The following is a 56,238-nucleotide window of genomic DNA, read 5'->3' as shown; positions in this document are numbered from 1 at the left end:
GTCGCATCGGTGGGCTGCTGGTCGGGGTGCCCGGCCCGGACGGCCGGTTGATCTACCGGGGTCGGGTCGGTGGCGGGATCGGGGCGGCCATCGAACGGCAGCTCCTCGCCGAGCTGGAGCCGCTGCGCTCCGGCGTGTCACCGTTCGCGCCGGGCGTGCCGCGCGAGGATGCCCGGGGCGCCATCTGGGTAGAACCCCGGGTGGTGGTGGAGGTGAAGTACGGCCAACGCACTCCCGACGGCCGGCTGCGCTTCCCCCGGGTGCTGCGGTTGCGTCCGGACAAGCCGCCGGAGGAGGTCGACGATGCCGGCTGAGAAGCTGCGGGTGGACGTCGAGGGCCGCCCGCTGGAGCTGTCCAACCTGGACAAGGTCCTCTATCCGGCGGTCGGCTTCACCAAGGGCGAGGTGATCGACTACTACACCCGGATCTCCCCGGTGCTGCTGCCACACCTGTCCGACCGGCCGGTCACCCGCATCCGCTTTCCCAACGGGGTGGACGACAAGTCCTTCTTCGAGAAGAACAAGCCGGCCGCGACCCCGGACTGGGTACGGGTGGAGACGCTGCCCGCGCCCGGGTCGACGAAGGGTCGGGAGACCATCGACTACGTGGTCGCCGACGACCTGCCCACCCTGGTCTGGCTGGCCAACCTCGCCGCGTTGGAGCTGCACACACCGCAGTGGAAGGTGGGCGAGGCCCCGGACATGATGGTCGTCGATCTGGACCCGGGGCCGCCCGCCGGGCTCGCCGAGTGCTGCCCGGTGGCGGTGTTGATGCGCGACCGGCTCGCCGACGATGGCATCGACTCGTACCCGAAGACGTCCGGCAAGAAGGGCATGCAGCTGTGCTGCCCGATCGCCGGCACCCAGTCCGCCGACGACGTCTCCGCCTACGCGCGCCGGATCGCCCAGGAGTTGGAGAAGGCGCACCCGAAGCTGATCGTGTCGAAGATGGCGAAGAACCTGCGCCCCGGCAAGGTCTTCATCGACTGGAGTCAGAACAACGCGGCGAAGACCACCGTGGCGCCGTACTCGCTGCGCGCCCAGCGGACGCCCTCGGCCTCGACGCCGCTGACCTGGGACGAGGTCGAGGCCGGCGCGCGCGGCCGGAAGCCAGCCGTCCGCCAGTTCACCGCCGCCGAGGTCCTGGAGCGGGTCGAGGAGTACGGCGACCTGTTGGCCGCCCTGCTCGACGGCGGCCCGGAACTGCCGGCCAAGGGCTGACCCTGGCTGGTGCTGTGGGCGCAGTCGGAGGTCGAGGGTGACCGTCGGTCACCTTCGTCGGGGCGGATGCGCCAGTGAGCGGTATACCTCAGAGTCATATTCATACCTCTGAGGTATGCCGCACACCAGCACATCGACATGGCTGGCCCGCCGCAGCGCACGTTGAAGGTGGCGTTCCCGGCGACGTGAACAGCGGACGAACCGCCGAGCCGCCACCGGACACCGCGACGGCGTTCAGTCGCTAGAGTTCGTCGATGCAGATGAGTGAACTCGTCGACGCGCTGAGTGAGCTCCGCGCGCTGCGGGTTGAGCACGACGGCTCAGCCCTGCTGGTCACCGTGCCGGCGATCGATGTGAGCCTGCGGCTCTACCCCGAGGCGGTGGTGTGGCTCAACCACCGGACGATGCCGCATGGTGAGCCGATCCGGCCCCGTACTGGCCCGACCCGGACTTCGACCGGCTCCTGGTCGACGCGGGAGTGTCGTCGACGCCGTACGAGGAGGTCCGCGCCGGGGAGCGACCGGTCGAGATCGCGGCGTTGACCGTGGCCGACCTGCGGGCGGCGGAGCCGGCGCTGACGGTCGGCCGGGCGGACGAGGCCGCCTCGGCGGGTAGGAAGAACAGCGTCGTGGTGGAGTACCGGCTGAGGGCTGCCTGCTGTTGCCAGCGGGTGAGCAGCCCCGACTTGGTCGGAGATCAGGGCGTCGGCCAGGCTCAGGAGACTGGTGTGGCCGCGAGTGTAGTCGCCGGCCGCCGGCCCGCACCGGATCGCCACCACGCGCCGCCGACCAGGGCCACGGTGATGACGGTGACCGCGACGTCGCCGGCCAGGGCCGCCGCCGGGCTCGCCGGGGAGTACGGCGGCACCAGGTACGCGAACGCGGCGGCGCTGACCACGCTCGCCGAGCCGGCGGCGAGCACGTGCCGCTGTCCCCAGCGCGCGCCTCCCGACAGGTACGCGATCACGGCTCCGACGGTGGCGGCGAGCGCCAACGCGATGACCACTCCCGCCCAGCCGGGTGTCAGGTCGGTGCCGAAGTGGACGACGACGACCAGCAGACCGACCCAGAGCGGGTGCGGCACCCGGCGGACGCGGCGCGGGTGGGGGCGACGCCAGCGGGGCAGCAGGGCCGTCGCGACCAGGGTGAGGACCACCGCCGTGGCGAAGGCCAGTTGAAGCGGGCTGGCCAGGAAGTTCTTCCGGCCCTCTTCAGAGGCGAAGATCAGCAGGCTGCCGAGCAGGTAGACCACAGCGACCACCGCCAACCCCTGTCGTCCGAGCCACGGCCGAAGTCGCCGCTTCGCACCGAGGAAGGACTCGACGAACACGATCGGCGCGCAGATGGTCAGCAGGATGTGGTTGCCCACGTAGTCGAACGCCTGCCGGAGGCTGAAGCCGAGCCCCGGCACCAGCGACGCCTCGGCGGCGGCCCGGGTGTCGGCGTACTGCGTGTCATTCAGGTAGCCGGAATTGAACAGGGACTGGTCCACCAGGCCGGCCTGCAGCACACCGAAGGCGGCGGCGAGCAGCACGATCGTCGGCCATCCCGCGCCGAGGTGCCGGGCGGTCTCCCGGATCAGGATTGCCGCCCCGCCGTACATCGGGCCCAGGAAGATCACCACCGGGAGAAAGTCGTCGAGGGCGAAGCCACCCCACGAGCACTCGGCCGCCCAGGGCGCGAGCAGCAACAACGCGACCACCGGCACGAGCCGGCGGCGCAACGGGGGACGGTCGGCGGGGTCGGGCTCGGTCGGCATGGGCACTCCTCGATGGCGCTGCGGGGTCGCCCGTAGCGTCCGTGGGCCACCCGGCCAGCCGCTACGGCCATCGGCCGACGAGGGGTACGACCAAAGTCGTTGCGTAGGGTGGTGCCGACGTCGTCACCCGGGGAGCACGCAGATGCAGCCACACGCCACGGCCGACCTGTCGGACCCGTCCACCGCCACCGAGATTCCGCTGCTCAGCTACCGCGACGAGGCGACCGGCGAGCGCGTCGACCTGACCGCGCAGCAGGTCGGCGCCTGGGCGGCACGCAGCGCCAGCCTGCTGCGGGACGGCTGCGGGCTCGGCCCCGGCAGCCGCGTAGCGGTGCTGCTGCCGCCGCACTGGCGTACCGCCGCGGTGTTGTTGGGGGCTTGGGCGTGCGGCGTGGCGGTGTCGTTCCGACCGCGCGCCACGGCGGGCCTGCCGGTGCTGGAGCCCGGCGGTGACCGACCGTTCGACGCGGTCTTCGTGACCCCCGAGCGCCAGGACGACTGGTTGGAGGACGTGCCGGACGCCCCGCACCGCTACCTCGTCGGCACCGGGCCGGGTCGGTTGGCCGACGTGCCGCTGGGCTGGTTGGACTGGTCCGCCGAGGTGCTTCGCCACTCGGACGTCACGCCCGACCACACCGCCATCCACCCATCGGATCCGGCCAGCGCGGACGGCACGACCTACGGTCGGTGGGGAGCGCTCGCCCGGGAGGTCGCCGGGATGCTGGACCTGCGCGCCGGTGACCGGCTGCTGGTCGACGCCGCCGAGCACGAGCAGCCGTTGAAGTGGTTGCTCGCGCCGCTGTCGGCGGGCGCGTCGGTTGTCATCAGCGCCAACCTCGACCCGGCGCGACGGGATGCGATCGTCGCCGCCGAGCGGGTGACCCGGATCCTCTGAGCCAGGTGCCGTTCCCAAGGCCGAGCAGCGCACGCGCCGGCTGAGGTTGCCGCTTCCGGCGTGCCCCGGCCCGGGATATCGACTGATCCCGGGCCGGGTCCGTTGCCGATTCAGCCGAACGCGGCGGCCAACGTACCGGGCTCGTAGGAACCGCCCCGCTGGTGCACGATCACGGCGAGCCGGTTGGCCGCGTTGATCAGAGCGACCAGGGCGACCAGCGCGGCGACCTGGTCATCGTCGTAGTGCTTGCGCACCTGAGCCCAGGTCTCGTCGGACACGCCCTGGTAGGCGTCGGCGAGCCGGGTGCCCTCCTCGGCGAGCGCGAGCGCCGCCTGCTCGGCCTCCGTGAAGACCGTGGACTCGCGCCAGGCAGCGACCAGGCTGAGCCGAACCGCACTCTCGCCGGCCGCAGCGGCCTCTTTGACGTGCGTGTCGATGCACCATCCGCAGCCGTTGATCTGGCTCGCCCGCAGCGACACCAGCTCCTGCGTGGACTTCGGCAGCGGCGACTGCTGCAGCACCATGCCGGCGTTCGCGAACCGCTTGAAGAACTTCATGGCGAACTCGTTCTCGAACATATTGAACCTGGCGTCCATCGTTCCGTCCTTAGCTCTGGTGTTGGATCGGACGACCATGAGATGCCGGCGAGCGCAGCCCTGTGACGGCCGGGCAGGGTGACGACCGCCACAGGTCGGAAGGTGTCACAGAACGGCCGGCCCCGGCATCTGGTGGGTGACGCAGTCGACAGCGAACAGGAGTCACGCTGGTGGGCATGCCGCAGACCGCACCCGACGACCGGCCGGACCGGGCCACCGAGGCTTTCCTCGCCCACCGCAACCTGCTCTTCACCGTCGCGTACGAGATGCTCGGCTCGGCCGCCGACGCGGAGGACGTACTCCAGGACACCTGGCTGCGGTGGGCGGGCGTCGACCTGGGAGCGGTCCACGACCAGCGCGCCTACCTGGTGCGCATCACCACCCGCCAGGCGCTCACCCGGCTGCGCACGCTCGGTCGCCGCAAGGAGTCCTACGTCGGATCCTGGTTGCCCGAGCCGCTGCTCACCGCGCCCGACGTGGCCGAGGACGTCGCGCTGGCCGACAGCGTCTCGATGGCCATGCTGCTGGTGCTGGAGACGCTCGCGCCTACCGAACGGGCGGTGTTCGTGCTGCGCGAGGTGTTCGACCTCGAGTACGACGAGATCGCCGAAGCCGTCGACAAGAGCCCCGCTGCCGTCCGCCAGATCGCGCACCGGGCCCGGGCGCACGTCTCGGCCCGCAGGCCCCGCCAGGTCGTCTCCGCGGCGGAGGCCCGGTGCGCGCTCGACGCGTTCCAGCGAGCGGTCGACATGGGCGATCTGCAGGGCCTGCTCGACATCCTCGCGCCGGACGTGGTGTTTCTCGGCGACGGCGGCGGGATCAAGCAGGCCGTCCCGCGGCCGATCCTCGGTGCCGACAAGGTGGCCCGCGCCCTGGCATCTTTCTGGGGCAAGGTCCCGGCCAGCACGTCGTGGCGGCCGGCGCAGGTCAACGGCTACCCGGCGCTGATCGTCCACGTCGACGGCGAACTGGACACCGTCGTGGCCGTGCGCATCGACGGCGGCCTCATCACCGGGATCTACGCCGTCCGCAATCCCGAGAAGCTGTCCCACATGCGGCGGGAGAATGCCCTGAGCCGCTGACGCCAGGCGATAACAGCGCCCGTCGTGCCCCTGCCGTTACACCCCACATCAGGGCCGTACGCAGGTCTTTTGCTGCTGCCGTCGACGTGGTCTCATACCCGGAGACGACGTCGTCGAGCAGGTCATGACGACCCCGCGCCGTCTCCATCCCCCGAGGGGTGCACCGATGCACAGGAGACCAATTTTCCGACTGGCAGTCCTCACCGCCACCGCTGCGACGTTCCTGGCCTCCGGCGGCGCCTCGGGGGCGCTCGCCACGGCCGCCCCCGCGACCGCCTTCCCGGGTGTCGCGGCGTGCGACCCGGGCACCGCGGCGCGGGCCGCCGAGGGCGCCACCGCCCAGGAGCCGGCGCTGTACTCCAAGAACGAGGCCAACGCCTACGGCGTGATCAAGGACGCGCCGCGCCTGCCCAACGGCAGCGTCACCGTGCCGACGGTCTTCCACATGGTCTCCGACCACCCGCTCACCGCCGCCGAGACGACCAGGTGGAACACCCTGATCGCGGCACAGATGACGGTGCTCAACGACTCGTACGCGGGCCGTACGGCAGCCAACGCCTCCGACACGCCGTTCCGGTTCTCGCTCGTCGACACCACGTACACGGTGAACAGCGCCTGGTACACGGTCGAGCCGGGCAAGAACGAGCGCGACATGAAGAAGGCGCTCTACACCGGCGACTCGGAGACCCTGAACGTGTATGCGGCCAACATCGGCGGTGGCCTGCTCGGCTGGGCGTACTTCCCGAAGGGCTACAACAACGGCCGCGACTACATCGACGGCGTGGTGATGCTCGACGAGTCGATGCCGGGCGGCACGGCCGGCAAGTACGCCCTCGGTGACACGCTGACGCACGAGGTCGGGCACTGGCTGATGCTGGAGCACACCTTCGCGCACGGCTGCTCCGCGTCCGGCGACTTCGTCGCGGACACCCCGCGTGAGGCGGCACCGCAGTTCGACTGCCCGATCGGCGCGGACACCTGCACCGCACCAGGGCTGGACCCGATCCACAACTTCATGGACTACACGCAGGACTCCTGCATGGACATGTTCACCGCCGGCCAGGCGGACCGGATGAGCGACGCCTGGGTGGCGTTCCGCGCCGGCGGCGCCGGCTGACGCAGGCGTTGTCGGGGGCTGGCGGGCTCAGCCCGCCAGCCCCCTTCGCGTTCCTCCTCACCGCCGGTTGAGCCAGGGCGTGCGCCTTGAGCAGGGCGCAGTGTGGTCGGGCGGCAGAGCACACCGGCCGCCGCCGGGTAGTGGCCGATCGCAGAAAACCCAATGGCGTACGCCCTGCTGGTCCTCGGCCGACACGGTCACCCCACCCGGCTCGACGCGGGCGCTGAGCCGGGCCAGCACGCGGGCGGCGGTCCGGGCGAGGATTCGGGCCCGGAGCAGGTCGGGTGCGGTGACCGGCAGGTGGATCACCCAGCGCTCGGTCATCGGTAGCGGTGGTTCGCCGACCGGGCGCTCTGGGACTTGTTCTCGCCTGCTGCCGCCGTCGGTGGTCGATCCTCGCGCCGGCTTACCAGCCGGCGGATCAGGTCGCGCACGGGGACCGCCCTTCGTCGTGTCGCGTCGAAGTGGAGGGGGCGGCCTCCGCCGGTTGCGGGCGGCGGAGACCGCCCCACCCTGCGACCGCAGCCTCGATCGGCGGTACGGCAGCAGGGCCGCGCCGGGGGAGCGCGGAGGGTGGGGTCTCGGCGGCGATGCGAGACCGGTACGAGAGGCGCCAACCGACCGCAGCAGCACCGCATCACCGAGAGTGACGCTACCGATGCGGTATCACCTACGTCAAGTACCGCGCTGACCTCTTCTACTGAACCCTCCTCACCATCAGCTATATCACCACCATCACCTCTTTCAGTAGATGCATTGCCTACGTCGAGGGGGTGGATCAATACTGAGTGGGCCAACCGACTGCAAGGGGCCGCGTCGTGCCTATCCCGCCCACCATGGACGAACTGCTAGACGACCTGCGAAGCAAGATCAAGGACGGTACGTATCCGCCGGGCAGCCAGTTGCCCTCGGGTCGCGCGCTTGCTGACTCCTACGACGTCTCGCACTCGACGATCCAGCGCGCGATCGCGACACTGCGGGAGCAGGGTGTGTTGGTCGGCCGTCCGGGTCGCGGCGTCTTCGTCGCGGAGACCACCCGGCGCTGACTCTCGACGGCTTGGGTTGCGCAGGCCCAAACCAAAGCATCTTGGTAGCGGTCTCAGCTACGGTGCTCTTGTCGATGACTCAGTAGGTATCGCCGACGGCGGTACTTAGAGAGGGGTCCGAACTGTGGCTACTGTCCAGCGTAAGAAACCCTCTGTCGCCGTCATGCCTCGGCCGCGGGATAGGTCGTCGACTGAGCAGCCCGGCAACTCCTTTAAGTACCTGTACTGGCGCCTGAGTGAGAAGCAATTTCAGCAACTTTGCGCAGCGTTGCTGCGAATCAAGTATGACCCGGTGCAATGCCTGCCAGTTGGCATGGCCGACGAGGGCATCGATATAATTTCGGAAGCCTCCATCATCTATCAAGTCAAGTGGAGCAGCAAAACCCAACAAGACCCCTCCAGTTGGCTCAAAGCCGCGATTGATGGAGAGCGTGCAAAGATCGCCCGACTCGTGGCGGAGGGGCGGGCATCTCGCTACGTGCTAATGACGTCTGTGGCGGGTACTACTACGGCAACGCGCTCGGGAAGCGTGCAAAGACTTAATAAGGAATTGGCGGCCTACAGTCAAGAGTTTGGCATCCCGGTCGAGTGCTGGTGGCAGGCGGATATCGACGCAGAGGTTGACGCCTCCCCGGAGTCGATTAAATGGTCGTATCCAGAGATGCTTGCTGGTACAGAGGCAATGCGTTATCTCATCCATGGGTCGCAGGTCTCTGGTGATGCAGCCAAGATGCGGGACACTCTGTTGCAGGTAATGGCAACCCAGTGGCGTGATGACTCTCGGATCAAGTTCTCTCAGGTCGAAATGGACCGAGTGCACCTTGTCGACTTTTTCGTCGACGTACAGATATCGCAGCAGGCCGCGCCTCGCAACGTACTTGACCGCTTCCTTACCTCTCAGGATCGTCAAGTATACGAAACTGCCGCAGCGGTCGAATACATGCTAAAAACAACTGTCCCCCTTACCTACCTCCTAGGCGTCCCCGGCCAGGGCAAGTCGACACTGGGTCAATATCTTTGCCAGGTCCACCGAGCGGAAATCTTGCCCGGAGACATGCTTGGCGAGAAGAAGCCTCCACACGAGTCTGTGTCCGACCCAAAGCTGCCATTGCGGGTTGACCTCAAGGACTACGGCACCTGGCTTTCGGGGCACGACCCGTTCGGCGATGATGAGTTGCCCAAGAAGCCGAAGCTTCGCAGGAAAGACCATCGAAGCCTAGAACTCTTCCTCGCAGCCCTCTGCTCGGCCTATAGCGGTGGCCGGCTGGTGACGGTCGAGCAGATTCAGAGTCTCCTGGCGCGATATCCAACTTTCCTAGTACTCGACGGCTTGGACGAGGTGGCTGATCCCGCTCTCCGCAAGGTTATGGTCGAACAGATCAACATTACGGCAATGCGGATGGGATCTGAGGGGACCGTACGTCGTTTCCAGATCCTGGTCACTTCCCGGCCAAATGCTTCCGGGCTCTCGGAACCTGACAAAGACATCTTCCAGACGCTCCGCCTGGAGCCGTTGACCCAGAAGCTTCAGCGCGATTTTGTAAACAAGTGGGCCGATGCCCATCAGATTCACGGAGCCGAGCGTCGGAGGCTTCAACGAACATTCCAGAGCAGAACTGCCATCGACCACATCGCTCAGCTTGCAGACAATCCTATGCAGTTGACCATCCTACTCTTTCTTATTAGCAGAAAGGGCGAGGCGGTTCCGGTATCCCGCACACCCCTCTATTCGGACTATATGGAGACCCTCCTTGATAGAGAAGTTGACCGGAAGCAGATCGAAAGGGAGGAGCTCCCTCGCGTAGCCGAGGTAACCTCGTTCCTCGGCTGGCACATGCAGTCAGGCGTAGAGACAGATCCCCGCGTCGGCCGAATGACACGTGACAACATCGAGACAACCTTATTCATATATTTCCGTCGCACGGAAGGGCCCAGCAACCAGGTCAGTCACCTCTTCCGCGCAGTAACGGATCGTTTTTGGGCGCTGACAAGCAAGGTTGAGGGGACCTTCGAGTTCGCCGTTCAGCCAGTCCGCGAATATTTTGCGGCAAAATTTTTAGCTGAGTTTGCTGGACAAGACCTCCGCGATCCTCTGCCCAAGCAGGAAGTGCTGGGACGGCTCATCGAGCGGCCGTATTGGTTGAACACGGCCCGGTTCTATGCCGGCTTCGCTAATCCCAATGAACTTGCAAGTCTTCGGTATGGGCTGGAGGACATCTTAAATGAGAAACGCCACCCGCTTCAGGTGCGTGTGGCAGTCTGGGCCTTGGTCAACGATGGCATTTTCGCCAACAAGCCTCGGGTGCAGCGCGACGTTGTACGCCTACTCACCGATGATTTGAGCTTGCGGCTGATCGCCCACCCGGGAGAAGCCTCAACCAACTTCCCTCATTTCAGTCGAAAATCTGGTGGCGACGATATGGTCGCACTGCTCCTGGACGACATCCAGTCCGACCCATTGAATCCGATGGCATTAGTGAGGGCTTCTATCCTGCGGCGGCGCCTGCCGCTTGAGCCGAAAGAATTTTCAGATTGGTGGGTCCCCCAGATGCGGGCGGCGATTGGCACGCCAAGGGAGACGGCGTGGCTTAGGATCGGCGCCGCCTTCGGTGTGCCGCGAGTAATGCCGCCTGATGCCACCAAGCTCAGTCTGAAAGATCCCGAGTCGTGCCAGGCAGCCCTATCTGTGGGCGCGTCTCCTGATCTAGGAACAGCTCAAGACAGGGCTTTACTCCGAGCAGTGCTAGACGGCTGGTGTTCTGATACATCGACATCGAGCTCCAGTCTCGCGGGCAGCTTGTTACGTGCGACTCGGCCGCAGTGGTATCTCCAGCTCCTAGAACAAGCCGAAAAAGCTCCTCCACTGCGAACCGAGCACCTATGGATTGGGGCAGCGGACCGATCCTTGCGGTCGTCCGCTTGGAACCAACTCGTGGATATCGACGCGAGATATGCGCAGCTGAAGAGAGCGGCGAATGCGCGTGGTAAGGGTCAGAAAGGTACTACGGAACCGTGGCAGAATCCGGCTAGAGAGATTGCCCGCATTCATGGCCCCTGCTGGCTCGCGGCTGAAATCGCAGTAATCGGTGCGGCCGCTCCCAGTAGGGTCGCATCAGGTTCATTTGACCCTGGTGGCGAGCCTTTCGGTACGAACATCGATTACGGGACATTCGTGTTGGAGTTGCGTCGGTACAAATGCGACCAACGTTGGTGGGAGGAAGCCTACGGTAACTATAGTGACTCTCTGTCTCGTCGGACTTGGGTGCTTGCGTTATTTGCAACTGCCGGTGAAGATAATGTTGTCACCCTGATGGATTATGTGGACGAGGTTCTCGACAATGCAACAGAGAGTGAATTTGCGGCATTGGCCGCTTCCTCTAGCCGGCTAGGCGTGTCAGGAGTGTCGTGCCGGCTGGGATCGAGGACACTGAGGGCTGCCGCAGGGGGTTGTCCTCGGACGGCTCTTCTCGCTACTCATTTTGCTAGCAGCCTGAGTTCACTCGATCCCCTAAAACCACTTAGCGACCGTGATCTGGTACAACTTTCCGCTCCAGATGCTGCGGCATGGGCGGTTGCCCGGGCTATAACAGCCAGGTTGCTGGACCGTCCGAGCAATACCCTCCTCGCCGCCCTTGCAGTTCTTGGGCCACAATCTAAAGTCGAGGTGCCGAGCAGTATAGTGTCCCGGAGTTCTCAACTGATCACGCCGCTTCTCGATCAACCGGCGAACTATCCCGGCTCTTGGGTGTTTGCGGCTGAACAGTGGCGCTCGATTAGCAACGATGAAGTCATCATGGAAGATGTCGTGGTAGACCAGGGGTGGGCGCCAAAGGTTCCGCGTGTGTAGCGGAACATGTTGATGCGCCGGACGAGATGTCAGCAGTTTCGCGACTGTTTAAAGAGTTGGCTCGGTTCTCGGCGGCGAAGTTCCCCACTTTGGAGATCACCAGGGTGCAGTTCGGCGCGAGTTTCCTGTGCCTGCTCCAGTTCGACGTGGATCGTGCCGAGATGCACATCGACATGTACTCGCCGTTCCTGAACAACTTCGGGGCGACCGAGTACGACATCCGCCAGGACGGCAGTCAGCCCAAGCCGCGCTACAACGGCTCGGAGGACAACCTGACCCTGCCGGTGGACCTCAGCACCCGCAAGACGTCGTTCGGCACCGACTCGCTCGCCGCGTACGTGCCGTCCGGCACGGTCGGTACCGACGAGGTGGCCTCGAACGATGTCGCCACGGCGACCTGGGACAAGCTCCTGCCGGGCACCCCGTACGGCTGGATCGTCTCGGCGCGCAGCGCCGACGGCGGCGAGGCGGTGGCCCAGCCGGCCGTGTTCGCGACCGCCAAGCAGGTTCCGACGATGACCGTCACCGCCGCCACGACCGACTGGGGCACCGCGGCGACGGTGACCGTGCGGGTGGCGGCCGGCAGCACGCCGGTCACCGGCGCGGTGGAGCTGAGCGAGGGTTCTACCGTCCGGGGGTCGGCCGCGTTGACCAACGGCGCCGCGACGTTCACCCTTCCGGTGGGCCTCGCGGGTGGCCAGCACACGCTTACCGCGTCGTACGCGGGCGACGACCACCTCGCTCCGGTGCAGGCCGCCGCTGTCCTGACGGTGAACCTGCCGGCCCAGTGGAGCTCGTCGACCGTCTACAACGACGGGGACCGGGTCACCTACCAGGGCCGGGTCTTCCGGGCTTCCTGGTACACGAAGAACCAGAAGCCGGGCGCCGACGCCAACGGCGCGTGGCAGGAGATCGTCATGACCGAGGACGGTACGGCGATCTGGACCGCGTCGCGGATCTTCAACGCGGGTGACTTCGCGATGTACGACGGTAGGAAGTGGCGGGCCCAGTGGTACACCCGCAACCAGAAGCCGGGTGACCGCAACGGGTCCTGGAGGAGATCGCCCCGACCCACGGACAACAGCCCAGCGGCCTGGACGCTCACGAAGGTCTACAACGCGGGCGACCGGGTGACGTTCAAGGGGCACGTCTACGAGGCGAAGTGGTGGATGCGCGGCCAGGAGCCGGGCGACCCGAACGGTCCCTGGAAGCTGATCAAGTAGCCAGGTTCGCGTGAACGCCGGCCCGGGACCGATTCTGGTCCCGGGCCGGTGCGCGTCTCGTCACCCGACCGGTGGAGCCGCAAGGTTCCGCCAGCTCTCACATTTTTCCTGCTCATACGCTTCGCCGAAGGCGGGACCGCTGTCGAAGCTCCCGCCTTGTGCACACGGCGGAGGGCAGATGGCGTCGAGGCGTACCCATCGGATGGTGGTGTCGGCCGTTGCCGGCGGTCTGTTCGCCCTCGGCGTGGTCGCGCCGGGTCCGGCGGCGGCGCCGCTGCCCCGCGCGGCCCGGGCGGACGGTCCTACGGCCCCTGACACGCGGGAGCCGCGCCCTCCGCTGCTGCCCGCCGACTTCCAAGGCACCGGCCGGTACATCGTGCGCGACCTCGGCATCGACGTCCCGTTCACCTGGCAGGGCCGGAACGGCAACAGCCAGATGGTCGCCGGCGGCCCGGAGCACCCGATCTGGTTCACGAACCTGATCTACGAGAACACCCTCTACACGCTCACCTACAAGTGGCCCAACATCCCGCTGTTCCCGCCGCGTCCGTGCAGCAAGGTGCCGGGGTTCTTCAACCGGCAGATCTTCAACGACAAGCTGAAGACCGCCCGCTATGTCGGCCCGGAGATCCTGCAGGGAGAGAAGGACCGGCACGTGGACCACTGGCGGGTAGGCGTGGTCGGGGGTTCCACGGTGCCGGGGGAGTTCTTCCGGTTCCCGCTCGCACTCGGCGACATCTACGTCGACCAGCACGACTCGACCCGGTGGTGGCAGGTGTTGCAGTTCGGCCTGCAGAACCTCTTCGACCCGGAACTCGACGAGTGGTTCACGATGGACACCTTCGACCTCGGCCCCGGCGAGGTCCAACTCCCCGACCGCTGCCCACCTCCCACGTCCTGACCATCCCCGGCCAGGTGATCAAGAGGTTTGCGTCACCGATCGGTCCGTCGATGACGCAAACCTCTTGATCACCACGTGCGGTGGGGCGTTAGAGGGCGAACAGCAGGGCCGCGTTCAGGAGGATGACCACGGCCGTCGCGAAGTGGATGCCGAAGGCTACGGCCTTCGTTCCGCCGTTGCGCAGCACGATGAGGGTGTCGCCCAGCGGGACGAGCGCGACGATCAGCATGAACCACGCGACCGCGTCGGCCGTGGTGAAGGCGATCAGGGCGAGGCCGAGCAGCCCGAAGGTGAGGTCCTTCAGCCCCTTGACCGTCAGGTAGGCCGGATCGCCATCGGGCCGGGCCGGTACGCCGTACCCGGCGGCTGCGGCCTGCGGCACCAGCAGGAACCGTGCACCGATGAAGGCGACGAAGAGGCTGAGCACGACGGCGAGTCCGTAGGCGAGGGGTGACAACATGGTCTGCTCCAATTGCTAGCGCCGCTAGATGTAAGAGCGACGCTAGCAGAGCGACGACAGCAACGCTAGCAGTGCTAGGGTTTTGTCATGTCGACTCAGACGCGCCGGGAGCGCGAGCGGGCGGAACGGGAACGGGCCATCGTCGCCGCCGCCCGCGACCTGGCCCTGGCCGAGGGCTGGGACGCGGTGACCACCCGGAGGCTCGCCGCCGAGATCGAATACAGCCAGCCCGTGCTCTACAGCCACTTCAAGGGCAAGGACGCCATCATGGCGGCGGTCGCCGTCGAGGGCTTCGCCGAGCTGGCCACCGCCCTGGCCGCGGCCCGAACCTCGGCCGCCGACCCCCGGCAGGCGATCGCCGACGTCGCCGCGGCGTACACCACCTTCGCCGAACAGCGGCCCGCCCTCTACGACGCGATGTTCACCCTCGCCGTGGACCTGCCGTTCGCCAGCCAGGACGTTCCGACCGACCTGGCCCGGGGGTTCGCCGAGCTGGCCGACGCGGTGCGTCCGATCGCCGGTGACGACGACCTGGAGGCGGTCACCGAGACGTTCTGGAGCGGCCTGCACGGTCTGGTCACGCTGATGCGCAGCGGCCGGCTCCGCCGCGCCGACCACGACCGGCGACTCGCGGTGCTGGTGAACCGCTTCTCCCGCTGAGCGTCGCCGCCCACGGCTGGCAGGGCCGTCGACCGGGTGGGTTGGTTGGTGCCGGGGGCTCAGAGCTGGTTTGCTCGCTCCGGGCTCACCGGGCCCCGAAGAATGCTGCGATCGGCTCGATGATCCTGCTCGGCGCCCGGTTCAGGCCGTCGTGGCCGCTGCGCGGGATCGGCAGGACCCTCGCTCGTGGGAGGGCGCGAGCCAGCTTCCCGTTGAGGTCGGCGTAGTAGGGCGGCCCCGCGGCCCCGTAGGCCAGCAGCACGTCCGCGCTCACCCCCGACCACGCCTCGGCCGGGCCGCCGCGCAGTCGGATCTGGTTCGTCTCGTCGAGGGTCATCGGCAGCAGGTCGGCCATCGTCCGGCCGATCGGCGTACGCAGGAACGCCCGGACCAGCGCGACGCGGACCCGCAGCGGAAGTCTGGTGGCCGGGTTGTGGGTGTTGATGCCGGCGTCGGTGATGGCCATCGCGCGGGCGATGTCACCGTCGCGCGCCGCCTGTCGTGCCTCGTCGAGCCATGCCGTGGGGAAGCCGCCGTCGATGTCGATCGCGATGTCGTAGAGCGCGAGCCGGTCGATCGGCAGCCGCACCGCGGCCTGCAGGGCGATGAAACCGCCGGAACTCTGCCCGATGACGTTGCGGGTGTCGGTGTGCTTCAGCACCGCGGCGAGGTCGTCGATGTCCTGGTCGAAGGTGTACGGCTGAGCGCGGGGGGTGGCGTCCGCCCGGCCTCGCCGGTTGTAGAGGTGCACCGTGAAGCGGTCGGCCAGCCGTTGGGCGAGCCGCCGGTAGACGTCGATGGTGATCCCGCCGCCGTGCACCACCACGATGCCCGGTCCGGCTCCTGTCGAGTGCAGCACGATCGACGCGCCGTCGTGTGCCGTGATCCGTTCCATGCGTGCCCACCCCCGATGGATGAAACTGCGAACACTGTACGCAGTTTACAGTGGATCGGTGAGCGACGCACCTACGAATTCCGACCCGGGCGGCGCCGACCGGCAGTCGATCTGGGCCCGGCCCGTACGCGGCAGCCGCGGCCCCACCCCGACCCACAACCGGGGCGCCATCGTCACCGCCGCCATCGCCCTGGCTGACGCCGAGGGAATCGCGGCGGTGTCGATGCGCGCCGTCGCCACCGCGCTGGGTGCCAGCGCCGGCGCGCTCTACCGCCACCTGTCGTCCCGCGACGACCTGCTGGACCTGATGACCGACCGGGTCGTCGGCGAACTACGGCCGTACCCGGAGCCGAACGCCGACTGGCTCGACGGCATGCTCCTGCTGGCCGGCCGGCAACGGGCGCTCTTCCGGCACCACCCTTGGCTGCTCGACACGATCAACCGGATGTCCGCGCCCGGCCCGGAGAGCCTGGCCTGGTTCGACGCCTGCCTGGGGGTTCTGGAGCCGGTCGACAGCGCGGTGACCGCCAAGTTCGAGGCCATCGGCATGATGACCGGCGTGGTGAGCCTCTTCGCCCGCAGCGAGGCCGGCTCCCGCTCGGTCAGCTTCGCCGAGGTGGACGTCGCGGCCTACCCGCACCTCGCCGCGGCGTTCAGTCGACCCGCGCGGCCGCCCGCCGAGCGCGACCTCTTCGACACGACCCTGCGGATCCTGCTGACCGGACTGCTCGACGCCGACCCGCCGGCCCGACCCTGAAACCCGCCCCGGCTTACCGCCGCCGCCCGCGTTCAGTCGACAGTCGGCAGCTTCGGCCCGAGGACGTCGTCGGCGTCGACGATCGTGTACGCGTACCCCTGCTCAGCCAGGAAGCGCTGGCGGTGCGCCGCGTACTCGGTGTCGATCGTGTCCCGGGAGACCACCGTGTAGAAGTGCGCCTGCCGGCCGTCGGCCTTCGGGCGGAGCACCCGACCCAGCCGCTGCGCCTCCTCCTGGCGCGACCCGAACGTGCCGGACACCTGGATCGCGACCGCCGCCTCGGGCAGGTCGATGGAGAAGTTGCCGACCTTCGAGATCACCAGCGTGCGGATCTCCCCGGTGCGGAACGCGTCGAACAGCCGCTCCCGCTCCTTGTTCGTGGTCGAGCCCTGCACGATCGGCGCGTCGAGGTACTCGCCGATCTGGTGCAACTGGTCGATGTACGCGCCGATCACCAACACCTGGTCGTCCGGGTGCCGGCCGACGAGCGCCTTGACGACCGGCAGCTTGGTGCGGGCGGTCGCCGCCATCCGGTAGCGCTCCTCGGCCTCCGCCGTCGCGTACGACATCCGCTCCGCGTCGGTCAGGGTCACGCGGACCTCGATGCACTCGGCCGGGGCGATCCAGCCCTGCGACTCGATGTCCTTCCACGGCGCGTCGTACCGCTTCGGGCCGATCAGGCTGAACACGTCACCCTCGCGGCCGTCCTCGCGTACCAGAGTGGCGGTGAGGCCCAGCCGGCGGCGGGCCTGGAGGTCCGCGGTGAACCGGAAGATCGGCGCGGGCAGCAGGTGCACCTCGTCGTAGACGACCAGACCCCAGTCACGGGCCCCGAACAGGTCCAGGTGGGTGAACGCGCCGCCGCGCCGCGAGGTGAGCACCTGGTACGTGGCGATGGTGACCGGGCGGATCTCCTTGCGCTCGCCGGAGTACTCGCCGATCTCCTCCTCGGTCAGCGACGTGCGGGCGATCAGCTCCCGCTTCCACTGCCGGCCGGCCACCGTGTTGGTGACCAGGATCAGCGTGGTCGCCTTCGCCTCGGCCATCGCCGCCGCCCCGACCAGGGTCTTGCCGGCCCCACAGGGCAGCACCACCACACCCGACCCGCCGGCCCAGAACGCCTCGACGGCCTCCCGCTGGTACGACCGCAGCGTCCACGGCTTGCGCCCGTCCTTGCCGGCCTCGGCCAGCTCGATCGGGTGCGCCTCGCCATCGACGTAACCGGCCAGGTCCTCCGCCGGCCAACCCAGCTTGAGCAGCGCCTGCTTGAGCCGCCCCCGCTCGGACGGGTGGACCCGGATCGTGTCGTCGTCGATCTTGTCGCCGAGCATCCCGGCGAGCTTCTTGCTCTTGGCCACCTCGATCAGCACCAGCCGGTCGAGCGCGCGCAGCACCAGCCCGTGCGCCGGGTCGTTGGCGAGCTGGAGCCGGCCGTACCGGTCCATCGTCTCGGCCACGTCCACCAGCAGGGCGTGCGGCACCGGGTACCGGGAGTATTTGATCAGCGAGTCGACGACACCCTCGGCGTCGTGCCCCGCCGCGCGGGCGTTCCACAGACCGAGCGGGGTCAGGCGGTAGGTGTGCACGTGCTCCGGCGAGCGCTCCAGCTCCGCGAACGGCGCGATCGCCATTCGACAGGCCTGCGCATCGGGGTGGTCGATCTCCAGCAGCAGGGTCTTGTCCGACTGCACGATCAGTGGTCCACCGCTCACGCCAGCGTCCTCTCCTCGGTTGGCCGTCCGGCCGGAACGGGGTCGCATACCCGCCGCTGGCCGACCATCCAGTGTTGCACGGCGGAGAACGTCGAAAGAAAGATGAGCACCGGGTGCAACCAGGACGGTGCTCACGAACGTCTAGCAAAGGGACGACCGGTCAGGGGAGGTGCCATGAGGCGTGTCCGGAACACTTCCCGGCTGGTTGCCTTGGCGGTGGTCGTGCTGGTCGGCGCCGGCGCGTGCACGTTCGATCCGCAGTCCGGTGGGAGTGGTGGCGGGGGAGCCGCCCCGGTCGGTGCGGCGGAACAGGCAACGGGGGCGAGCGGCACGTCCGGGCCGGGCCAGCGCGGCCGGCCCACGCCGGCCGCGCCGACGTCGACCGCGCCCAGCCCGAAACCCTCCCGGAAACCCACGCCGAAGCCGACCCGCACGGCGTCGACCCCGACCCCGACCCCGAGCACCGGTACGCCGACCGTCGCCGGCTGCCCGCAGGGCCAGCACCAGCGAGCCGTGGAGACCTACCTCGCCCGGCTCGGCGGGTTCGGGCCCGTCACGGTCGACGGGCGGCAGTCCGCCGCCGACTGCGCCGCCATCAAGAAGTTCCAGAAGAGGTACGGCATTCGCCCCGTCGAGGGACGCGCCGGACCGACCACCTTGGACGTGGCCCAGCGACTCGCCACCACCGACACGACCCGCTGCAAGGCCGGCACCGGCACCACCTTCTGCGTGGACCTGACCCGGCAGACCGTGTGGGCGGTCCGGGGCGGCAAGGTGATCATGGCGCCGACGGTGACGCGCACCGGCATGTCCGGCTACCGCACCCCGTCCGGCACCTACACCGTCAACTACCGCAATCCGAAGGAGTGGTCCAACCCGTACGAGGTGTGGCTGCCGTACTGGCAGCACTTCACCCAGGGCATGGGGTTCCACGAGACCACTACCTACCTGCACGACAAGTCGATCGGCTCGCACGGCTGCGTCAACCTGCTGCACGCCGACGCCGTCCGGATGTGGGAGCTGGGCAAGGTCGGCACCCGGGTGGTGCTGATCGGCCGCCGCCCCGGCACCTGAACATCCCGCCCGACTCAGGGTTTATCCCCTGTCACAGCCGCCCCGGGAGTGACACTCTTGGGAGTCCAGGGCCGCACCGGGCGGGGAGGCTGGGCATGACGGTCGACCGTGACGTGATCGCAGAGCACGACCACGCGCCACCCGACGAGGTGTCCCGCGCGACAGTGGCCGCGTACGCCCTCGCCGCGGCGCTCCTCGTCGGGTGGTTCCTCTTCGGCTGGCTGGTGCTGCGCCAAGGCTTCGTCGACTCGGTCGGTGAATCCGCCGGCGCCGGCTTCGCCCTGTTGCTGGCCGTCTCGGTGGTCGGCACCTTCCGGCGCAGCCGCCGCTGAGCTGGCACACCAGCGGCGGCTGAGCCCTGTTCAGTCCGCCAGCACCGCCGCCGTGATCCGGTGCAGCGCGAAGGTGTGCAGCATCTCGGTCCGCTCGTCCTCGGCCCGCAGGTAGCCGGCGCCGATCGACACCGGCTTGACCAGCCGGGACGCGGTCGCCCCGTGGGCGTCGACGTACCCGACCCAGACCAGCGCCTTGTCGCGGACCGCCTGCTGGAGCACGGCAAGAGCCTCGCTGTGCGTGTGCGCGGGCACGGGTCCACCGCCCAGCCCTGCCGCCCCGCCACGGACGACGGCAGGCGCCCGGCGGGCCGCCCGCGCCGCAGCGTCGCCCCGCCGGATGTGCTCCACCACTCCGAGCAGCCGGGGCATCGGCAGCTTCGGGGCGGCCAGCGGATCGAGCGTCCTGGTGGTCACCGCGACCCGTGCCGGAGCACGCCGGATCCGGGGTCGGGACAACATCGTGCCGCCCGTGCCGTCCTCCTGCACCGGCGCGTACCCGGCGTCCCGCAGCGCGCCCAGCAGCCGGCTGACCTGGTACGGAGTGCTCAGCACCGTCGGCGCCAGCCGGCGCAGCGTCAACGACTCCAACCGCCGGTCGGCCAGCACCTCGGTGAGCAGCGCCTCGTCGTCACTGCGCAGGTACGCCCCGGCCGACCCGACCCGCAGCCCACCGTGCTTACGGGCCACGTCGTCCACCAGGTAGCTGAGCCCCTGCGGCACCGGGGTACGTGACCGTCGCCGGAACAGCTCGTGCAGGTCGTCGGCCGTGTAACCGGCGTCCAGCGCCCTCCGCACGCTCGCCGTGGTGACCCGGTGCACGCTCGCCCCGCCGGCCGACTCGGGTTCGGTCGTCGCCTCCAACTCGGCGGCCAGCGCCGGCTCGGGCGGCCCCGGCACCACCACGGTCAGGTCGGCCTGCACCAGGAAGTGGTCGACCGGGGCGGGCAGCAGCGCGTCCAACGCCCGCGCGGCACTGGACGGATCGCCGCTCTCCGCGTCCATGTGCAACCCCAGGGGGTCGCCGCCCGGCTCGTCGGCCGACGTCAGCTCGCCCAGCAGCAACCGCCCGTACGAGGTGAGCGCCCCCAGGCCGGTCACGCCGAGCTGCGCCGCCTCGGCCAGCACCTCCCGGTGGGCGGCCTCCCGACCCCGGCTGCGCCGCGGCGCCCGCCAGTCCAGCAGGGCCTGCACCTCCTCCGGGCTGGGCGCGGTCGCCGGCTCCAGGTCGGCGAGCACCCCGAGCACCGCTCGCCGGGTGGCCGGTGCGCCGGCCCGCTCGGCCTCTGCGGACAGCGCGGTGATCGGCCGGTCCCGGTCGTCACGCCGACCGACCAGGCCGACCTGCCGGGTCATCGTCAACCAGGCGCGGGCCAGGTGCTCCCACCGCTGGGCCAGTGAGGCGGCCCGCCACACCTCGTACCCGCCGGTCGGCAGCACCTGCTGATCCGCGCCGTACCGGCCGGTCGTCGAACCGGGCATCTCCAGCTCACCGGCGAGCCCCGCCGCGTACGCCACCTCCAGCAGCAGCGCGGTGGCCGGCTCGTCCAGGCCGGCGGTACGTGCCAGCCGGCGCAGGTCTCGGACGCCGATGCCGCCGGAGCGCAGCACCGGCGCGGGTTCGGCGGCGAGCTGCTCCAACAGCCCCTCGGTGTGCCGGACCACCTCCATGGTCTGCCCGGCGCCGGCCGAATCGACCGCCTTGGGCTCGCGGGGCGCGGTGGCCACCGGCGGCGGGCTGGTGCGCAGCGGCCCGAGCGGGCCACTGTCGCGGCGTAGCAGGAGCCCCACCTCGCGGGGCAGCTCGACCGTGCCGCTGGCCGTCGACGAGCCGGCCGAGACGGCGACCAGCAGCCGGTTGTCGACCAGCCAGCGCACCGGCGAGCCGGTCGGCGCACCACCGTTGGTCGGGTCGGCGAGGACGGCGTCCTGCGCGCCGATCGGCGGTGCCTGCAACGCGCCCGGCGGCACGCTGCCCACGGGTGGTCCGGCCGCCAACCGGTCCAGGATCGCCCGGGCCGAGGGGGGCGCGGCGAGCAGCGTCCGGCGCAGTTTCGCCGGGTCCGCGCAGAGCGCGGCCGTGCGCGGGTCCAGCTCCGCGGCGGGTCGGCCGAGCCCAGCGGGGTACGGGGAGACCTCGTCGACGGCGGGCACCACGTGCAGGGCGTGCTCGGGGCCGTACAGCAGGAAGAGCGCCCTCAGCCGGCCCACGGCGGCCCGGACGGCCGTCGGTGCCGGCGGGTGCGGCCCGGTGGTCGCCATGGCGAGCACGGCGTCGGTGGCCGTGGTGCCCTCGTCCGGATGCAGGGTGAGCCGGGCGGCGTCGAGGATCTGGAGGGTGAACTGGTCCAGCCCGTCCAGGGCGCGGGCCACCGAGACCCGGGACTGGGCGCGGATGGCCAGGGCGGAGACGTCGGCCGGCACGGGCACGACGAGGTCCGGCCGGAGCGCAAGGAGCGCGGCCAGCGACTCGTCGGGCAGCGACCGCAGGTGGTCGGCGAGTGAGGTGGTCATCGTCTTTCCACGCTAGCCCGGGGCGGGGCAGTCGCGCCCCTCGGACGTCCGGCCGTTCGGGGTCGCCGGGTAGCTTTCTCGACATGCCCGCGCTGACCGTCGGATTCGATCTCGACATGACCCTGGTTGACTCCCGCCCCGGCATCGCCGCGGCCTTCCGGGCGCTGACCGCCAGGACGGGCGTACCGGTGGACGCCGACCTGGCCGTGTCCCGGCTCGGCCCGCCGCTGCGCACCGAGATCGCGCACTGGTTCCCGCCGGAGCAGGTCGAGTCGGCGGTGCTGGCGTACCGCGAGCTCTACCCCGCGTACGCGATCACCCCGACCCTTCCGATGCCGGGCGCGCGGGAGGCCGTCGAGGGGATTCGGGCCAAGGGCGGTCGTGTGCTGGTCGTCACTGCCAAGATGGGCCGGCTGGCCCGGCTGCACCTGGAGCACCTCGGCCTCGCAGTCGACGAGGTGGCGGGTGACCTGTTCGCCGAGCAGAAGGCGACCGCGCTGCGCGAGCACGGCGCGACCCACTACGTCGGTGACCACGTGGCGGACATGGTGGCGGCGGGTGTGGCAGGGGTGCCGGGAATCGCTGTCGCGACCGGGCCGTGCTCCCCGGACGAGCTGCGTGCGGCGGGGGCGAGCATGGTGCTGGACGACCTCACCGGATTCCCAGCGGCGCTCGACGGCATGATCCAGCTAGCCTGGGAGTAGTAGCGGCTCAAGTGAAGCAGGGGTTTTCAGGTGCCTACGGGTCGAGTGAAGTGGTACGACACGGCCAAGGGATACGGCTTCGTCACCAGTGACGAGGGCGGCGACGTGTTTCTGCCCAAGGGTGCTCTGCCGGCGGGCGTCACCGACCTCAAGGGTGGTCAGCGGGTCGACTTCAGCGTGGTGGACAGCCGCCGGGGCGCGCAGGCCATGGGCGTCAAGCTGCTGGACGCGCCGCCGTCGATGGCGGAGCTGCGACGTCGGCCGGCCGAGGAGCTGCACGGCCTCGTCGAGGACATGATCAAGGTGCTGGAGGCGAAGGTCCAGCCGGACCTGCGCCGGGGCCGGTACCCGGACAAGAAGACGGCGCAGAAGATCGCTCAGCTGGTCCACGCGGTGGCGCGCGAGCTGGAGGTCTGAGGCACCAGGCCGGCGGTGGCGGCGCGGTCGAGGAGTGCCGTCACCGCGGCGAAGCCGGCCTCGCCCAGGTCCGCGGTGAACTCGTTGACGTAGAGGCCGATGTGCCGGTCCACCACGTCGAGTTCCATCTCCTGGGCGTGCGCGAGCACGTACTCCCGGCTGGCCGCGGGATCCGCCCAGGCCTGCCGGACGGACTCGCGAATCCATCCGGCCGCTTCCACCGGGTCCACGGCGCCGCGCCGGGCCAGGATCGCGCCGAGAGGGATGGGCAGCCCGGTGTCGGCCTCCCACCACTCGCCGAGGTCGACGAGCGCGGTCAGGCCGTGCCGGTGGTAGGTGAACCGCGCCTCGTGGATGACCAGCCCAGCGTCGTAGCGACCAGCCGCGACGCCCGGCATGATCTCGTGGAACGGCACCACCTCGATCCGGGCCGGTGCCTGCCCGGCTGACCAGAGCCGGAACAGCAGGTACGCGGTCGTCCGATCACCGGGCACCGCCACCGTGGCACCGGTCAGGTCGGCGCGGTCACCCCTGGTGAGAACCAGCGGCCCGCACCCGCGACCGAGCGCGCCCCCGCAGGGCAGCAGGTAGTAGTCGTCGAGCAGCCAGGGCAGCGCCGCGTAGCTCACCTTCACCAGGTCAAACGCACCCCGCTCGGCCGCCGTGTTGGTGACGTCCACGTCGGCGTACGTCACCTGGACCGGCGGCGCACCGGGCACCCGTCCGTGCACCAGGGCGTCGAAGACGAACGTGTCGTTGGGGCAGGGCGAGATCGCAAGGGAGAGCGCCACGCCCTCACGTTAGCCCCGCCCCCCGCCAGCAGCCCGCGCACACCCCGCCCACTGTGATCCACGACGGGCCGGCCGGCCTGCCCGCTCGGAGCCGGCCTCGCGGCCTCGCGGCCTCGCGGCGGGCTCCGGCGGGGTGTTTCCGTCGGGGCTCGGAGGGTTGCCCCCGATCAGTTCGGGCGGGGTGCCCGGTCGGGCTCGGGCGGGGGTGGGTGAGGTCACGTCGCGTCCTGTAGAGCTGCCCCAGATATGGGGCGAGGTCAGCGCCCGCGGCGAGCGGTGGCGGCGGTGGCGCGGCCGTGAGCGGGCACCTGGGGCGATCTTGGTGGCGGTGTGCGGCGTGTTTGGGCCCTGGGAGGGCGAGCGTGGTGGCGGTCCGCGGTGCCAGCAGGCGCCTGGGAGGGTGATCGTGGTGGCGGTTCGCGGCGCCAGCAGGCCCCTGGCGGTGATCGTGGTGGCGGCGTGTGGCGTGAGTGGGCCCCCGGGGAGATCGTGGTGGCCAGTGCGACGTGAGCGGCGTCCTTGAAGGGTGATCGTGGTGGCGGCCTGGCGTGAGCGGGCCCCTGAGGGGTGATCGTGGTGGCGGCCTGGCGTGTTCGGGCCCCTGAGGGGTGATCGTGGTGGCGGGATGGGGCGATTGCGGTTTTTGCTCTCGTCGTTGACGAGCAGCGCGGCGTGACCGGCCCGAACGCCGATCGTGGTGGCGAGACAGTGGCGGGCTGCGCCATACGGGCGTGAGCCGCCGCCCGATGAGCAGGGCGCGGCGGCGCGGTGGAGCGGTGACGATGCGCCGGCCGCAGGCTCCGCGTCCCCAGCGACGTCCCTTCGCCGGTGGCTCTCGCAGCCGCCCCATTCATGGGGCAGCTCGACAGGGCCTGACAGAGGGGATACCCACAGCGGCGGTGGCGTTGTCCACATGGTTATCCACAGGCGGAAGGATGCCTGTTGACGGCGTTCGCCGGGCAGAAAACCATGGGCGGGTGGCAGTCGGAGGGGATGCGATCGATGTGGGCGCGGCGCTCCGTGATCTTCGTCGACGTGCCGATCTGAGCCAGCGGGAGTTGGCCGAGCGGTCCGGTGTCCCGAAGAGCACGCTGGCGCGGATCGAGGCCGGCAAGGGTGGCGGGCCAGCCTTTCGAACGGTGGCGCGGCTGGTCGCGGCGGCGGGGGGCGAGCTCGCGCTCCGCTTGCCCGGGGACGAGTTCTCCAGCGCGGGCGGCGGGCTGCTGGGCATGCCGGTCGACGAGCCACGGGACGAGGCTGACCGCCGGTACCCGGCCCACCTCGACGTCCGCCGGGTCCGCACCCTCAAGGACTGGCCAGGCGCCTGGTGGGCGCACTCGTACACGCTCCCGGAGAAGTTGTGGCCGGTGAAGGTTCCGGAGTTGACGTACGACCTGGACCGGAAGCGGCGGGACATGCGGCGGTGGCGGTCGGAGGCGCGTGCGCAGTTGGTCTTCCGGCGCGCGTCCGACGGGCTGCCGGCCACGTCCTGGCGGTTCCTCGCCGAGGTGTCTGGCGGCGGGCCGGTCGGTGAGCTGCGAGCTCATGAGCGGAGCGTCGACCTGCTCCTCGGCGAGGATCTGGACGACCGGCGTGAGTTGGTGCTGGAAGGCGTGGTCGTTGCCCCGGGCCTGCGGTCGCTTGGCATCGGGCGGCGGCTTGTCGAGATGTTGACAGAGGAGATGACACGGGCCGGCATTCGCGCCGCGCACGCGGTCGCCGAGTTGTTCGGCGACGTCGAGTTCCTTCTCGCCTGTGGGTTCGAGCTGCAGGCGAGCAGACCGGCGGCGCTGATGCTCAAGGTGTGAGGTGTGCCCGTGGTCAGCGCAGCGCCGGAGCTGCCGTGGTCAGCGCGGTGAGGGCCTCGCGCAGCCGCCAGGCGTCGCGGTCGCGGGGGCCGATGGGGTTGGAGATCGTGCGCAGCTCGACGAAGGGCACCCCGGCCTGCGCGGCGGCGACCGCCACCCCGTACCCCTCCATGGCCTCGGCGACCGCCTCCGGATGCCGGCGGCGCAGCTCCTCGGTGCTGGCGGCGGTGCCGGTGACCGTGCTGACCGTGAGCACCGGGCCGGTCGTGGCCGCCGGCAGGGCGGCGCACAGTGCCGCCAGCAGGTCCGGGTCGGCCGGCACCACGCTGCCGCCACCGAGCAGCGCGGGCGGCATGCCCAGCTCGTCGACGGGGATGAAACCCTCCGGTGACTCGGCGCCCAGGTCGGCGGCGATGCTGGCGGTGCCGAGCACGGTGTCGCCGACCTCGGCCCGCCCGCTGAAGCCGCCGGCCACGCCGACGCTGACCACCGCGCGGTACGGGCGCCCGGCGGCCTCGGCCAGCGCCAACAGCCGTGCGGTGGCGGCGCCGGCGACGGCCGGGCCCACGCCGACCGGGGTGACGGTCACGGTGGGGTCGGTCAGCCCGGCGCGGACCGCGTCCGCCTCGGCTGGCACCGCCGTCACCACCAGCAGACCGGTCACGAGAGTGAGCCGGGGGACTCGCGGGAGGTCTCGTCGTCGGCTCCGCCACCCGGGCGGCCGACCGCCGAGGACGGGCGGTAGATGTGGTAGCCCGGCGGGGTCAGGCCGGGGCTGTCGTACTGCGGAGAGCTGGACTGGGCCGGTGCCGGCGAGGTGGGTGCGACGTCCCCGGGTTCGTCGGCCGGCTCGTCCCCGGTCAGTTCGTCGTCGCCGAGCGGCCGGCCGGCCAGCTTCTCGCCGCGCAGTCGGGCGGCGACCAGCACACCCCGGATCGCGGCCAGTACGCCGACTCCGGCGGCGACCGCGATGCCGGTCCGCCCGTTGAACGGGACCAGCCCGAGCCCGCCGCCGACGACGAACGCGAGCATCAGCACTGTCTCGGAGTGGGCGAAGGAACTGGCTCGCAGCCGTTCCGGGATGCGCTCCTGGATCGAGGCGTCCACGGCCAGCTTCGCTATTCCGCTGACCAGCGCGGCGACCAGGCAGAGCAGAGCGACCATCACCAGTGAGAACTGGATGACGGCGAGCACCGCCACCCCAGCCACGATGATCATGCTGCTGGACTGGATGGCGGTCGGCCGGTGGATGCGCAGCCGGGTGCCGATGGCGGTGGCCAGGAAACTGCCGACCGCGAGCGCGCCCCCGACCACTCCCAGCGCCCACTTGGCGCCCAGATCCCGGCCGAACACGACGGTGGTCAGGTCGCCCTTCTTGATCGCGAAGGCGAGGAAGAGCAGCAGGAAGCCGTACATCGCGCGGAGCGTCGCGGCGCCGATCAGGGTGGCGATCACCAGCCGGCCGGCCGGGCGGCCCCGGCCCAGCGGCCGGTCGCCCCGGCGTCGGCCCAGCGCGCGCAGTGGTCGGGGGACCCGCTCCGGTGGCTCCGAGTCGGCCTTCGGCGGCAGGCGCAGCGCGATCACCATGCCGACCAGGAAGATCACGGACGCGACGCGCAGTGGCCACTGCGGGCCGAACCAGAACGCGGCCAACCCGATCGGCGCGACCAGCGCGCCCGCGACCGTGCCGTAGATGCTGGCCCGTGCACCCACCTGGGAGAGGCCCAGCCCCTCCGGCAGCAGTCGGGGCACCGCCGCGGACCGTGCCACGCCGTACGCACGCGACAGCGCGAGCACACCGAACGCGGCCGGATAGAGCCCGAAGCCGTGGATGTAGTCGGAGATCAACCAGGCCAGGAACGCCCGGCCGAGCATGGTCGCGGCCAGCGCGTACCGCCGGCCGTGCCGGAAGTGGTCCAGCAGCGGACCCACCACGGGGGCGAGCATCGCGAACGGCACCATGGTCACCAGCAGGTAGAGCGCGACCTTGCTGCGGGCCTCGCCGAGCGGCACGTTGAAGAAGATCGTCCCGGCCAAGCCGATGGCGATCAGTGTGTCGCCCGCACAGGAGACGGCGTGCAGATCGAAGAGGCGGACCATGCCGACCTCGCCGCCGGCGCCCCGCGTCCGGGCCCGACCGGCCCGGCGGGTCACCCAGCGGCCGCTGCCCACCGAACCACGAAGGAGCAGGCGGACGACCCGAATGCCGGTGCCGACGGTCCGCCCGAGGACGGATCGCCCGGAGCGGGAGTACGGCGGCATGTGCACCATCCTCGCCCATCTGATCCAGGTACGCCGCACCACTGCGGTGAAAGGTTCCCCGGGAGTCCCTGTCACCCCCGCGGGGAGCATGGGGAACAATGGTCCGGTGACCAGGCCCGCCTCCACCCGTGCCGCCCGTCTCGACCAGGTCTGCGCCGCCGCCGTCGAGGTGGCCCGCGCTGGCATCACCGAGGTGGACGCCGACGACGTCGGCGACCACCTGCAGGTCGTGGCCGAGGGTGAACGGCTGGTCACCCACTACTTCGAATGCCGCCTCGCCGGCTACCGCGGCTGGCGCTGGGCGGTTACCGTCACCCGCGTGGCGCGTAGCCGCACGGTGACCATCTGCGAGACGGTGCTGCTGCCCGGCCCGGACGCGCTGCTCGCGCCCGGCTGGCTGCCCTGGCAGGAGCGGCTCAAGCCGGGTGACCTCGGCCCGGGTGACCTGCTGCCGACGTCTCCGGAGGACGAGCGGCTGGTCCCCGGCTATCTGCTCTCCGACGACCCGGCGGTCGAGGAGACCGCCTGGGAGCTGGGTCTCGGCCGGGCGCGGGTCCTCTCCCGGGAGGGGCGTGCCGACGCGGCGCAGCGCTGGTACGACGGTGATCACGGCCCCACGGCGGCCATCTCCACCGCCGCTCCGGCCGCCGCTCGCTGCGGCACCTGCGGCTTCTACCTGCCGCTGGCGGGTGCGCTGCGGCAGGCGTTCGGGGCGTGCGGCAACTTCTACGCTCCGGACGACGGCCGGGTGGTCAGCGCCGACCATGGTTGCGGCGCCCACTCCGAGACGCTGATCGAGGCCGCCGAGACCGCGGTGGAGGATCTTCCGACGGTGTACGACGACAGCGCGGTGGAGTCCATGTCGGTCAGCCGTGCCCCGGGCTCGGTGGAGGCAGCCGAGCCGGCGGAGCCGTACGGGCACCCCTGAGCGTTCGTGCCAGCGCTCCCGGCGCAGCCGGGTACGCTCAGTTTGCGCGGCGGCGGCGTCGGTTGGCGTCGTGACGGAGCATGACAGCGAGGCCGGGGAACCCCCACAGGAAACCGGCGAGGCAGGTCCAGAGCCAGTTCTCGTGGTGGTGCTCGGTCAGCCAGCCCCGGAAGAAGACCAGCAGCACCAGCCCGACGACCGCCCATGCGATCAGCCCGGCGACGGCGAACGGCACCATCGGTGGGTCCAGCGGCGCGGGGCGCGGTGGCTGGTCATTCGGCATCGGGCAAGCGTACGCGATCCGCTTTCCCTGCCCGTCGGTGATCTGGGACGATGCGCGCGACAACCGGAAGATCACCTGCGAGGACCTGATGGCAGTATTGCCGCCCGAGAACGGCACACCTCCCGACCCCGCTCACCCGCGTAACGGTTTCGACCGGTTCTTCGAGATCTCCGCCCGCGGCTCGACGTTGAGCCGTGAGGTACGCGGTGGGCTGGCGACCTTCTTCACGATGGCGTACATCGTGGTGCTCAATCCGTTGATCCTGGGTGGTGCCGTCGACGGTGACGGCAAGTCCCTCCCGATTCCGGCGCTGGCCGCGGCGACCGCGCTGGTCGCCGGGCTGATGACCATCCTGATGGGCGTGGTTGGCCGGTTCCCGCTGGCGCTCGCCGCCGGTCTGGGCGTCAACGCCCTGGTGGCGTACGAGATCGCCCCCGAGATGACCTGGGCCGACGCGATGGGCCTGGTGGTGATCGAGGGTGTGATCATCGCTGTGCTGGTGCTCACCGGCCTGCGGACCGCGGTGTTCCGCGCGGTGCCCACGCAGATGAAGACGGCGATCGGCGTCGGCATCGGCCTCTTCCTGACCATCATCGGCCTGGTGGACGCCGGCTTCGTCCGGCGGATCCCGGACGTCGCGAACACCACCGTGCCGGTCGGCCTGGGCATCGGCGGCAAGCTGGTGGGCTGGCCGCTGCTGGTCTTCGTGGTGGGCCTGCTGCTCACGTTGGTGCTGGTGGTACGCCGGGTGAAGGGCGCGATCCTGATCGGGATCCTGACCTCCACCCTGCTGGCGGTCATCGTCGAGGCGGTCGCCAACATCGGCCCGTCGTTCGTCAACGGAAAGCCCAACCCGAAGGGCTGGGCGCTGACCGTGCCGGAGCTGCCCAAGACGGTGGTGGACGTGCCGGACCTGTCGCTGCTCGGCAAGTTCAACGTGCTCGACTCGTGGGGCCGGGCCGGCTGGGTGGTCGTGCTGATGTTCGTCTTCACCCTGTTGATCACGGACTTCTTCGACACCATGGGCACGATGGTGGCGGTTGGTCAGGAGGGTGGCCTGCTCGACGAGCGGGCCACCCCGCCGAAGGCCAAGGAGATCCTGCTGGTCGACTCGATCGCGGCGGCGGCCGGTGGCGCGGCCAGCACCTCCAGCAACACGTCGTACATCGAGAGTGCCGCCGGTGTCGGAGAGGGTGCCCGGACCGGCGTGGCCAGCCTGGTCACCGGCGTCCTCTTCCTGCTGGCGATGTTCCTGACGCCGCTGGTGGTGATCGTGCCGTTCGAGGCGGCGTCGACGGCCCTGGTGGTGGTCGGTTTCCTGATGATGACCGCGGTACGGACGATCGACTGGTCCGACTACGAGATCGCCATCCCGGCGTTCCTCACCATCGTGCTGATGCCGTTCACCTACTCGATCTCCAACGGGATCGGCGCCGGTCTGATCACTTTCGTGGTGGTCAAGCTGGCGAAGGGTAAGGCCCGGGAGGTCCACCCGCTGCTGTACGGGGTGGCCGTGCTCTTCGTGCTGTACTTCCTGCGCGGGCCCATCGAGTCGCTGGTGCTCTGAGCGTCGTCCGGGCGGGGAATCGAGGGTGATTCCCCGCCCGGAGCAGCACAAACATCCCCGTGAGCCTGGTCATAACGGATGTCGTTAGCCAGGCTCATTAGTTAAGCTAACTAACGTGACGGAGCGGACGGTGACGGCGGAACGCGTGCCACCGGCGCAGCTGGCTCCCCAGTTGCGAGATGCGATCACCCGACTCAACCGGCGGGTCCGACGGGCCCGGCCGGTCGGCGACCTCACGGTCACCCAGGTCTCCGCGCTCACCAGCCTGCGGCTGGCGGGCGCGATGACGCCCCGGGAACTGGCCGATGTCGAACGGGTGCAGCCACCGACGATGACCAAGATCGTCGCAAAGTTGGAGGACCGCGGCCTCGTGCAGCGGACCCCCCATCCGACCGACGGTCGGCAGGTCATCCTCGCGGCGACCGAAGGAGGGCAGGCCGTGCTCGACCAGTTCGAGCGGGCCCGCGACGAATGGCTGGCCCACCGGCTGGCCGCGCTCGACGAGGACCAACGGGAGACCCTGCAGAGGGCCGCCGAGATTCTCCAGCAGCTTGCTCGCGCCTGAGCCCGCGCGCGCCACTCCGGCCGTGCCGTCACCTGTCGATGACGCGTACGTCCTTGAGGAGGCGCACCGAGAGTGCAGGCCAAGCTGAGCACGATGTTCCAGTCCCTACAGGTCCGCAACTACCGGCTCTTCGCATCCGGGCAGCTGATCAAACTGATCGGCGTCTGGATGATGTTCATCGCCCAGGACTGGCTCGTCCTCGAGCTCTCCGACAACTCGGCCACCGCGCTCGGCGTGGTCACCGCGCTTCAGTTCACCCCGGTGCTGCTGCTCACGCTGCTCTCCGGCCGGCTCGCCGACCGCTATGACAAGCGGGTGCTGCTCTTCGTCGCCAACGCCTTCTGGACCGTGCTGGCGCTCGGGATGGCCATGCTGGTCCTCACCGACCTGGTGCAGCTCTGGCACGTCTTCGCGTTCGCCGCCCTGCTCGGCGTGGCCAACGCCGTGGAGACCCCGGTCCGCCAGGCGTTCGTCTCCGAACTGGTCGGCACGCCGCTGCTGCCCAACGCCCTGTCGCTGAACGCCGCCGTGTTCAACTCCGCCCGGATCGTCGGCCCGGCGGTCGCCGGCCTGGCCATCGCCGCCTTCGACGTGGGCCCGGTGTTCCTCTTCACCGCGCTCAGCTCGATCGCGCCGCTGGTCAACGTGGTCCGGATGCGGACGAGCGAACTGCACCGCGACGCGCTCCCACCGCGCGACGAGCGGGCGTCCGCGAAGGTCGTCGACGGGCTGCGGTACGTGTGGCGCCGCCCAGACCTGCTGTTGCCGATGGCGGTCATGTCGGTGATCGGTATGTCACTCTTCAACTTCCAGCTCACCCTGGCGGCGCTGGCCAAGACGGTCTTCCACACCGGTGCCGCCTCGTTCGGCCTGTTCAGCACGGCGCTGGCGGTCGGCGCGCTCGGCGGTGCTCTCAGCGGCACCGGCCGGCGCAGTCGGCCCTCGGTGTGGCTGGTGCTCGGCGCCGCGGTCGCATGCGCCAGCTTCGGCACCCTGGTCGGCTTCGCTGGGACGTACTGGCTGGTCGTGGCACTGCTCGTGCCCACCGGCTTCTTCATGGTCTTCTTCGCCCAGGCCGCCAACCAGCGCGTCCAGCTCGGGGTGGACGCCGCCTTCCGGGGACGGGTGATGGCCCTGTGGGTGCTGGTGTTCCTGGGCACCAACCCGGTCGGCGCACCGCTCATCGGCTGGATCGCCGAGCGCTTCGGCGCCGGGGCGAGCATCTGGATGGGCGGGCTGGTCTCGCTGGCCACCGCGCTGATCGCGCTCACCTGGCAACTGCGCCGCTCCGGTGCGCGACTGCGCTTCCGGGTGCTGCCCATGCCCCGCTTCTACGTCACCTCCACCGACTGCTGAGGGTGTAAGGAAGGGCCCCTTGTTATCGCATTTTGCATAACAAGGGGCCCTTTTTAACTTCGGCTGAGGGCCGGCACCGGAGGGCCGGACTGCGTGCGTCGTGTTGAGCGGAAGGCGCGGATGCGGTCAATCCGGTGGCGGGCGGGCACGACGGGGCTTAGCGTCGATATGTGGGAGTCGAACGCGCGCTGATGCTTGCCCTGGCGTTCCTCGCCGTGGCCAGCCTCCCGGCGGCGTTCGCCCTGCTCTTCTGCGCCGACGAGATCATCGACCGGGTGGTCTGCGGCTGGTCCGAGTGGCGCGAGCGCCGGCGGGAGCGACGCACCATCGCCCGCCTCGACCGGGCCATCGAAGCCGACGCGCTGACCCGCGACATCGATTTCAGCGAGTTCGACCGCACCGACCGTCGCCCGTTGGAACAGCTCGCCGCCGACCTGCGTCGCCTCGGCGGTCAGCGGCTCGGCGGCAGCGGCCGGTCGATGGTCTGGTACGGCGCGCTCGTCCAGGCGTACGACGACCGGCTCCGGCTGGCCTGCCGCGCCCTCGGGATCACCGAACACCTCACCGAGCTGACCGGCGTCGACCAGGAGATCGAACGGGTACGGGTGGAGGGCGTCCTGCACGCCGCCGGTCTGACCCTGCCGGCGGCCCGGGCCGGGCACCGGCAACGGCACCGCTGACCGGCCGGGCGGTGCGGCTCTTCGTCGCGGTCTACCCGCCCATGGAGGCGGTCACCCACCTCGGCGCACGGGTGGCCCGCCTGCGCGTCGCGGCGGCGGCCGCCGCGGGCGTCCGGGCCCGGCTCGCCGACCCGGTGAACCTGCACCTCACCCTGGCGTTCCTCGGTGACGTCGAGGCCGCCCGGCTGGTCGAGGTGCAGGGCGCACTCGGGCTCGCCGCGCAGTGGTTCCGCGACGGCCTGGACGCCTCGCCCCGGCTGAGTCTCGGCGGCGGCGGGGTGTTCGGCGACGGTCGGCACACCGTGCTCTGGGTGGATGCCCGGGGCGACGTCGAGGCGCTGCACGATCTGGCCCGACTGATCCGGGATCGGTTGCGCCACGCCGGGCTGGCGTACGACGACAAGCCGTTCCGGCCGCACCTGACCGTCGCCCGGCCCGGCGACCGGGTCGAGCCGGCTGCCGTCGACGCCGATCGGGCTGCCCTGGACGACTATCAGGGACCGGAGTGGTCGGCCGGCGAGCTGGTGCTCGTCCGCAGCCACCAAGGGCCGGAGCCGCGCTACGAGCGCCTGGCCGCCTGGGCGCTGTGACGATCCACTCCGGATCGCCGATGTCGGGGCGTCAACCGCACGGGATACCGCGACATCGGCGATCTCGGGAATGGACCACCGCCAGTCGGCGGGGCCGTTCGCCGCCCCCCGACGCCAAGCGTCAGGAGGATTCGCGGGCGGCCGGGCCGCTGCCGAAGAGCACGTCGTCCCAGCTCGGCAGGCGCTTGCGCGGCTTGCCGCTGGCGTCGGTGGACTCGCCACCGGCCGCCGCGGCCGCCGTGCCGGTCCGACGGGGCCGCAGCACCGCCAGCGACGGGACGGCCGGGACCTCCTTGGGCGCGTCCGAGTCGTCGTCGAAGGCCGAGCCCTGGCCACCGCCGAGCAACGCGGCGGCGCCGCCGCCGACCGGCCGCTGCCGGGGCGCGTCCGACCCGGCCAGAGCAGCCGGGGTACGCGGTTCCAGCCCGCGCCCCGACGAGGCGCCGAGTGGACGGTCCAGCGAGGCGAGCAGGGCATCCCGGCCGGCCCGGATCGGATCCCGACCGGAACGCGGGTGCTCGGAGGCGGCCGGCAACCCGTGCCCACCACGACTCGGCTCACCACGCGACGGGCCGGGCAGGCCGTGCCCACCCCGCTCCGGCGCCGGCTCCTGGCCGAGGATCGGCGTGGGCCGCTCGGCGCACAGGTACTGCGCCATGTCGTCGTGCGGCGCGACCGCCTGCCGGGTCTTGTCGAGATCCCAGATGGCCTGCGCGGTGGCCTTACCGGACGGCCAGGTGGCGATGATCCGCCAGGTGCCGTCCTCACGCCGGTACGCGTCCCAGGAGATCTTCTCGGTGTCGATGCCGTGCTGGCTCAGCCGGCCGTTGACCACCTCGGCGAGCGGGGTCGGCTTCTCCGCGCCCTTGAGTCGGGTGCGACGGGCGTGCTGAGCGAGCATCGCCCGCTCCTGAAGCACCGGGCCGGCGTAGCGCAGGACCCGGTCGACCGGCACCCCGGCGATCCGGGCGACGTCCTCGGCAGACTCACCGGAACGGATGCGGGCCTGGATGTCGCGAGGGGACAGCGAGGGAACCGGGTCGGCGGCCGTCGGCGCCACCGCGAGCGGCGGAGCGCCCGGCTCCGCGTGCAACGCGCCAGCGATCCGCTCGTCGATCGGAAGGGCGAGCAGGCGCCCGACCTCGTCGGCGAGCACCAGAGCATGGCCGTCCTCGGAGAGGGCGACGAAGCGTACTGGGCGCATAGCGTTGCCTCCGTCCCGCTTCGCTGGCCGCACGCCACGAGTCGGCCACCCAGGCGTCTCGGACCACCGTACGCGCATCTGTCTCGGGGTGGGGGAAGCGACACCCCGCATGTCGCGACTGAGCTGCGGCGATGATCACGGTGGGTGTCCATCGAGGCCCCGACGGACACCCACCGTGACGATGCTCAGAGGCGCTCGACGACGTAGTCGATCGACGCCGTCAGCGCCTCGACGTCGGCCGGCTCGACGGCCGGGAACAGGGCCATCCGCAACTGGTTGCGGCCGAGCTTGCGGTACGGCTCGGTGTCGACGATGCCGTTGGCGCGCAGCGCCTTGGCGATCGCGGTGGCGTCCACCCCGTCGGCGAAGTCGATGGTCGCGACCACGTTGGACCGCAGTGCCGGGTCGGTGACGAACGGGGTGGCCACCGTGGACCGCTCGGCCCAGCCGTACACCGTCGCGGCGCTCTCCGCCGTGCGCTTGGCCGCCCAGGACAGACCACCCTGCGCGTTCATCCAGTCGGTCTGCTCGGCCGCGAGGAAGATGGTGGCCAGCGCCGGAGTGTTGTACGTCTGCTCCAGCCGCGAGTTGTCGATCGCGGTCACCAGGTCCAGGAAGGCCGGGATGTAACGCCCCGAAGCCTTGATCTCGGCGGCCCGGTCCAGCGCGGCCGGCGACATCAGAGCCAGCCAAAGGCCGCCGTCGGAGCCGAAGCACTTCTGCGGCGCGAAGTAGTAGACGTCGGTCTCGCCGACGTTGACGTCCAGGCCACCGGCGCCCGAGGTGGCGTCGACCAGGAGCAGCGACCCCTCGTCCGCACCGGCCACCCGGTTGATCGGCACGGCCACGCCGGTCGAGGTCTCGTTGTGCGGCGTCGCGTACACGTCCACGCCGGCCTCGGCGACCAGGGTGGGCGCGCTGCCCGCCGCGGCCTTGCGGACGGTCGGCTCACCCAGGAACGGAGCGTCGGCGACCGACTTGGCGAACTTCGCGCCGAACTCGCCGAAGCTGGCGAACTGCGCACGGTCGCGGACGAGGCCGAAGGTGGCGACCTCCCAGAACGCGGTGGTGCCGCCGTTGCCGATCACGACCTCGTAGCCCTCGGGCAGCGAGAAGAACTCGGCGATGCCGGAACGCAGTCGGGCCACCTGGTCGCGGACCGTCTTCTGCCGGTGCGACGTGCCCAGGTAGCTGGTCGCCACCTCGGCGAGCGCGGACACGGCCGCCGGACGGACCTTGGACGGGCCGCAGCCGAAACGTCCGTCGGCGGGCTTGATCTCGTCGGGAATCCGGATGATCGGTGCGTCAGCCACGGTCTTGAAGGTCCTTCCGCATGGGCGAGGGCGGGCTCGGTGCGGACCGGCGGCGGGGCGCGTACGCGGGCGCACGGCGGCCGGGATCCGTACCGGCGATCCGGCGACACTGCCGACCCTCATCCTCGCACCCGGTCCGGGCCGTGGAAGTCGGGGTCCCGAGGGCCGGCCTGAGTCCTTCGCCACACCCGGCGGCGCCGGCCCGGGCGCGTTGTTAGGAAGGGGCCCCTCCTATACACGAGGCGTTAAGAAGGGGCCCTTCCTTTCATGCCGGTCAGGCGCCGTGGGGGATGGCGCTCCAGCCCTCGACGTCGCTGGGCTTGCGGGTGTTCGGGCCGACGTAGCGGGCGGACGGGCGGACCAGCCGCTGCAGACGCTTCTGCTCCAGGATGTGCGCGCTCCAGCCGCCCATCCGGGCGCAGGTGAACATCGAGGTGAACATGTGCGCCGGCACCTCGGCGAAGTCCAGCACCACGGCCGACCAGAACTCGACGTTGGTGGCCAGCACCCGGTCCGGGCGGCGGGCCTGAAGCTCGGCGAGGGCGGCCTTCTCCAGCGCCTCGGCGATCTCGAAGCGCGGTGCGCCCAGCTCCTTGGCGGTGCGCCGGAGCACGCGGGCGCGCGGGTCCTCGGCGCGGTAGACGCGGTGGCCGAAGCCCATCAGCCGCTCGCCGCGGTCCAGGACACCCTTGACGTAGCCCTCCGCGTCGCCGCTGCGCTCCACGGCCTCCAACATGCTGAGCACGCGGGACGGCGCTCCGCCGTGCAGCGGCCCGGAGAGGGCGCCGATGCCCGACGAGATGCAGGCCGCCGCGTCGGCCCCGGTGGAGGCCACGATGCGGGCGGTGAAGGTGGAGGCGTTCAGGCCGTGCTCGGCGGCCGAGATGAAGTAGGCGTCGACGGCCTTGACGTGCCGCGGGTCCGGCTCGCCCCGCCAGCGCTTCATGAACCGCTCGACGATCGTCTCCGCCTTGTCGATCTCCTTCTGCGGCACGGCCGGCAGGCCGAGGCCGCGAGCGGACTGCGCGACGAAGGAGAGCGCGGTCACCGACACCCGGGCGAGGTCCTCACGGGCCTGCTCGTCGGAGATGTCCAACAGCTGGCTGAGCCCCCAGTACGGCGCCAGCATCGCGACCGCCGACTGCACGTCGACCCGGATGTCGCCGGAGTGCACCGGCACCGGGAACGGCTCCGCCGGCGGCAGGCCCGGCCCGAACCGGCCGTCGACCAGGAGCGCCCACACGTTGCCGAACGAGACCTGGCCGATCAGATCCTCGATGTCGACCCCGCGATAGCGCAGCGCGCCACCCTCGCGGTCGGGTTCGGCGATCTCGGTCTCGAAGGCTACGACGCCCTCCAGACCGGGTTTGAAATCGGCCATGTCGCTCTCCTGGATCTGGTCGGTGCGCCTGATCAGCTGAGCCGGCCCGGTCGGCCGAGCCCCTTAGGCGACCCTCAGGGATGTGTTCGGAACATCTTGCCTGCTGCGTAACCGGATATGCGACCCGCTGCGACTGTGCTGCACACGACATCTGGGGACGCGCATTCTCCGCGCCACTCGGTGAGACTGGGCGATGCGGACTGGCCAGCGCGGAAGGGTGCTCGTCGGGCCGTTGAAAAGGAGTGGGGACGTGACGGGCGACACACCCGCCCCGGCCGCGATGCGTAACGAGTACGCCGCGGACCTGGGCCTGACCGAAGCTGACCTGGCCGCCGACTGGCACCGCCAGTTCGACAGCTGGTTCGCCGACGCGGTGGCCTTCGGGCTGCCCGAACCGAACGCGATGGTGGTGGGCACCGCCGACGCCGCCGGCCGGCCCAGCGGCCGGACGGTGCTGCTCAAGGGGTACGACCCCGAGGGCTTCGTCTTCTTCACCAACCACCTCTCGCGCAAGGGCGTCGAGGCGTCCGGCAACCCGTACGCCAGCCTGGTCTTTCCGTGGTTTCCGATGCAGCGGCAGGTGGTGGTCGCCGGGTCGATCGCCCCGGTCGAGCGGGCGGTGACCGAGTCGTACTTCGCGAGCCGGCCACGCGGCTCGCAGGTGGGCGCCTGGGCCAGCCCGCAGTCGCAGGTGGTGCCGGACCGGGCCGCCCTTGAGGAGCGCTATCGGGAGGTGGCCGAGCGGTTCGCCGACGCGACGGTCATCCCGCCTCCGCCGCACTGGGGTGGTCTGCGCGTCCGGCCGGAATCGGTGGAGTTCTGGCAGGGGCGGGCCGGTCGGCTGCACGACCGCCTGCGGTTCCGTCGCGTCGACGGAGGCGACTGGATCGTCGAGCGGCTGGCGCCGTGACGGGTGTGCAGGAGGCCCGGCCGCGCGGAGCGCGCCGCTGGGCGATCGACGTCCGTCCGCTGCGGGTTCCGGCGTACCGCCGGTTGTGGCTCGGCAACACCGTGGCGATGTTCGGCTTCCAGTTCACCGCCGTCGCGGTGCCGGTGGAGATGTACGCCCTGACCCGGGACTCGTTCTGGGTCGGTCTGCTGGGTGTGGCTGCCTTCGTACCCCTGCTGATCTTCGGGCTCTGGGGTGGCGCGGTCGCCGACGCCCGCGACCGCCGTGCGGTACTGCTCAGCGGCTCATTGTTGCTCTGGGCATCCACCCTCGGGTTGCTGGTCCAGGCGCTGCTGAACGTGGGCAGCCCGGTGCTGTTGCTGGCGTTGATGGCGGTGCAGTCCGTGGCCTTCGCGATCACCTCGCCGGCCCGCAGCGCCATGCTGCCCAGGCTGGTGCCGGACGACCTGGTGGCGTCCGCCACCACCCTGAACTACACGACCTTCACCGCAGCCTCGGTCGCCGGCCCGCTCGCCGCCGGTCTGATCCTCTCCGCCTCGCCGGACACCACTGTGGTGCTGCCGATCGCGTACGGGTTGGACGCGGTGCTGTTCACCGCCATGCTCTGGGCCGCGCTGCGGCTGCCCTCGCTCCCGCCCGAGCCGACCGCCGACGGCCAGGCCCGGCGTGCCGGCCTGGCCAGCGTGATCGACGGATTTCGGTACCTCGCCACCACGCCGGTGCTGCTGCTCTCCTTCGGCGTGGACCTGATCGCGATGATCCTGGCCATGCCCAGGGCGCTGTTCCCGGAGATCGCCCAGGAGCGGTTCGGCGGCGGCGGTTCGGTCGGTCTGCTCTACAGCGCCATCGCCATCGGTTCCATGATCGGCGGGCTGACGTCCGGCTGGATCGGTCGACTCCGCCGGCAGGGGGTCGGCCTGGTGGTCGCGGTGGTCGGCTGGGGCCTGGCGATCGCCGCGGCCGGGTTGGCCCACCAGCTCTGGCTGATGGTCCTGCTGCTCGCCGTGGCCGGCGCCGCCGACCTGGTCAGCGCCGTACTGCGCCAGTCCATGCTGCTGGTGTACGCGCCGGATGAGATGCGCGGTCGGCTCCAGGGCGTCAACACGGTGGTGGTGGCCGGCGGTCCGCGCCTGGGTGACCTGCGGGCCGGCACCATGGCCGCCGGGTTCGGCGGCGGGGTTGCCTGGGTCGCCGGTGGGCTCGCCTCGGCGGTGCTCGTGGTGGTGCTCGCGGTCGCCTTCCCGGCGCTGCTGCGCTACCGGGCCGCGACGGCGTCGAGCGGCGACCGGCCGTGACCGGTTAGGGTCGCCGGCATGGAAAGCCCCGACCAGCGCCCCTTCTCGGGCGCACAGTGGACCATCGCCGCCGCGGGCCACGAGGCCGTCATCGTGGAGGTGGGCGGCGGGCTGCGGACGTACCGGCACGACGGCGTCGACCTGCTCGACGGCTACCGGACCGACGAGGTCTGCCCCGGCTGCGCCGGGCAGGTGCTCGCGCCCTGGCCGAACCGGATCCGCGACGGTCGCTACCCGTTCGCCGACCGGACGCACCAGCTCGCGCTGACCGAGCCGGAACGGCACGTCGCCATCCACGGGCTGGTCAACTGGGTGCCGTGGCGGCTGCTGGAGCAGTCCGCGGACGCGGTGACCCTCGGCTACGACCTGCCGCCACAGCCCGGCTACGAGTGGCCGCTGCGGCTGGTCAGCCGGTGGAGTGTGAGCGCGGACGGTCTGCGGGCCGAGCACGAGGTGACCAACGTCGGCGCCGAGGTGGCCCCGTTCGGCTTCTCGGTGCACCCGTACCTGCAACTGCCGGGTGTCGCGGTGGACGACCTGGTCATGCGGCTGCCGGCGCGTACGCGTGTGCTGGTGGACGGTCGGCTGCTCCCGGTCGGGGCGACCCCGGTGGCCGGCACCGAGTACGACTGGACCAGCCCGCGCCGGATCGGCGGCGCGGAGTTGGACCTCTGCTTCGGCGAGGTGGTCCGCGACGCCGACGGCGGCTCCTCGGTGAGCCTGGCCGCGCCGGACTCCTCGTCCGGGGTGAGCATCTGGGCGGACGCGGAGTTCGGCTGGTGGCAGGTGTTCACCGGGGACGCGCTCACCGGTGAGCGGCACCGGCGTTCGGTGGCGATCGAGCCGATGACCTGCCCACCGGACGCGTTCCGCTCGGGCAAGGACCTGCTCACGCTCAAGCCCGGCACGACCTGGCGGGGTGCCTGGGGCATCCGTCCCGGGGCGTGATGGAGTTCGCCGAGGTCGTCCGCCGTCGGCGGATGGTGCGCAACTACGACCCGGACCGTCCCGTCCCGCCCGACGTGGTGGATCGGCTGCTCGACCACGCCGTGCGCGCCCCGTCGGCCGGCTTCGCCCAGGGCTGGGGTTTCCTGGTGTTGGAGGAGGCGGCCGACCGGGAGCGGTTCTGGGCCGCCACCACGCCGGCCGGTGGCGGGCGGGAGCGCTGGCTGGCGGGGATGCGCCGCGCGCCGCTCATCGTGGTGCCGCACGCCAACGAGTCGGCCTACCTGCGGCGGTACGCGGAGCCGGACAAGGGCTGGACGGACCGGTCGACCGAACGCTGGCCGGTGCCCTACTGGTACGTGGACACCGGCTTCGCCGCGCTCCTGATGCTGCTCACCGCCGTGGACGAGGGGCTGGGGGCGTGCTTCTTCGGGATTCCGCCGCAGCGGCTGGGCGCGTACTCCGAGGCGTTCGGCGTGCCGGAGGAGTACCAGCCCATCGGTGCCGTCACAATCGGTTACCGTGCGCCGGACCATCGGTCACCATCGCTGCGCCGAGGGCGGCGCGGGATGGACGAGGTGGTGCGGCGCGGGCGGTGGAGTTGAGTGGGGTGTCCCGTTCGTCGCACTTGAGGATCGGGCGAGCGGTAGCGAAACTGACATCAGGGAGCAGAACGTCGCGTGCGCTGGACGGTTAGGCTGGCATGGTCATCGGTGCCGCGCCGCGCGGTGCCCGCCGTGGCCCGGCTCGGCATCGTCGGTCGGCCCGGCCACGGGGAGGGGAGCGTGCCGTCGTGATCTTCAGAGCGGTCCGGGACGGGCGTCCCTATCCGGAGCACAACCTGACGCTCAAGCAGTGGGCGGAGATCCCGCCCCGTCCGCTGCGCCTGGACCAGTTGATCACCACCAAGCGCGAGCTGGCGCTCGACAAGCTCCTCGCCGAGGATTCGACCTTCTACGGCGACCTCTTTCCGCACGTGGTCCAGTGGAACGGTGGGCTCTACCTGGAGGACGGGCTGCACCGCGCCCTGCGTGCCGCCCTGCAACAGCGCAACCAGATCCACGCCCGCGTGCTGGTGCTCTCCGGGCCGATCGAGTGACCGGCGTGAGCTGAGGCTTCGTTAAGGTGACGGCATGACTGCCCTCGATCTGCTCGACCTGGACCCGTCGCTCAGCGAGGAGGAGCGGCAGATCCGCGACGTCGTCCGCCAGCTCGTCGACGACCGGGTCCGCCCACACGTCGCCGAGTGGTACGAGGAGGGTCGCGTGCCGGCCCGCGAGCTGGCTCGGGAGTTCGGCAAACTCGGCCTGCTCGGCATGCACCTGACCGGCTACGGCTGCGCCGGCGCCTCCGCCGTCGCGTACGGGCTGGCCTGCCAGGAGCTGGAGGCCGGCGACTCCGGGCTCCGCTCGCTGGTCTCGGTGCAGGGCTCACTGGCGATGTACGCCATCTGGCGCTACGGCAGCGAGGAGCAGAAGCAGCGCTGGCTGCCGGCGATGGCGACCGGCGAGGCGATCGGCTGCTTCGGCCTCACCGAACCCGACCACGGCTCCGACCCGGCGTCCATGACCACCCGGGCTCGCCGCGACGGCGACGACTGGGTGCTCACCGGCGCCAAGATGTGGATCACCAACGCGCCGATCGCCGACGTGGCCGTCATCTGGGCGCGCACCGACGAGGGCGTCCGCGGTTTCGCCGTACCCATGGACACGCCCGGCGTCACGGCCCGCGAGATCAGCCGCAAGATGTCGCTGCGCGCGTCGGTGACCGGCGAGATCGTGCTCGACGACGTCCGGCTCCCCGCCGACGCCCAACTGCCCGAGGCGGTCGGGCTCAAGGCCCCGCTGAGCTGCCTGACCGAGGCCCGGTACGGCATCGTCTGGGGCTCGCTCGGCGCGGCACGGGACTGCCTGGAGACCGCCCTGGCGTACGCCACCAGCCGTACCCAGTTCGGCCGGCCGTTGGCCGGGTTCCAACTCACCCAGGCCAAGCTCGCCGACATGGCCGTCGAACTGGTCAAGGGTCAACTGCTCGCGCTGCACCTCGGCCGGCTCGCCGACGACGGCCGGCTCCGCCCCGAGCAGGTCAGCGTGGGCAAGCTGAACAACGTGCGGGAGGCCCTGGCCATCGCCCGGCAGTGCCGCACCATCCTCGGCGCCAACGGCGTCTCCGGGGAGTACCCGGTGATGCGGCACGCGAACAACCTGGAGAGCGTCCTGACGTACGAGGGCACGTCCGAGATCCACCAGCTCGTCGTCGGGCAGCGGCTCACCGGGCTCTCCGCCTTCGCCTGACCTGCCCGTTTACGCATTCCGGCCGCTCGCCGCGCGGCTGTCGTACAGGGGCCGTACCGTCATTGACAGACGACGTGTCTGACGAGGACGGTGAGTGTGATGGCCCGCGACGCTGGCATCAACGAACCCACGAGGGAGTTCCCCGGTTACCCGACCGGCGACGACCTCAAGGAGCGCTCGGCCGCGACACCCGACCCGACTCCGGACGGACCGGCCGGCGCCGACGGCCCCCCGAGCGGTGGGGTCGGCGGAGCCGGTGGGTCCGGTGGTGCGGCCCGTGGGCTGCTCCTGCTGCTCGGCGCCGCCGCGCTGGCCGTGGTGGTGCTGCTCGGCGTGCAGGTGACCGGCTTCCTGCCCGATTTCCGTAACCCGTTCGCCAAGGAGCAGACCGACCGCAGCCAGCCGCCGCTGCTGAAGTCGATTCAGGACCTCAGCCGCTACGTGGCCGCCGAGGGCAACTTCCAGGTCGTCGTCGACACCCAGAACGACCGGCGCAACGTCCCGGACTTCCTGCTCAACGAACGCACCCTGTTCGTCGGGGCCGGCAGCGTCGAGGCGTACGTCGACTTCACCAAGATCGGTGAGGGTGCGATCGTCCAGTCCGCCGACGGCAAGTCGGTCGAGATCAAGCTGCCCGCGCCGCAGCTCGGCGAGACCAACCTCGACATGGAGAAGAGCTACGTCTTCGCCGAGCAGCGCGGCCTGCTGAACCGGCTCGGCGACCTGGTCGGCAACGACCCCAACCGGCAGCAGCAGGTCTACCAGTTGGCCGAGGAGCGGATCACCGCCGCCGCCCGGGACAGCGGGCTCTCCGCCCGCGCCGAGGAGAACACCCGCAAGATGCTGGAGGGGCTGCTGCGCTCGCTGGGCTTCCAGCAGGTCACGGTCACCTACACGGCCCCCTGACCCTCGCCACACGCGTGCGCGCCCGCCCCGACGAGCGTCGGAGCGGGCGCTTCCGCGTCAGCCGCTGTGAGGTGCCGCGGCATGGCCACATCGCCGATGTTGGGTATCACCGCGTCCCGGAAGCCGCGACATCGGCGATGTGGAGTCGATCAACGGGGGCGAGGGGCGAAAGGTCGAGGGTGGGCGTCAGTGGCCGGTGGAGGCGAGGTAGCGGTCCTCGTTCGGCATGAGGATCCAGAGGATCAGGTAGATGATCACCTGGGTGCCGGGCAGCAGCAGTGACAGCAGGAACAGCAGCCGGACCATCCCGGCGGACATGCCGAACCGCTGACCGAGGCCGGCGCAGACACCGGCGAGCATGCGCCCCTGGCGGGGCCGAACCAGTTTGCGACTCATCGTCGTACTCCCACTCTGCGGCGGTGCGCCGCGTCTGCACTCCACGGTACGAAGGGGTGACCATCCCGCCCTCGGTCCCGAGGACGATCGGCGACCCGTGGACCCGTAGGTGCATTACCCGGGCCAACCCTCCCCAACTCATCCCACACCGCCCCGCGATCTTGCATTTTCTGTCGCGACAGAAGGTTCATACCCACCCGTATCGACGACCGAAAATGCAAGATCGGCGCGAGGGGGTGGCGGGGGTGGGCGGGTAGGGTTGCTGGTTGGACACCCGTCACCCCGGGTGGCCGGCGGCCGCCCGACCGGGCGGTTACGAGCGGGGCTGCCAGACCGGCGGCCACGAACCGGGCCGGACCCGTACCACGGGGCGACGGCGAGGAAGCGCAGCCATGATCAGTGTTTTCGACCTCTTCAGCGTCGGCATCGGGCCGTCCAGCTCGCACACGGTGGGGCCGATGCGGGCCGCCCGTACGTTCGTGCTCGGGCTCAAGGCCGACGGGCTGCTCACCGAGACGACGCGGGTGCAGGCCGAGCTGTTCGGTTCGCTGGGCGCGACCGGCCACGGGCACGGGAGCGACCGGGCGGTGCTGCTGGGGCTGGCCGGCGAGGCGCCGGAGACGGTCGACACCGACACCGTCGGTCCTCGCGTCGAGCGGATCCGCGCCGAGCGGCGGATCAGCCTGCTGGACGCGCACGAGATCGACTTCGACCCGGACCGGGACCTGACGCTGCACCGTCGCCGGTCGCTGCCGTACCACCCGAACGGGATGACCTTCGTGGCCTTCGACGCGGCCGGGGAGCAGATCAGGGCCCGGAGCTACTACTCCGTCGGCGGTGGCTTCGTGGTGGACGAGGCGGCGGCGGGCGCGGACCGTATCAAGCCGGACAGCACGCGGGTGCGATACCCGTTCCTGACCGGGGCGCAGCTGCTGGAGGTCACCACCCGCACCGGGCTGTCGATCAGCGAGGTGATGCTCGCCAACGAGCGCTCGTGGCGCAGCGAGGCGGAGATCCGGGCCGGCCTGCTGGAGATCTGGCGGGTCATGCGGGAGTGCGTGCAGCGCGGCTGCGAGCGGGACGGCGTACTCCCTGGTGGGTTGAAGGTTCGGCGGCGCGCGGCGGAGCTGCGCCGCGGCCTGGAGGCGGACGCCGGGACGGCCGACCCGCTGCACGCGATGGACTGGGTGACGCTGTTCGCGCTCGCGGTCAACGAGGAGAACGCGGCGGGCGGCCGGGTGGTCACCGCGCCGACGAACGGTGCGGCGGGGATCATCCCGGCGGTGCTGCACTATTACGCCCGGTTCGTGCCGGGCGCCGATGACGACGGCGTGGTGCGGTTCCTGCTGGCGGCCGGCGCGATCGGCGTGCTGTTCAAGGAGAATGCGTCGATCTCCGGCGCGGAGGTCGGCTGTCAGGGTGAGGTCGGCTCGGCCTGCTCGATGGCGGCGGCGGGGCTGGCCGAGGCGCTCGGCGGCACTCCCGAACAGGTGGAGAACGCCGCCGAGATCGGGATGGAGCACAACCTCGGGTTGACCTGTGACCCGGTGGGTGGCCTGGTGCAGATCCCCTGCATCGAGCGGAACGCGGTGGCTAGCATCAAGGCGATCACGGCCGCCCGGTTGGCCCTGCGCGGCGACGGTGTGCACAAGGTGTCGCTGGACAAGGTCATCAAGACCATGCGGGAGACGGGCGCCGACATGAAGGTCAAGTACAAGGAGACGGCGCGTGGCGGTTTGGCCGTCAACGTGATCGAGTGCTGAGTCCGACGGATTCGGGGCATTCGATCACCGACTGCTAACCTGGCGTCCGTTTTCAGGAGGCGGGAGGCTGCGGTGACCTCTGGCGTCGCGGCCCTGTGGTCGCACCGCAGCTCGCTGCGCATCCTGGTCAGGCGGGATCTGGCGGTCAAGTACCAGCAGTCGGTGCTGGGCTACTTCTGGTCGTTGATCGAGCCGCTCGGCATGGGTGCCATCTACTGGTTCGTTTTCGGGGTGCTCTACTCCCGGGACACCGGTCGGCATCTCGGCGAGGCGGTCGGGTCGTACCCGTTGTTCCTGATCACCGGGATCTTCGCCTGGATGTGGACCAACTCGGCGCTGAGCGAGGCGACGAACGCGCTGACCGGCCAGTCCCGGCTGATCACCACGATGAACGTGCCGCGTCAGGTCTTTCCGATCGGCCGGGTCGCCGGCCGGTTCGCCGAGTACGCGGCCGGCCTGCCGATCCTCATCGCCATCGCAGTGATCTACGCGGCGCATGGTCGGATCCACCCCGGGTGGTCGCTGCTCTCCCTGCCGCTCGCGGTGGCCGTCCAGGCTGTCCTGCTGACCGGGCTCGCCCTGCTGCTGTCCGCGTGGAACGTGCTGATGCGCGACGTGGAACGGCTCATGCGGCTGATCATCCGGGTGCTGTTCTACGCCACGCCGATCATCTATCCGCTCAGCCTGGTCCGGGAGTCCGGCCTGCCCGGCTGGCTGAAGGTGGTGTACGAGCTGAATCCGCTGGTGGGGATCTTCCAGCTGCACCACGCGATCTGGTACCCGGACGAGTTCCCGAGCGCCCGGCTGCTCGCCACCACGATCGTCGGCAGCCTGCTGGTGCTGGTCGCCGGCTGGTGGTCGTTCCGCCGGTTGGAACCCGCCGTGCTCAAGGAACTCTGACATGGCCGCGCCGATCATCGAGGCGGACGGCCTGGGCATCCGGTTCGTCCGCAACCGCCGCCGCCAGCTGCGGCTGCGCGAGCTGTTCATCCACCGCGGTGCGCGGGGCGCCCTGCCGGGCCAGTTCTGGCCGCTGCGCGACGTGTCGTTCACCGTCGAGCCGGGCGAGACCGTCGGAGTGGTCGGCCGCAACGGCACCGGCAAGAGCACCCTGCTGCGGCTGATCGCCGGGGTGCTCATCCCCGACGAGGGCGACATCCGGGTGCACGGCGCGGTGGCCCCGCTGCTGGAGTTGTCCGCCGGCTTCTCCAACGACCTGACCGGGCGGGAGAACCTGCACCTGGTCGGTGGGCTGCACGGGCTGTCGACGAGCTACCTGAAGCGGCACTTCGACGAGATCGTCGAGTTCGCCGGTGAGCAGGTGGAACGGGCCATCGACACGTCGGTGCGGCACTACTCGTCGGGAATGAAGGTGCGGCTCGGCTTCGCGATCATCTCGCATCTGCCGCACCCGATCCTGCTGATGGACGAGGTGACCGCGGTCGGCGACGCGGAGTTCCGCAAGAAGTGTTACGCGACGATTGATCGTCTGCTCGGGGAGGGGCGCACGCTCGTGCTGGTGTCACACAACGAAAAGGACCTGACCCGGTTCTGCCGTCGGGGGTTGTACCTCGACGCGGGCCGGTTGACGCTCGACGGCACCATCGCCGAGGCGCTCGACGCGTACCACGCCGCGGTTCCGCGGTGACGCTCGCGATCGTGCTCGCCGCCGGGACACCCGCGGCGGGCCTGACCACCGCGACCGGCGAGCCGCTGGCCGACCGGCTCGCCGCCCAGTTGCGCCGGGCCGGGGCGGACGAGGTGCGCTTCGCCGCCACCCTCGACGAGCTGGCCGCGCTGGCCGACGCCGCCGACGGGCCGCTGCTGGTCAGTGGCACCGACCTGGTGGCGCACACCGCAGTGCTGCGGCACCTCGCCACCAGCCCGGTGGGACCGACCGTGGCGCTGGTGCTGACCGACCCGCCGGTGCCCGGCCGGACGGCCGTGCGCGAGGAGCGCGGTCAGATCGTCGACGCCGGCCCGCTGGACGCCCTCGACGGCGACGCCACCGGCGTGTTCGGTGGCGCGCTCCGGGTCGGCGTGGACGACCTGCCGACCCTCGCCGCCGCCGCGCGGGCCGCCGCCGTCGGCGCGCGGCCCCTTGCCGCACCGATCGGCCCGGCCGGTGACGTGTCGCCGCTGCCGGCGGCCGGCGGCACCGGCCACGACGACCCCGGGTCCGCCGTGGACCGGCTCGTCGCGGGTCTCGCGGCGCTCGGCACCCTGATCTTCGCCCAGCGGGTACGCCTGCTCGTGGCGCACCGGGTCGAGGACCCGGCCGGGCTGGTCGCCGCCGAGGCGGCGGTGACGGCGGTCGACGAGGACCGAGCCGAGCTGCGGCTGTCGGTGAAGGAGCGCGACGACTTCTTCTCCACGTACTTCGTCAGCACCTGGTCGCCGTACGTCGTGCGGCTCGCGGCTCGGCTGCGGCTCACCCCGACCGGGGTCACGGTGATCTCGGTGCTGTTCGCGCTGGCCGCCGCCGTGCTGTTCGGGGTCGGCGGGCGGCCCGCGCTGGTCGGCGGCGCGGTGCTGCTCTACCTCGGCTTCGTGCTGGACTGCGTCGACGGCCAGTTGGCCCGCTACACCCGGCACTTCAGCGCGTGGGGCGGCTGGCTGGACACGATGGCCGACCGGGCGAAGGAGTACCTGGTCTACGCCGGTCTGGGCTTCGGAGTCAGTCACGCCGGGCTGGGCAACGGCTGGGCGTTGGCGATCGCCGCGATCACGTTGCAGACCGTCCGGCACATGACCGACACCTGGTACGGGGTGCTGCACGACGAGGCGGCCCGCCGGCCCCGGACGGCGGCAGGAGCCAGCGGCGGCATCGGTGACCGGCTGAACGCCGCGTCGACGCGGGTGCAGGCGGACACGGGCTCGCTGTCGTACTGGCTGAAGCGGACCGTGGTGTTCCCGATCGGTGAGCGGTGGGCGCTGATCGCGCTGACCGTGGCGCTGTTCAACCCGCTGGTCAGCCTCATCGCGGTGCTGGTCTGGGGTGGGTTGGCGTTCGCGTACACCGGTGCGTTGCGCACGTTGCGGGCCCGCTGGATGTGGGTGCCGGTGCTGGACACGGTCGACGCGACCCTGCACCGCGACGACGGCCCGCTGGCCCGCCGGCTGCCGGTGGTCCGCCCGATGGGGCCGCTCACCCTGGCGGTGATCGCCGCGCTCGCCCCGGCGGTGCTGCTGGTCGCCGCCCTGCTGGGCGACTCGCCGGCGGGGCTGCGGTGGGCGGTGCCGGTGGCGTTGCTGGTGCTGTTGGCCGGTGGCCTCGGCGCCGGGGCCGCGCACAACGGCCCGCTGGACTGGCTGGTGCCGGCGGCGCTGCGGGCCGCCGAGTACCTGTTCGCGATCGCCGTCGGGGTGGTCGGCGACGCGCCGGGCTGGCTGATCTTCGGCTACGTCTTCGTGCTCACCGTGCACCACTACGACCTGACGGCCCGACTGGAGAAGCGGCAGACGGCCCCACCGCTGCACGTCGCCACGCTGGGCTGGGACGGACGTTCGGTGCTGCTGACCCTCGCGGCGATTGCCGGCACGTTGAGTATCGGCATGGCTACACTCGGTGCGTACCTTCTCGTGGTTTTCGTGGCGAGCGTCGTCCTGGCCTGGTTTGTCCGGCCGGCCCGTAGCGCGCGGGCGTCGGCCGCGCCGGTGGGCGCGGGAGGTGTCGCGCCGCGCTGACGAAGGGACGGCCGGATGACCCTGATCAGTTTCGTGGTGCCGGCCTTCCGGGTGCAGGGATATCTGCGTGAGTGCCTGGACTCGATCCTCGGCCAGCCGGAGACCGACCTTGAGGTGATCGCCGTCGACGACTGCTCGCCCGACGCCAGCGGCGAGATCATCGACGAGTACGCGGCCCGCGACCAGCGGGTCCGGTCGGTCCGGCTGTCGGAGAACGTCGGCCTCGGTCCAGCCCGCAACATCGGGCTGGACCGGGCTGTCGGCGAGTACGTGTGGTTTCTCGACGGGGACGACTGGCTGGTGCCGGACTGTCTGCGGGAGGTGGCCGAGCGGCTGCGCGCGACCCGTCCGGACGTGCTGCTGGTGGACCACGTCCGGACGCACTGGAACGACACCGCCACCCGCAGCGCGATGGCCGAGGTGTTCCCGGAGTCGCCCGGAGAGGCCACCTTCCGGCTGCGGGACCGGCCGGAGACGATGCGGCTGCTGCACACCGCCTGGAACCGGCTGGTCCGCCGGGAGTTTCTGGTCGAGCTGGGATTGCGCTTCTCGGACGGCTGGTACGAGGACGTCTCGTTCAGCTACCCGGTGCTGATGGTGGCGCAGCGGATCGGCGTACTGGACCGGGTCTGCGTCAACTACCGGCAGCGCCGTGCCGGCGCGATCACGAAGACCAGAGGGGACCGGCACTTCGAGGTGTTCCCGCAGTGGCACCGGGTCTTCCACTTGATGGACGCCTGGTCACCGGCGGTGGACGCGTTGCGCCCGGCGGTCTTCGAACGGATGATCTGGCACTACCTGACCGTGCTCGGCAACGGTCAGCGGATCGCCCCGGAACTGCGGCCGGCGTTCTTCGCGCAGATCACCGCCGACTACGCGCGGTGGCTGCCGGACGGCGGGTACCCGGTGCCGGAGGGCATCGAGGGAATCAAGCACCGGCTGGTGGCGGCCGGCCGGTGGCGGACGTTCAGCGCGTTGCGGGCCGCCGGCCGGGCCCGCGACACGGCACGGAGGCAGGCGCGTACCGCCCGTCGTCGGGTCGGGCCGGTGGCCCGGCGCGGCGCGCGGCTGACCCGCGACGGGCTGCTGCGCGAGTACTACCGGGCGGAGCTGCGCCGGCCGGTGGACCCGACGCTCGCCGTGTACGCGGCCTACTGGTACCGCGGGTACTCCTGCAATCCGGCCGCGATCTACGAGGCGGCCCGCCGGCTGGCCCCCGAGGTGCGGGGCGTGTGGATCGTGCGCCGCGACCGGGTGGACGCCGTCCCGGCCGGGGTGGAGTACGTCGTCGCCGACACCCCGGCGTACTACCGGGTCCTCGCGCGGGCCCGGTGGTTAATCAACAACGTCAACTACCCGGACTTCGTGCGCAAGCGGCCGGAGCAGGTGCACGTGCAGACCCACCACGGCACTCCGGTCAAGGTGATGGGGCTCGACCAGCAGCGCTACCCGATCGGCGCGGGCCCAATGGACTTCGCCGGCCTGCTGCGCCGGGTGGACCGCTGGGACTACAGCGTCAGCGCCAACAGCTTCTCCACCCAGATGTGGGACCGGGCCTATCCGGCCACCTACACGACGCTGGAGGTGGGCTATCCGCGCAACGACCGGCTGGTCACGGCCAGTCCGGACGAGGTACGCCGGCTACGCGCGGAGTTCGGCATCGGGCCCGACGAGCAGGTGGTCCTGTACGCCCCGACGCACCGCGAGCACCTGCCCGGTTATCGGCCGCCCTTCGACCCGGACCGGTTCGTCGCCGCGCTCGGTGACTCGGGGCGGCTGCTGATGCGCAGCCACTACTTCCACGACCGGGAGCGCTGGCCCGGCCAGCCGCTGGACTTCCAGCGGGTGCGCGACGTCAGCGGCTACCAGCGGGTGGAGGACCTCTACCTGGTCGCCGACGTGCTGGTCACCGACTACTCCTCGGCGATGTTCGACTATGCGGTGCTGGACCGGCCCATCGTCCTCTACACGCCGGACTGGGAGGCGTACCGCCTGGCCCGGGGTGTCTACTTCGACGTCACCGCGGAGCCACCGGGGGCCGTGGCCACCACGTTCGCCGACCTGCTCGATCTGTTCCGCACGGACGCGGTGCGCTCCGACGCGGCGCACAAGGCCCGCCAGCACTTCCGGGGCCGGTTCTGCCGGCTGGACGACGGGCACGCGGCCGAGCGGGTGGTGCGTCGGGTGTTCCTCGGCGAGCAGCCCGAGCCGTCGCCGGGCTGCTGACCGCAACGACGCCGACTGCCGCGTAATAGCGGTGTCACGGGCCGAACATGAGACGTTTACCCGATGTGCGAAACGAATGATCCTAGTCACAGTCTTGTGGGGGTTCGGCCGACGACCTGGGGGAGGTGACGGTGAGCACCGTCGCGCTCAAAGATGTGAGCAAGGTTTTCAAGGACGGCACGTTGGCCGTCGACAGCATAAATCTTGATGTGAACGACGGCGAGTTCATGGTGTTGCTGGGGCCATCCGGCTGCGGCAAGTCCACAGTGCTGCGCATGATCGCCGGTCTGGAGGACCCGACACAGGGCGCGGTGCTGCTGGACGGGGAGCTGGCGAACGACCTGCCGCCACGCGACCGCAAGATCGCGATGGTCTTTCAGGACTTCGCGCTGTATCCGCACATGACCGTGGGCGACAACATCGCCTTTCCGCTGCGACTGGCCGGTATCGAACCGGAGCCGCGCGGTGAGCGGGTCACCGACGTGGCGAGTGCCCTGGGCATCAGCGACGTGCTCGCCCGCAAACCGGGCCAGCTCTCCGGCGGCCAGCGTCAGCGGGTCGCCATGGGCCGCGCAATCGTCCGACGACCGGGGCTGTTCCTGATGGACGAACCCCTGTCGAATCTGGACAGTGGGCTGCGCGCCGAGCTGCGCGCGGAGATTTCCGGGCTGACCCGCGAGCTGGGCGTCACCACCGTCTACGTCACCCACGACCAGGCCGAGGCGCTGACCATGGCCGACCGGGTGGCCATCATGCGCCGCGGCGTGCTCCAGGACGTGGGCACACCCACCCAGGTGTACGGCCGCCCGGCGACGCTCTACGTGGCCGCCTTCCTGGGCAGCCCGCGGATGAACCTGCTGGAGGCGTCGGTCTACGTCCACCTCGACCGGTACGTCACGCTCAACCTCGGTGAGCAGTCGCTCTACCTGCCGTGGAACGACATCCGCAGCCGGGCCGTGGCGCACTACCACGGTGAGCGGATCGTGGTCGGGATGCGGGCCGAGGCGCTCACCCCGGTCGCCCCGGACAGCCCCGGTGACGTCCTGCGTGGCCGGATCCGCTACCTGGAGCACCACGGGCACGAGTCGCTGGCGTTCCTCGACATCGGGGCGACCGCGATCATGGTGGACGAGATGGGCACGCCACTGGATCCGCCGCCCGTGGGCCAGCGAGGACTGCGCCGGTTCGGCGCGGTGATGCAGCGGCTCACCGGCAAGCCGGTGGAGGCCGAGGACGTGTCGAACGGCGCCGAGCGCACCAGCGTCCTCCCCGACCCGGGCCGGCACCACCGCCGCCCCGCGGAGTTGGCGGTGCGGCTCGCGCCGTACCCGGCGATCACCGCCGGTCATCCGCTCGCCGTGTCGGTTCGGATGGACGCGCTGCACTTCTTCGACGAGCGCGGCGCCCGGATCGACGTGGGTTGGCGGTGACGCCACGCCGCAGCGGGGTGGCGGGAGGTCCGTCCGATGTCCTACCGTCTGCCCACCTAATCCAGCATGGAACGCATCGAGAGGGGTACGCCCGTGTCGGGTGACCGTCCCAGTCCGCTCGTCATCGAGCGCATCCTGCGCGACCGGCAGGGCATCTGGCAGCAGATCGTGGCCGAGGGCGATCTCAACGCGCTGACCGGGCGGATGCTGGCCAGCTCCGCCATCGCGCTCGCCTGCTACGGGGCGGTGCTCGGCGCGTTCCACAGCCCGCTGATGGCGCTCACGTCCGCGCTGAAGCTGCCGCTGCTGTTCCTGGTCACGCTGGCCATCTGCCTGCCCACGCTCTATCTGTTCAACCTGGTGTTCGGCGCCCGGCTGTCGGTACGCCAGTCGCTGGCGCTGGTGATGGTCGCGATCACGGTCACCTCGATGCTCGCGGTGGCGTTCGCACCGATCAGCCTCTTCTTCCTGATCACCGCGCCTGACTACGGCTTCTTCAAGCTGCTCAACGTCGCCATCCTGACGCTGTCGGCGCTGGTCGGGCTGCGCTTTCTGACCGGCGGGATGCAGGTGCTCAACGACCACGGCCTGCTCGCCCCGGCGGTGGCCACCGCCGGGGCCGCGGGCGAGGTCAACGCCCAGGCGCCGGCGGTGCCGGCTGCCGTGCCCGCCGGTTCGGTGCCGGCCAGCGTGCCCGCCGGTGCGACCTCGACCGCCGATGCGGGTGCCGAGCCGGTCGCCGTGTCGGCGGGAGCCGCGGTGGCGGGAGCAGCGGTGGCGGGGTCGGCCGCGAACGGTGCCACGCCCGCCACGGCGCCGACCGCGCAGACCCCGGCGCCGACCGCGCAGACCCCGGCGCAGGTGCCGGCGCACGTCCCGGCCCAGTGGGCGGGACAGCCGGCCCCCGGCTCGTTCCCGCCCGGCATGATGCCGCCCGGCTACCCGGCGGCGCAGCGCCCGTGGACCACCCCGCCGGCCCGGCGCGGCGAGCCGACGCAGCGGCCGGCCAGCATGACGCTGCTCTACATCTGGATCCTGCTCTTCGGGTTCGTCGGCACCCAGTTGGCGTGGACGCTGCGGCCGTTCTTCGGTGACCCGGGTCAGGATTTCTCGCTCTTCCGCAGCATCGACGGCAACTTCTACGCGGAGATCCTGCGGACGATCGCCAACCTCTGACACGTCGACAATCGGGGAAGACCCTGGTTGCCGCGCTTGGTTACCGAGAAGTAGCGTCGGGCTATGACCATCGACTCCCGCCAGGTGGCGGCCGGCATCCTGGAAGCGGTGCCGTTCGCCCGTACGCTCGGCATCGAATTCGTCGAGGTGGCACCGGAGGCGGACGGCGGGGTGCGGGCCGTCGTTCGCCTCCCCGACGCGCCGGCCACCCACAACCACATCGGCGGCCCGCACGCCGGGGCGATGTTCACGCTCGGCGAGACGGCCTCCGGCGCGGTCGTGCTGGCCGCCTTCGGGCAACTGCTCGACCGTTGCGTGCCGCTCGCCGTCCGGGCCGAGATCGGCTACCGCAAGGTGGCCCGGGGGCCGGTGCTGGCCACCGCGCGGCTCGCGCGCCCCGCCCCGGAGGTGATCGCCGAGCTGGAGTCCGGCCGGCGGCCCGAGTTCGCCGTCGAGGTGGAGATCATCACCGAGGACGGCACACCCACCTCGACGATGACGGTGATCTGGACGTTGCGGCCGAACTGAGCCACGCCACGGGCGGCGGGAAACTGGTTTGCGGGCCCGGCCGGGTGGTTAGATTCGTACCGTGCTGGGCCTACCTGCTCATGTGACCGCCTGTCTCTTCGATCTGGACGGTGTGCTGACGCAGACCGCCCGGGTGCACAACGCCGCCTGGACGAAGACGTTCGACGAGTTCCTGCGGCAGCGCGCCACGGCGACCGGAGAACCCTTCCAGCCGTTCGACCCCGGCCCGGACTACAACCGCTACGTCGACGGCCGGCCCCGCGCCGACGGCGTCCGGTCGTTCCTCGCCTCCCGGGGCATCGTGCTTCCCGAGGGCAGCCCCGACGACCCGCCGGACGCCGACACCGTCAACGGTGTCGGCAACCGCAAGAACGTCCTGCTGCTGGAACAGCTGCGCACCTCCGGCGTCGAGGTCTACCCGGGTTCGGTGCGCTATCTACAGGCGGCGACCACCGCCGGGCTGCGTCGGGCGGTGGTCACCGCGAGCGCGAACGGGCGCGAGGTGATCGCCGCGGCCGGTCTGGAGACCCTGTTGGAGGCGCGGGTCGACGGGCTCGTCGCCCGCGAGCAGAAGCTGCGCGGCAAGCCGCAGCCCGACACCTTCCTGGCCGGCGCCAGGATCCTCGGTGTGGACCCCGCCCAGGCCGCCGTCTTCGAGGACGCGCTCTCCGGGGTGGCCGCCGGCCGGGCCGGCGGTTTCGGGTACGTGATCGGTGTCGACCGGGTGGGACAGGCCGACGAAC

Annotated in this window: 54 protein-coding genes (2 of these 54 cut by a window edge); 39 read left to right on the top strand and 15 right to left on the bottom strand. The window is 70.7% G+C overall.

The annotated features are described in order from the left end of the window. From ligD (OG505_RS24730) to OG505_RS24720, 3 genes are all read left to right on the top strand, one after another. On the top strand, positions 1–314 hold the 3' end of the coding sequence (gene ligD, locus OG505_RS24730) for a non-homologous end-joining DNA ligase (RefSeq protein WP_405428023.1). 628 nt of this gene lie to the left of the window's left edge; 314 of the gene's 942 nt are visible here — the last part of the coding sequence; its start codon lies off the left edge, out of view; it ends in the stop codon at positions 312–314. Beyond that, on the top strand, positions 304–1,221 hold the full coding sequence (ligD, locus tag OG505_RS24725; RefSeq protein WP_405428021.1) for a non-homologous end-joining DNA ligase: 918 nt from the start codon (positions 304–306) through the stop codon (positions 1,219–1,221). The genes ligD (OG505_RS24730) and ligD (OG505_RS24725) overlap by 11 nt, the downstream gene beginning before the upstream one ends. A gap of 254 nt (positions 1,222–1,475) precedes the next feature. Next, positions 1,476–1,763: a hypothetical protein gene (locus OG505_RS24720; protein WP_405428019.1), complete on the top strand. Its 288-nt coding sequence runs from the start codon at positions 1,476–1,478 to the stop codon at positions 1,761–1,763. Between the two features lie 172 nt (positions 1,764–1,935). Here OG505_RS24720 and OG505_RS24715 read toward each other — a convergent pair whose 3' ends face one another. Then, a complete protein-coding gene (locus OG505_RS24715; RefSeq protein ID WP_405428018.1) occupies positions 1,936–2,979 on the bottom strand; it encodes a hypothetical protein in 1,044 nt (347 codons plus the stop codon). A 142-nt stretch (positions 2,980–3,121) separates the two neighbouring features. On the opposite strand from OG505_RS24715, the gene OG505_RS24710 reads away from it, so the two are divergent. After that, complete coding sequence (locus OG505_RS24710) at positions 3,122–3,874, top strand: TIGR03089 family protein (RefSeq protein WP_405428016.1); 753 nt, start codon at positions 3,122–3,124, stop codon at positions 3,872–3,874. Between the two features lie 110 nt (positions 3,875–3,984). On the opposite strand, the gene OG505_RS24705 is transcribed toward OG505_RS24710, so the two are convergent. Continuing rightward, on the bottom strand, positions 3,985–4,470 hold the full coding sequence (locus OG505_RS24705; RefSeq protein ID WP_405428014.1) for a carboxymuconolactone decarboxylase family protein: 486 nt from the start codon (positions 4,468–4,470) through the stop codon (positions 3,985–3,987). A 176-nt stretch (positions 4,471–4,646) separates the two neighbouring features. On the opposite strand from OG505_RS24705, the gene OG505_RS24700 reads away from it, so the two are divergent. Next, entirely contained in the window at positions 4,647–5,552 is a 906-nt protein-coding gene (locus tag OG505_RS24700) for an RNA polymerase sigma-70 factor (protein ID WP_405428012.1), read from the top strand. 166 nt (positions 5,553–5,718) lie between these two features. Continuing rightward, positions 5,719–6,669 (top strand): zinc metalloprotease, encoded by a 951-nt coding sequence (locus tag OG505_RS24695; protein ID WP_405428010.1) that lies wholly within the window; start codon positions 5,719–5,721, stop codon positions 6,667–6,669. A gap of 57 nt (positions 6,670–6,726) precedes the next feature. Here OG505_RS24695 and OG505_RS24690 read toward each other — a convergent pair whose 3' ends face one another. Continuing rightward, complete coding sequence (locus tag OG505_RS24690; protein WP_405428008.1) at positions 6,727–6,993, bottom strand: hypothetical protein; 267 nt, start codon at positions 6,991–6,993, stop codon at positions 6,727–6,729. Positions 6,994–7,505: 512 nt separating this feature from the next. Between OG505_RS24690 and OG505_RS24685 the strand changes: the two genes are divergently transcribed. From OG505_RS24685 to OG505_RS24670, 4 genes are all read left to right on the top strand, one after another. Continuing rightward, entirely contained in the window at positions 7,506–7,715 is a 210-nt protein-coding gene (locus OG505_RS24685) for a winged helix-turn-helix domain-containing protein (protein WP_405428006.1), read from the top strand. Between the two features lie 124 nt (positions 7,716–7,839). Continuing rightward, positions 7,840–11,562, top strand: coding sequence for an NACHT domain-containing protein (locus tag OG505_RS24680; protein WP_405428005.1), 3,723 nt, complete (start codon positions 7,840–7,842; stop codon positions 11,560–11,562). Between the two features lie 56 nt (positions 11,563–11,618). Then, positions 11,619–12,785, top strand: a complete 1,167-nt coding sequence (locus tag OG505_RS24675; protein WP_405428003.1) for a carbohydrate-binding protein — start codon at positions 11,619–11,621, stop codon at positions 12,783–12,785. A 178-nt stretch (positions 12,786–12,963) separates the two neighbouring features. Continuing rightward, positions 12,964–13,686 carry a hypothetical protein gene (locus OG505_RS24670; protein ID WP_405428001.1) on the top strand — a complete coding sequence of 241 codons (723 nt, stop codon included), beginning with the start codon at positions 12,964–12,966 and terminating at the stop codon, positions 13,684–13,686. Positions 13,687–13,774: 88 nt separating this feature from the next. Here the strand turns inward: OG505_RS24670 and OG505_RS24665 are convergent, their stop codons facing one another. Continuing rightward, on the bottom strand, positions 13,775–14,146 hold the full coding sequence (locus OG505_RS24665; RefSeq protein WP_405427999.1) for a DUF4267 domain-containing protein: 372 nt from the start codon (positions 14,144–14,146) through the stop codon (positions 13,775–13,777). An 87-nt stretch (positions 14,147–14,233) separates the two neighbouring features. Here OG505_RS24665 and OG505_RS24660 point away from each other — a divergent pair, with 87 nt between their 5' ends. Further along, a complete protein-coding gene (locus OG505_RS24660) occupies positions 14,234–14,806 on the top strand; it encodes a TetR/AcrR family transcriptional regulator (protein WP_357573509.1) in 573 nt (190 codons plus the stop codon). A gap of 85 nt (positions 14,807–14,891) precedes the next feature. On the opposite strand, the gene OG505_RS24655 is transcribed toward OG505_RS24660, so the two are convergent. After that, the gene (locus OG505_RS24655) at positions 14,892–15,701 is read right to left on the bottom strand and encodes an alpha/beta fold hydrolase (RefSeq protein ID WP_405427997.1); all 810 of its coding nucleotides are present in this window, start codon (positions 15,699–15,701) and stop codon (positions 14,892–14,894) included. A 58-nt stretch (positions 15,702–15,759) separates the two neighbouring features. Between OG505_RS24655 and OG505_RS24650 the strand changes: the two genes are divergently transcribed. After that, on the top strand, positions 15,760–16,458 hold the full coding sequence (locus tag OG505_RS24650; protein WP_405427995.1) for a TetR/AcrR family transcriptional regulator: 699 nt from the start codon (positions 15,760–15,762) through the stop codon (positions 16,456–16,458). A 32-nt stretch (positions 16,459–16,490) separates the two neighbouring features. Here OG505_RS24650 and OG505_RS24645 read toward each other — a convergent pair whose 3' ends face one another. Then, positions 16,491–18,170, bottom strand: a complete 1,680-nt coding sequence (locus tag OG505_RS24645; RefSeq protein WP_405427993.1) for a DNA repair helicase XPB — start codon at positions 18,168–18,170, stop codon at positions 16,491–16,493. Positions 18,171–18,344: 174 nt separating this feature from the next. On the opposite strand from OG505_RS24645, the gene OG505_RS24640 reads away from it, so the two are divergent. Both OG505_RS24640 and OG505_RS24635 read left to right on the top strand, forming a co-directional pair. Beyond that, entirely contained in the window at positions 18,345–19,244 is a 900-nt protein-coding gene (locus tag OG505_RS24640) for a L,D-transpeptidase family protein (RefSeq protein WP_405427991.1), read from the top strand. Positions 19,245–19,339: 95 nt separating this feature from the next. Further along, on the top strand, positions 19,340–19,576 hold the full coding sequence (locus OG505_RS24635) for a hypothetical protein (protein WP_405427989.1): 237 nt from the start codon (positions 19,340–19,342) through the stop codon (positions 19,574–19,576). Positions 19,577–19,606: 30 nt separating this feature from the next. On the opposite strand, the gene OG505_RS24630 is transcribed toward OG505_RS24635, so the two are convergent. Further along, positions 19,607–22,090, bottom strand: coding sequence for a helicase-associated domain-containing protein (locus OG505_RS24630; protein WP_405427987.1), 2,484 nt, complete (start codon positions 22,088–22,090; stop codon positions 19,607–19,609). A gap of 83 nt (positions 22,091–22,173) precedes the next feature. Between OG505_RS24630 and OG505_RS24625 the strand changes: the two genes are divergently transcribed. Both OG505_RS24625 and OG505_RS24620 read left to right on the top strand, forming a co-directional pair. Beyond that, positions 22,174–22,794 (top strand): HAD family hydrolase, encoded by a 621-nt coding sequence (locus OG505_RS24625; RefSeq protein ID WP_405427985.1) that lies wholly within the window; start codon positions 22,174–22,176, stop codon positions 22,792–22,794. Positions 22,795–22,824: 30 nt separating this feature from the next. After that, positions 22,825–23,211: a cold-shock protein gene (locus tag OG505_RS24620; RefSeq protein ID WP_088986676.1), complete on the top strand. Its 387-nt coding sequence runs from the start codon at positions 22,825–22,827 to the stop codon at positions 23,209–23,211. On the opposite strand, the gene OG505_RS24615 is transcribed toward OG505_RS24620, so the two are convergent. Then, entirely contained in the window at positions 23,172–24,002 is an 831-nt protein-coding gene (locus tag OG505_RS24615; protein ID WP_405427982.1) for a 1,4-dihydroxy-6-naphthoate synthase, read from the bottom strand. The genes OG505_RS24620 and OG505_RS24615 overlap by 40 nt on opposite strands. 977 nt (positions 24,003–24,979) lie before the next feature. Here OG505_RS24615 and OG505_RS24610 point away from each other — a divergent pair. Beyond that, a complete protein-coding gene (locus OG505_RS24610; RefSeq protein WP_405427980.1) occupies positions 24,980–25,810 on the top strand; it encodes a GNAT family N-acetyltransferase in 831 nt (276 codons plus the stop codon). 13 nt (positions 25,811–25,823) lie between these two features. Here the strand turns inward: OG505_RS24610 and OG505_RS24605 are convergent, their stop codons facing one another. Next, a complete protein-coding gene (locus OG505_RS24605) occupies positions 25,824–26,474 on the bottom strand; it encodes a futalosine hydrolase (RefSeq protein WP_405427978.1) in 651 nt (216 codons plus the stop codon). After that, entirely contained in the window at positions 26,471–28,072 is a 1,602-nt protein-coding gene (locus OG505_RS24600; protein ID WP_405427976.1) for an MFS transporter, read from the bottom strand. The genes OG505_RS24605 and OG505_RS24600 overlap by 4 nt, the downstream gene beginning before the upstream one ends. On the opposite strand from OG505_RS24600, the gene OG505_RS24595 reads away from it, so the two are divergent. Then, positions 28,071–29,000, top strand: a complete 930-nt coding sequence (locus OG505_RS24595; RefSeq protein ID WP_405427974.1) for a DUF3027 domain-containing protein — start codon at positions 28,071–28,073, stop codon at positions 28,998–29,000. The genes OG505_RS24600 and OG505_RS24595 overlap by 2 nt on opposite strands. A gap of 37 nt (positions 29,001–29,037) precedes the next feature. Here the strand turns inward: OG505_RS24595 and OG505_RS24590 are convergent, their stop codons facing one another. After that, positions 29,038–29,283: a DUF2530 domain-containing protein gene (locus OG505_RS24590; protein WP_234589025.1), complete on the bottom strand. Its 246-nt coding sequence runs from the start codon at positions 29,281–29,283 to the stop codon at positions 29,038–29,040. A gap of 88 nt (positions 29,284–29,371) precedes the next feature. On the opposite strand from OG505_RS24590, the gene OG505_RS24585 reads away from it, so the two are divergent. The 5 genes from OG505_RS24585 (at position 29,372) to thpR (ending at position 34,041) form a co-directional block, all read left to right on the top strand. Further along, a complete protein-coding gene (locus OG505_RS24585; protein ID WP_405434677.1) occupies positions 29,372–30,850 on the top strand; it encodes an NCS2 family permease in 1,479 nt (492 codons plus the stop codon). A gap of 115 nt (positions 30,851–30,965) precedes the next feature. Further along, positions 30,966–31,415 (top strand): MarR family winged helix-turn-helix transcriptional regulator, encoded by a 450-nt coding sequence (locus tag OG505_RS24580; RefSeq protein WP_405427971.1) that lies wholly within the window; start codon positions 30,966–30,968, stop codon positions 31,413–31,415. 72 nt (positions 31,416–31,487) lie between these two features. Further along, on the top strand, positions 31,488–32,771 hold the full coding sequence (locus OG505_RS24575; RefSeq protein ID WP_405427969.1) for an MFS transporter: 1,284 nt from the start codon (positions 31,488–31,490) through the stop codon (positions 32,769–32,771). Positions 32,772–32,941: 170 nt separating this feature from the next. Further along, positions 32,942–33,451, top strand: a complete 510-nt coding sequence (locus tag OG505_RS24570; RefSeq protein ID WP_405427967.1) for a hypothetical protein — start codon at positions 32,942–32,944, stop codon at positions 33,449–33,451. An 11-nt stretch (positions 33,452–33,462) separates the two neighbouring features. Then, positions 33,463–34,041 carry an RNA 2',3'-cyclic phosphodiesterase gene (gene thpR, locus OG505_RS24565; RefSeq protein ID WP_405427965.1) on the top strand — a complete coding sequence of 193 codons (579 nt, stop codon included), beginning with the start codon at positions 33,463–33,465 and terminating at the stop codon, positions 34,039–34,041. 121 nt (positions 34,042–34,162) lie between these two features. Here the strand turns inward: thpR and sepH are convergent, their stop codons facing one another. The 3 genes from sepH to OG505_RS24550 all read right to left on the bottom strand — a co-directional run bounded on the left by sepH (position 34,163) and on the right by OG505_RS24550 (position 37,939). Then, the gene (gene sepH / locus OG505_RS24560) at positions 34,163–35,245 is read right to left on the bottom strand and encodes a septation protein SepH (RefSeq protein ID WP_405427963.1); all 1,083 of its coding nucleotides are present in this window, start codon (positions 35,243–35,245) and stop codon (positions 34,163–34,165) included. A gap of 185 nt (positions 35,246–35,430) precedes the next feature. Next, on the bottom strand, positions 35,431–36,558 hold the full coding sequence (gene serC, locus OG505_RS24555) for a phosphoserine transaminase (RefSeq protein ID WP_405427961.1): 1,128 nt from the start codon (positions 36,556–36,558) through the stop codon (positions 35,431–35,433). A 274-nt stretch (positions 36,559–36,832) separates the two neighbouring features. Then, positions 36,833–37,939 carry a citrate synthase 2 gene (locus OG505_RS24550; RefSeq protein ID WP_405427959.1) on the bottom strand — a complete coding sequence of 369 codons (1,107 nt, stop codon included), beginning with the start codon at positions 37,937–37,939 and terminating at the stop codon, positions 36,833–36,835. Positions 37,940–38,132: 193 nt separating this feature from the next. Between OG505_RS24550 and pdxH the strand changes: the two genes are divergently transcribed. From pdxH to OG505_RS24515, 7 genes are all read left to right on the top strand, one after another. After that, positions 38,133–38,849, top strand: a complete 717-nt coding sequence (gene pdxH, locus OG505_RS24545) for a pyridoxamine 5'-phosphate oxidase (RefSeq protein WP_405427957.1) — start codon at positions 38,133–38,135, stop codon at positions 38,847–38,849. Beyond that, positions 38,846–40,144 (top strand): MFS transporter, encoded by a 1,299-nt coding sequence (locus OG505_RS24540; protein ID WP_405427955.1) that lies wholly within the window; start codon positions 38,846–38,848, stop codon positions 40,142–40,144. Before pdxH ends, OG505_RS24540 begins: the two co-directional genes overlap by 4 nt. Positions 40,145–40,162: 18 nt before the next feature. Continuing rightward, positions 40,163–41,092 (top strand): aldose 1-epimerase family protein, encoded by a 930-nt coding sequence (locus tag OG505_RS24535; RefSeq protein ID WP_405427953.1) that lies wholly within the window; start codon positions 40,163–40,165, stop codon positions 41,090–41,092. Then, a complete protein-coding gene (locus OG505_RS24530; protein ID WP_405427951.1) occupies positions 41,092–41,694 on the top strand; it encodes a nitroreductase family protein in 603 nt (200 codons plus the stop codon). The genes OG505_RS24535 and OG505_RS24530 overlap by 1 nt, the downstream gene beginning before the upstream one ends. Positions 41,695–41,882: 188 nt before the next feature. After that, a complete protein-coding gene (locus OG505_RS24525; protein WP_089002310.1) occupies positions 41,883–42,188 on the top strand; it encodes a type II toxin-antitoxin system VapB family antitoxin in 306 nt (101 codons plus the stop codon). A 34-nt stretch (positions 42,189–42,222) separates the two neighbouring features. Further along, a complete protein-coding gene (locus OG505_RS24520; protein ID WP_405427948.1) occupies positions 42,223–43,383 on the top strand; it encodes an acyl-CoA dehydrogenase family protein in 1,161 nt (386 codons plus the stop codon). Between the two features lie 99 nt (positions 43,384–43,482). Beyond that, positions 43,483–44,289, top strand: coding sequence for a DUF4230 domain-containing protein (locus OG505_RS24515; RefSeq protein ID WP_405427946.1), 807 nt, complete (start codon positions 43,483–43,485; stop codon positions 44,287–44,289). A 186-nt stretch (positions 44,290–44,475) separates the two neighbouring features. On the opposite strand, the gene OG505_RS24510 is transcribed toward OG505_RS24515, so the two are convergent. Next, a complete protein-coding gene (locus tag OG505_RS24510; RefSeq protein ID WP_405427944.1) occupies positions 44,476–44,685 on the bottom strand; it encodes a PspC domain-containing protein in 210 nt (69 codons plus the stop codon). A 392-nt stretch (positions 44,686–45,077) separates the two neighbouring features. On the opposite strand from OG505_RS24510, the gene OG505_RS24505 reads away from it, so the two are divergent. The 9 genes from OG505_RS24505 to OG505_RS24465 form a co-directional block, all read left to right on the top strand. Continuing rightward, the gene (locus OG505_RS24505) at positions 45,078–46,448 is read left to right on the top strand and encodes an L-serine ammonia-lyase (RefSeq protein ID WP_405427941.1); all 1,371 of its coding nucleotides are present in this window, start codon (positions 45,078–45,080) and stop codon (positions 46,446–46,448) included. 72 nt (positions 46,449–46,520) lie between these two features. Further along, positions 46,521–47,348: an ABC transporter permease gene (locus OG505_RS24500; RefSeq protein WP_405427939.1), complete on the top strand. Its 828-nt coding sequence runs from the start codon at positions 46,521–46,523 to the stop codon at positions 47,346–47,348. A gap of 1 nt (position 47,349) precedes the next feature. Beyond that, positions 47,350–48,096, top strand: coding sequence for an ABC transporter ATP-binding protein (locus tag OG505_RS24495; RefSeq protein WP_405427937.1), 747 nt, complete (start codon positions 47,350–47,352; stop codon positions 48,094–48,096). Beyond that, on the top strand, positions 48,093–50,135 hold the full coding sequence (locus OG505_RS24490; protein ID WP_405427935.1) for a DUF5941 domain-containing protein: 2,043 nt from the start codon (positions 48,093–48,095) through the stop codon (positions 50,133–50,135). The genes OG505_RS24495 and OG505_RS24490 overlap by 4 nt, the downstream gene beginning before the upstream one ends. A gap of 15 nt (positions 50,136–50,150) precedes the next feature. Then, the gene (locus OG505_RS24485; RefSeq protein WP_405427933.1) at positions 50,151–52,361 is read left to right on the top strand and encodes a CDP-glycerol glycerophosphotransferase family protein; all 2,211 of its coding nucleotides are present in this window, start codon (positions 50,151–50,153) and stop codon (positions 52,359–52,361) included. A 131-nt stretch (positions 52,362–52,492) separates the two neighbouring features. Continuing rightward, positions 52,493–53,791 carry an ABC transporter ATP-binding protein gene (locus tag OG505_RS24480; protein ID WP_405427931.1) on the top strand — a complete coding sequence of 433 codons (1,299 nt, stop codon included), beginning with the start codon at positions 52,493–52,495 and terminating at the stop codon, positions 53,789–53,791. Positions 53,792–53,857: 66 nt separating this feature from the next. Continuing rightward, on the top strand, positions 53,858–54,967 hold the full coding sequence (locus tag OG505_RS24475; RefSeq protein ID WP_405427929.1) for a hypothetical protein: 1,110 nt from the start codon (positions 53,858–53,860) through the stop codon (positions 54,965–54,967). Positions 54,968–55,030: 63 nt separating this feature from the next. Continuing rightward, positions 55,031–55,495 carry a DUF4442 domain-containing protein gene (locus tag OG505_RS24470; protein ID WP_405427927.1) on the top strand — a complete coding sequence of 155 codons (465 nt, stop codon included), beginning with the start codon at positions 55,031–55,033 and terminating at the stop codon, positions 55,493–55,495. A gap of 61 nt (positions 55,496–55,556) precedes the next feature. Then, positions 55,557–56,238, top strand: partial view of an HAD family hydrolase gene (locus OG505_RS24465; protein WP_405427925.1) — the 5' portion only. Its footprint extends 137 nt past the window's final position; only the first 682 of its 819 coding nucleotides appear in the window; the start codon lies at positions 55,557–55,559; its stop codon lies off the right edge, out of view.

Source organism: Micromonospora sp. NBC_00617, from assembly GCF_045161355.1.
GTDB lineage: Bacteria > Actinomycetota > Actinomycetes > Mycobacteriales > Micromonosporaceae > Micromonospora.
Note: the sequence above shows the minus strand (reverse complement) of the source record. Positions and strands in the feature narration are given on the sequence as shown.

What these genes read in the sequence shown, in the direction of transcription:
- OG505_RS24535 (WP_405427953.1), top strand. Translation starts at nt 40,163, where the DNA reads ATGGAAAGCCCCGACCAGCGCCCCTTCTCGGGCGCACAGTGGACCATC.
- OG505_RS24590 (WP_234589025.1), bottom strand. Translation starts at nt 29,283, where the DNA reads ATGCCGAATGACCAGCCACCGCGCCCCGCGCCGCTGGACCCACCGATG.
- OG505_RS24720 (WP_405428019.1), top strand. Translation starts at nt 1,476, where the DNA reads ATGCAGATGAGTGAACTCGTCGACGCGCTGAGTGAGCTCCGCGCGCTG.
- pdxH (WP_405427957.1), top strand. Translation starts at nt 38,133, where the DNA reads ATGCGGACTGGCCAGCGCGGAAGGGTGCTCGTCGGGCCGTTGAAAAGG.
- OG505_RS24690 (WP_405428008.1), bottom strand. Translation starts at nt 6,993, where the DNA reads ATGACCGAGCGCTGGGTGATCCACCTGCCGGTCACCGCACCCGACCTG.
- OG505_RS24695 (WP_405428010.1), top strand. Translation starts at nt 5,719, where the DNA reads ATGCACAGGAGACCAATTTTCCGACTGGCAGTCCTCACCGCCACCGCT.
- OG505_RS24470 (WP_405427927.1), top strand. Translation starts at nt 55,031, where the DNA reads ATGACCATCGACTCCCGCCAGGTGGCGGCCGGCATCCTGGAAGCGGTG.
- OG505_RS24495 (WP_405427937.1), top strand. Translation starts at nt 47,350, where the DNA reads ATGGCCGCGCCGATCATCGAGGCGGACGGCCTGGGCATCCGGTTCGTC.
- OG505_RS24705 (WP_405428014.1), bottom strand. Translation starts at nt 4,470, where the DNA reads ATGGACGCCAGGTTCAATATGTTCGAGAACGAGTTCGCCATGAAGTTC.
- OG505_RS24515 (WP_405427946.1), top strand. Translation starts at nt 43,483, where the DNA reads ATGGCCCGCGACGCTGGCATCAACGAACCCACGAGGGAGTTCCCCGGT.
- OG505_RS24660 (WP_357573509.1), top strand. Translation starts at nt 14,234, where the DNA reads ATGTCGACTCAGACGCGCCGGGAGCGCGAGCGGGCGGAACGGGAACGG.
- OG505_RS24585 (WP_405434677.1), top strand. Translation starts at nt 29,372, where the DNA reads ATGGCAGTATTGCCGCCCGAGAACGGCACACCTCCCGACCCCGCTCAC.
- OG505_RS24530 (WP_405427951.1), top strand. Translation starts at nt 41,092, where the DNA reads ATGGAGTTCGCCGAGGTCGTCCGCCGTCGGCGGATGGTGCGCAACTAC.
- OG505_RS24505 (WP_405427941.1), top strand. Translation starts at nt 45,078, where the DNA reads ATGATCAGTGTTTTCGACCTCTTCAGCGTCGGCATCGGGCCGTCCAGC.
- OG505_RS24625 (WP_405427985.1), top strand. Translation starts at nt 22,174, where the DNA reads ATGCCCGCGCTGACCGTCGGATTCGATCTCGACATGACCCTGGTTGAC.
- OG505_RS24700 (WP_405428012.1), top strand. Translation starts at nt 4,647, where the DNA reads ATGCCGCAGACCGCACCCGACGACCGGCCGGACCGGGCCACCGAGGCT.
- OG505_RS24600 (WP_405427976.1), bottom strand. Translation starts at nt 28,072, where the DNA reads ATGCCGCCGTACTCCCGCTCCGGGCGATCCGTCCTCGGGCGGACCGTC.
- OG505_RS24595 (WP_405427974.1), top strand. Translation starts at nt 28,071, where the DNA reads ATGTGCACCATCCTCGCCCATCTGATCCAGGTACGCCGCACCACTGCG.
- OG505_RS24550 (WP_405427959.1), bottom strand. Translation starts at nt 37,939, where the DNA reads ATGGCCGATTTCAAACCCGGTCTGGAGGGCGTCGTAGCCTTCGAGACC.
- ligD (WP_405428021.1), top strand. Translation starts at nt 304, where the DNA reads ATGCCGGCTGAGAAGCTGCGGGTGGACGTCGAGGGCCGCCCGCTGGAG.
- sepH (WP_405427963.1), bottom strand. Translation starts at nt 35,245, where the DNA reads ATGCGCCCAGTACGCTTCGTCGCCCTCTCCGAGGACGGCCATGCTCTG.
- OG505_RS24635 (WP_405427989.1), top strand. Translation starts at nt 19,340, where the DNA reads ATGACGGTCGACCGTGACGTGATCGCAGAGCACGACCACGCGCCACCC.
- OG505_RS24665 (WP_405427999.1), bottom strand. Translation starts at nt 14,146, where the DNA reads ATGTTGTCACCCCTCGCCTACGGACTCGCCGTCGTGCTCAGCCTCTTC.
- OG505_RS24685 (WP_405428006.1), top strand. Translation starts at nt 7,506, where the DNA reads ATGGACGAACTGCTAGACGACCTGCGAAGCAAGATCAAGGACGGTACG.
- OG505_RS24475 (WP_405427929.1), top strand. Translation starts at nt 53,858, where the DNA reads ATGGAACGCATCGAGAGGGGTACGCCCGTGTCGGGTGACCGTCCCAGT.
- OG505_RS24670 (WP_405428001.1), top strand. Translation starts at nt 12,964, where the DNA reads ATGGCGTCGAGGCGTACCCATCGGATGGTGGTGTCGGCCGTTGCCGGC.
- OG505_RS24655 (WP_405427997.1), bottom strand. Translation starts at nt 15,701, where the DNA reads ATGGAACGGATCACGGCACACGACGGCGCGTCGATCGTGCTGCACTCG.
- OG505_RS24715 (WP_405428018.1), bottom strand. Translation starts at nt 2,979, where the DNA reads ATGCCGACCGAGCCCGACCCCGCCGACCGTCCCCCGTTGCGCCGCCGG.
- OG505_RS24710 (WP_405428016.1), top strand. Translation starts at nt 3,122, where the DNA reads ATGCAGCCACACGCCACGGCCGACCTGTCGGACCCGTCCACCGCCACC.
- OG505_RS24485 (WP_405427933.1), top strand. Translation starts at nt 50,151, where the DNA reads ATGACCCTGATCAGTTTCGTGGTGCCGGCCTTCCGGGTGCAGGGATAT.
- OG505_RS24640 (WP_405427991.1), top strand. Translation starts at nt 18,345, where the DNA reads ATGAGGCGTGTCCGGAACACTTCCCGGCTGGTTGCCTTGGCGGTGGTC.
- OG505_RS24630 (WP_405427987.1), bottom strand. Translation starts at nt 22,090, where the DNA reads ATGACCACCTCACTCGCCGACCACCTGCGGTCGCTGCCCGACGAGTCG.
- OG505_RS24510 (WP_405427944.1), bottom strand. Translation starts at nt 44,685, where the DNA reads ATGAGTCGCAAACTGGTTCGGCCCCGCCAGGGGCGCATGCTCGCCGGT.
- OG505_RS24520 (WP_405427948.1), top strand. Translation starts at nt 42,223, where the DNA reads ATGACTGCCCTCGATCTGCTCGACCTGGACCCGTCGCTCAGCGAGGAG.